General features: G+C 67.5%; 43 protein-coding genes and 1 rRNA gene. 15 read left to right on the top strand and 29 right to left on the bottom strand.

Features of this window, described 5'->3' with window-relative positions; all coding sequences use genetic code 11:
• The 3 genes from HNP02_RS00005 to HNP02_RS00015 form a co-directional block, all read right to left on the bottom strand.
• A 16S ribosomal RNA gene (locus tag HNP02_RS00005) occupies positions 1 to 268 on the bottom strand; the annotation flags it as partial.
• A 399-nt stretch (positions 269 to 667) separates the two neighbouring features.
• A complete protein-coding gene (tyrS, locus tag HNP02_RS00010; protein ID WP_184432714.1) occupies positions 668 to 1,951 on the bottom strand; it encodes a tyrosine--tRNA ligase in 1,284 nt (427 codons plus the stop codon).
• 44 nt (positions 1,952 to 1,995) lie between these two features.
• Positions 1,996 to 2,466: a MarR family winged helix-turn-helix transcriptional regulator gene (locus HNP02_RS00015; protein WP_221317023.1), complete on the bottom strand. Its 471-nt coding sequence runs from the start codon at positions 2,464 to 2,466 to the stop codon at positions 1,996 to 1,998.
• Positions 2,467 to 2,544: 78 nt separating this feature from the next.
• Between HNP02_RS00015 and HNP02_RS00020 the strand changes: the two genes are divergently transcribed.
• Positions 2,545 to 3,042 (top strand): isoprenylcysteine carboxylmethyltransferase family protein, encoded by a 498-nt coding sequence (locus HNP02_RS00020; protein ID WP_184432718.1) that lies wholly within the window; start codon positions 2,545 to 2,547, stop codon positions 3,040 to 3,042.
• A gap of 3 nt (positions 3,043 to 3,045) precedes the next feature.
• On the opposite strand, the gene HNP02_RS00025 is transcribed toward HNP02_RS00020, so the two are convergent.
• A complete protein-coding gene (locus tag HNP02_RS00025) occupies positions 3,046 to 3,657 on the bottom strand; it encodes a DNA-3-methyladenine glycosylase (protein WP_184432721.1) in 612 nt (203 codons plus the stop codon).
• A 69-nt stretch (positions 3,658 to 3,726) separates the two neighbouring features.
• Here HNP02_RS00025 and HNP02_RS00030 point away from each other — a divergent pair, with 69 nt between their 5' ends.
• Genes HNP02_RS00030 through HNP02_RS00040 form a run of 3 tightly spaced genes read left to right on the top strand, consistent with a single transcriptional unit; the run spans position 3,727 to position 5,848 of the window.
• Complete coding sequence (locus tag HNP02_RS00030) at positions 3,727 to 4,479, top strand: ABC transporter ATP-binding protein (protein ID WP_184432724.1); 753 nt, start codon at positions 3,727 to 3,729, stop codon at positions 4,477 to 4,479.
• Positions 4,422 to 5,249, top strand: a complete 828-nt coding sequence (locus HNP02_RS00035) for an ABC transporter permease (RefSeq protein WP_184432727.1) — start codon at positions 4,422 to 4,424, stop codon at positions 5,247 to 5,249. Before HNP02_RS00030 ends, HNP02_RS00035 begins: the two co-directional genes overlap by 58 nt.
• A complete protein-coding gene (locus tag HNP02_RS00040) occupies positions 5,246 to 5,848 on the top strand; it encodes a TetR family transcriptional regulator (protein WP_184432730.1) in 603 nt (200 codons plus the stop codon). The genes HNP02_RS00035 and HNP02_RS00040 overlap by 4 nt, the downstream gene beginning before the upstream one ends.
• Here HNP02_RS00040 and HNP02_RS00045 read toward each other — a convergent pair.
• The 3 genes from HNP02_RS00045 to HNP02_RS00055 form a co-directional block, all read right to left on the bottom strand.
• Positions 5,845 to 6,048 (bottom strand): Trm112 family protein, encoded by a 204-nt coding sequence (locus HNP02_RS00045; RefSeq protein WP_184432732.1) that lies wholly within the window; start codon positions 6,046 to 6,048, stop codon positions 5,845 to 5,847. The genes HNP02_RS00040 and HNP02_RS00045 overlap by 4 nt on opposite strands.
• A 5-nt stretch (positions 6,049 to 6,053) precedes the next feature.
• Positions 6,054 to 6,521 carry a hypothetical protein gene (locus HNP02_RS00050; RefSeq protein WP_184432736.1) on the bottom strand — a complete coding sequence of 156 codons (468 nt, stop codon included), beginning with the start codon at positions 6,519 to 6,521 and terminating at the stop codon, positions 6,054 to 6,056.
• Between the two features lie 88 nt (positions 6,522 to 6,609).
• On the bottom strand, positions 6,610 to 9,594 hold the full coding sequence (locus HNP02_RS00055) for an acyl-CoA synthetase (RefSeq protein WP_184432738.1): 2,985 nt from the start codon (positions 9,592 to 9,594) through the stop codon (positions 6,610 to 6,612).
• 122 nt (positions 9,595 to 9,716) lie between these two features.
• Between HNP02_RS00055 and HNP02_RS00060 the strand changes: the two genes are divergently transcribed.
• Positions 9,717 to 11,465 carry an ABC-F family ATP-binding cassette domain-containing protein gene (locus HNP02_RS00060; RefSeq protein ID WP_184432740.1) on the top strand — a complete coding sequence of 583 codons (1,749 nt, stop codon included), beginning with the start codon at positions 9,717 to 9,719 and terminating at the stop codon, positions 11,463 to 11,465.
• On the opposite strand, the gene argH is transcribed toward HNP02_RS00060, so the two are convergent.
• From argH to HNP02_RS00105, 9 genes are all read right to left on the bottom strand, one after another.
• On the bottom strand, positions 11,462 to 12,877 hold the full coding sequence (gene argH / locus HNP02_RS00065) for an argininosuccinate lyase (RefSeq protein WP_184432742.1): 1,416 nt from the start codon (positions 12,875 to 12,877) through the stop codon (positions 11,462 to 11,464). The genes HNP02_RS00060 and argH overlap by 4 nt on opposite strands.
• Before the next feature lie 82 nt (positions 12,878 to 12,959).
• Positions 12,960 to 14,162 carry an argininosuccinate synthase gene (locus HNP02_RS00070; protein ID WP_184432744.1) on the bottom strand — a complete coding sequence of 401 codons (1,203 nt, stop codon included), beginning with the start codon at positions 14,160 to 14,162 and terminating at the stop codon, positions 12,960 to 12,962.
• A gap of 3 nt (positions 14,163 to 14,165) precedes the next feature.
• A complete protein-coding gene (locus HNP02_RS00075) occupies positions 14,166 to 14,711 on the bottom strand; it encodes an arginine repressor (protein ID WP_375373623.1) in 546 nt (181 codons plus the stop codon).
• Positions 14,642 to 15,562, bottom strand: a complete 921-nt coding sequence (gene argF / locus HNP02_RS00080; protein ID WP_184434756.1) for an ornithine carbamoyltransferase — start codon at positions 15,560 to 15,562, stop codon at positions 14,642 to 14,644. The genes HNP02_RS00075 and argF overlap by 70 nt, the downstream gene beginning before the upstream one ends.
• Positions 15,563 to 15,564: 2 nt before the next feature.
• Positions 15,565 to 16,806: an acetylornithine transaminase gene (locus tag HNP02_RS00085; protein WP_184432750.1), complete on the bottom strand. Its 1,242-nt coding sequence runs from the start codon at positions 16,804 to 16,806 to the stop codon at positions 15,565 to 15,567.
• Positions 16,806 to 17,675: an acetylglutamate kinase gene (gene argB, locus HNP02_RS00090; protein ID WP_184434758.1), complete on the bottom strand. Its 870-nt coding sequence runs from the start codon at positions 17,673 to 17,675 to the stop codon at positions 16,806 to 16,808. Before argB ends, HNP02_RS00085 begins: the two co-directional genes overlap by 1 nt.
• Positions 17,676 to 17,686: 11 nt before the next feature.
• The gene (argJ, locus tag HNP02_RS00095; RefSeq protein ID WP_184432753.1) at positions 17,687 to 18,901 is read right to left on the bottom strand and encodes a bifunctional glutamate N-acetyltransferase/amino-acid acetyltransferase ArgJ; all 1,215 of its coding nucleotides are present in this window, start codon (positions 18,899 to 18,901) and stop codon (positions 17,687 to 17,689) included.
• A complete protein-coding gene (gene argC, locus HNP02_RS00100; RefSeq protein ID WP_184432756.1) occupies positions 18,898 to 19,947 on the bottom strand; it encodes an N-acetyl-gamma-glutamyl-phosphate reductase in 1,050 nt (349 codons plus the stop codon). The genes argJ and argC overlap by 4 nt, the downstream gene beginning before the upstream one ends.
• A gap of 22 nt (positions 19,948 to 19,969) precedes the next feature.
• On the bottom strand, positions 19,970 to 21,004 hold the full coding sequence (locus HNP02_RS00105; RefSeq protein ID WP_184432759.1) for an AraC family transcriptional regulator: 1,035 nt from the start codon (positions 21,002 to 21,004) through the stop codon (positions 19,970 to 19,972).
• A gap of 127 nt (positions 21,005 to 21,131) precedes the next feature.
• On the opposite strand from HNP02_RS00105, the gene HNP02_RS00110 reads away from it, so the two are divergent.
• Genes HNP02_RS00110 through HNP02_RS00120 form a run of 3 tightly spaced genes read left to right on the top strand, consistent with a single transcriptional unit; the run spans position 21,132 to position 24,357 of the window.
• Positions 21,132 to 22,610: an NAD(P)/FAD-dependent oxidoreductase gene (locus HNP02_RS00110; protein ID WP_184432762.1), complete on the top strand. Its 1,479-nt coding sequence runs from the start codon at positions 21,132 to 21,134 to the stop codon at positions 22,608 to 22,610.
• Positions 22,607 to 23,530, top strand: coding sequence for an alpha/beta hydrolase (locus HNP02_RS00115; protein ID WP_184432765.1), 924 nt, complete (start codon positions 22,607 to 22,609; stop codon positions 23,528 to 23,530). The genes HNP02_RS00110 and HNP02_RS00115 overlap by 4 nt, the downstream gene beginning before the upstream one ends.
• Positions 23,527 to 24,357: an SDR family oxidoreductase gene (locus HNP02_RS00120; RefSeq protein WP_184432767.1), complete on the top strand. Its 831-nt coding sequence runs from the start codon at positions 23,527 to 23,529 to the stop codon at positions 24,355 to 24,357. The genes HNP02_RS00115 and HNP02_RS00120 overlap by 4 nt, the downstream gene beginning before the upstream one ends.
• A 4-nt stretch (positions 24,358 to 24,361) precedes the next feature.
• Here HNP02_RS00120 and pheT read toward each other — a convergent pair whose 3' ends face one another.
• Both pheT and pheS read right to left on the bottom strand, forming a co-directional pair.
• Complete coding sequence (pheT, locus tag HNP02_RS00125) at positions 24,362 to 26,860, bottom strand: phenylalanine--tRNA ligase subunit beta (protein ID WP_184432770.1); 2,499 nt, start codon at positions 26,858 to 26,860, stop codon at positions 24,362 to 24,364.
• A complete protein-coding gene (gene pheS / locus HNP02_RS00130) occupies positions 26,860 to 27,903 on the bottom strand; it encodes a phenylalanine--tRNA ligase subunit alpha (RefSeq protein WP_184432773.1) in 1,044 nt (347 codons plus the stop codon). Before pheS ends, pheT begins: the two co-directional genes overlap by 1 nt.
• A 59-nt stretch (positions 27,904 to 27,962) precedes the next feature.
• Between pheS and HNP02_RS00135 the strand changes: the two genes are divergently transcribed.
• Positions 27,963 to 29,543, top strand: a complete 1,581-nt coding sequence (locus HNP02_RS00135) for an FMN-binding glutamate synthase family protein (RefSeq protein ID WP_184434762.1) — start codon at positions 27,963 to 27,965, stop codon at positions 29,541 to 29,543.
• 66 nt (positions 29,544 to 29,609) lie between these two features.
• Here the strand turns inward: HNP02_RS00135 and HNP02_RS00140 are convergent, their stop codons facing one another.
• On the bottom strand, positions 29,610 to 30,434 hold the full coding sequence (locus tag HNP02_RS00140; RefSeq protein ID WP_184432776.1) for a rhomboid-like protein: 825 nt from the start codon (positions 30,432 to 30,434) through the stop codon (positions 29,610 to 29,612).
• Between the two features lie 9 nt (positions 30,435 to 30,443).
• The gene (locus tag HNP02_RS00145; RefSeq protein WP_184432779.1) at positions 30,444 to 31,346 is read right to left on the bottom strand and encodes an adenylate/guanylate cyclase domain-containing protein; all 903 of its coding nucleotides are present in this window, start codon (positions 31,344 to 31,346) and stop codon (positions 30,444 to 30,446) included.
• A 201-nt stretch (positions 31,347 to 31,547) separates the two neighbouring features.
• Between HNP02_RS00145 and HNP02_RS00150 the strand changes: the two genes are divergently transcribed.
• Positions 31,548 to 32,594 (top strand): oxygenase MpaB family protein, encoded by a 1,047-nt coding sequence (locus HNP02_RS00150; RefSeq protein WP_184432783.1) that lies wholly within the window; start codon positions 31,548 to 31,550, stop codon positions 32,592 to 32,594.
• A gap of 4 nt (positions 32,595 to 32,598) precedes the next feature.
• Positions 32,599 to 33,837 (top strand): acyl-CoA dehydrogenase family protein, encoded by a 1,239-nt coding sequence (locus HNP02_RS00155; protein WP_184432786.1) that lies wholly within the window; start codon positions 32,599 to 32,601, stop codon positions 33,835 to 33,837.
• Here HNP02_RS00155 and HNP02_RS00160 read toward each other — a convergent pair.
• The 5 genes from HNP02_RS00160 to HNP02_RS00180 all read right to left on the bottom strand — a co-directional run bounded on the left by HNP02_RS00160 (position 33,834) and on the right by HNP02_RS00180 (position 36,175).
• Positions 33,834 to 34,586, bottom strand: coding sequence for an RNA methyltransferase (locus HNP02_RS00160; RefSeq protein WP_184432789.1), 753 nt, complete (start codon positions 34,584 to 34,586; stop codon positions 33,834 to 33,836). The genes HNP02_RS00155 and HNP02_RS00160 overlap by 4 nt on opposite strands.
• 32 nt (positions 34,587 to 34,618) lie before the next feature.
• Entirely contained in the window at positions 34,619 to 35,008 is a 390-nt protein-coding gene (gene rplT, locus HNP02_RS00165; RefSeq protein ID WP_005149096.1) for a 50S ribosomal protein L20, read from the bottom strand.
• A gap of 42 nt (positions 35,009 to 35,050) precedes the next feature.
• On the bottom strand, positions 35,051 to 35,245 hold the full coding sequence (gene rpmI / locus HNP02_RS00170) for a 50S ribosomal protein L35 (RefSeq protein WP_184432792.1): 195 nt from the start codon (positions 35,243 to 35,245) through the stop codon (positions 35,051 to 35,053).
• 34 nt (positions 35,246 to 35,279) lie between these two features.
• Positions 35,280 to 35,912, bottom strand: a complete 633-nt coding sequence (infC, locus tag HNP02_RS00175; RefSeq protein WP_184434767.1) for a translation initiation factor IF-3 — start codon at positions 35,910 to 35,912, stop codon at positions 35,280 to 35,282.
• A 107-nt stretch (positions 35,913 to 36,019) separates the two neighbouring features.
• The gene (locus tag HNP02_RS00180) at positions 36,020 to 36,175 is read right to left on the bottom strand and encodes a hypothetical protein (RefSeq protein ID WP_184432795.1); all 156 of its coding nucleotides are present in this window, start codon (positions 36,173 to 36,175) and stop codon (positions 36,020 to 36,022) included.
• Here HNP02_RS00180 and HNP02_RS00185 point away from each other — a divergent pair.
• The 3 genes from HNP02_RS00185 to HNP02_RS00195 are packed head-to-tail and all read left to right on the top strand — an operon-like array spanning position 36,174 to position 41,436.
• A complete protein-coding gene (locus HNP02_RS00185; protein ID WP_184432798.1) occupies positions 36,174 to 36,536 on the top strand; it encodes a DUF1844 domain-containing protein in 363 nt (120 codons plus the stop codon). The genes HNP02_RS00180 and HNP02_RS00185 overlap by 2 nt on opposite strands.
• A 45-nt stretch (positions 36,537 to 36,581) precedes the next feature.
• Positions 36,582 to 39,923, top strand: a complete 3,342-nt coding sequence (gene lysX, locus HNP02_RS00190) for a bifunctional lysylphosphatidylglycerol synthetase/lysine--tRNA ligase LysX (protein ID WP_184432801.1) — start codon at positions 36,582 to 36,584, stop codon at positions 39,921 to 39,923.
• 52 nt (positions 39,924 to 39,975) lie between these two features.
• Positions 39,976 to 41,436, top strand: coding sequence for an alpha/beta hydrolase family protein (locus HNP02_RS00195; RefSeq protein WP_184434771.1), 1,461 nt, complete (start codon positions 39,976 to 39,978; stop codon positions 41,434 to 41,436).
• Between the two features lie 3 nt (positions 41,437 to 41,439).
• On the opposite strand, the gene HNP02_RS00200 is transcribed toward HNP02_RS00195, so the two are convergent.
• Positions 41,440 to 42,549 carry a hypothetical protein gene (locus HNP02_RS00200; RefSeq protein WP_184432804.1) on the bottom strand — a complete coding sequence of 370 codons (1,110 nt, stop codon included), beginning with the start codon at positions 42,547 to 42,549 and terminating at the stop codon, positions 41,440 to 41,442.
• Positions 42,546 to 43,868, bottom strand: a complete 1,323-nt coding sequence (locus tag HNP02_RS00205) for a hypothetical protein (protein ID WP_184432806.1) — start codon at positions 43,866 to 43,868, stop codon at positions 42,546 to 42,548. Before HNP02_RS00205 ends, HNP02_RS00200 begins: the two co-directional genes overlap by 4 nt.
• Positions 43,869 to 43,934: 66 nt before the next feature.
• Between HNP02_RS00205 and HNP02_RS42395 the strand changes: the two genes are divergently transcribed.
• A complete protein-coding gene (locus tag HNP02_RS42395) occupies positions 43,935 to 44,567 on the top strand; it encodes a hypothetical protein (protein WP_255506073.1) in 633 nt (210 codons plus the stop codon).
• Positions 44,568 to 44,571: 4 nt separating this feature from the next.
• Here the strand turns inward: HNP02_RS42395 and HNP02_RS00215 are convergent, their stop codons facing one another.
• On the bottom strand, positions 44,572 to 45,912 hold the full coding sequence (locus HNP02_RS00215) for a CHAT domain-containing protein (protein WP_184432809.1): 1,341 nt from the start codon (positions 45,910 to 45,912) through the stop codon (positions 44,572 to 44,574).
• Complete coding sequence (locus HNP02_RS00220; protein ID WP_184432812.1) at positions 45,903 to 47,642, bottom strand: hypothetical protein; 1,740 nt, start codon at positions 47,640 to 47,642, stop codon at positions 45,903 to 45,905. The genes HNP02_RS00215 and HNP02_RS00220 overlap by 10 nt, the downstream gene beginning before the upstream one ends.
• Positions 47,643 to 47,793 lie beyond the last annotated feature (151 nt).

A 47,793-nucleotide genomic window follows, 5' to 3' on the forward strand; every position in this document is an offset into this window, starting at 1 on the left:
TTGGTAGGCCATCACCCCACCAACAAGCTGATAGGCCGCGGGCCCATCCCACACCGCAAAAGCTTTCCCCCACCAGGTCATGCGACCAGCAAGGTGTATTCGGTATTAGACCCAGTTTCCCAGGCTTATCCCAAAGTGCAGGGCAGATCACCCACGTGTTACTCACCCGTTCGCCACTCGAGTACCCCGAAGGGCCTTTCCGTTCGACTTGCATGTGTTAAGCACGCCGCCAGCGTTCGTCCTGAGCCAGAATCAAACTCTCCAAACAAAAACAACCCAACCCAAAAGCCAGGTGAATTCGAATCAGAACAATCTGAAACCAAACAAAAGACACCAAACAAACTGGCATCAAAAATTTCAAACAACCATGCCCCCTAAACGAGAAAAAAAGAGACACAGCAAAACAACAAACAAAAACCACCAAACACACTATTGAGTTCTCAAACAACACACCCGCCTGACCGCGCAACAACCCCGCGGCCAATAGCCGCGAAGCGTAGTGCGGGCAGATGAGGTAACCCACCGAAGTGGACTTCCCTCTGGGATGCCGTCGCGCTCAGCGGCTGGACCGCGTCGCGACGACTTGGATTAAGTTACAAGAGGGAAAACTCGGAGTCAAATCGCCTGCTAGACGACGTTTTCCGACACAGCGGTACGCTCGTACCAATCATCCAACGCGCTCCACACCTGCGATATTCCGCTTTCCCCGGCGCAGCACTAGCCACTTGCCGTAGAGAAAGTCCGCAGGCTGCGGAACCCATTCGTCGCTTTCGACCCTCACGTTGTTGACCGAGACGCCTCCTTCGGCGATGGTCCGCCGCGCGGCACCCTTGCTCGCCGACAGGCCGCTGGCCACCAGCAGGTCGGTGATCGCGTCCGGTCCACCAGGCCCGAGTTCGGCGACGGACGCCTCCCGTAGTGCAGCCGCGAGCGTCGCCTCGTCCAGTTCGGTCAGCTCCCCCCGCCCGAACAGCGCACGACTGGCGTGTTCCACCGCATCCGTCGCGGCCTGACCGTGCACCAAGGTGGTGAACTCCTGGGCCAGCCGGCGCTGGCCCCCCCGCTCGTGTGGCCGCTCCGCCGTGGCTTGCTCCAGTTCGGCCAGCTCGTCGGCAGTCAGGAAGGTGAACCAGCGCAGGTAGTTGACGACGTCGGCGTCCGCAGTGTTGACGAAGTATTGGTAGAACGCGTACGGGCTGGTCATCTCCGGGTCGAGCCAGAGATTTCCGCCACCAGTCGACTTGCCGAACTTGGTGCCGTCCGCCGCAGTCACCAGCGGAACGGTCATGGCGTGCACCGTCTCGCCTAGTTTCTGGCGGACCAGTCGCACGCCGGCGATGATGTTTCCCCACTGATCCGATCCGCCGATCTGCAACCGGGTGCCGTACCGGCGATGCAGCTCCACGTAGTCGTTGGCCTGCAAGAGCATGTAGCTGAACTCGGTGTAGGAGATGCCCTCGGCTTCGAGCCTGCGCCGGATGGTGTCTCGGTCCAACATCACGTTGACCGAGAAATGCTTGCCGACGTCGCGGAGGAACTCGATCGCCGACAGTTCGCCCGTCCACGACAGGTTGTTCTCGACGATCGCGCCGGTCGGCGAGTCGTCGAAGTCGACGAACCGTTCCAGCTGCCCGCGGATGCGTTCAGTCCAGTCCGCGACGGTATCGGTGGTGTTGAGGCTGCGTTCGGCGGAGTCACGAGGGTCGCCGATCATGCCGGTGGCGCCACCGGCCAGCACGATCGGCCGGTGACCGGCCCGCTGGAATCGTCGCAACGCCAACAGCGGGACCAGGTTTCCGGCGTGCAGGCTCGGCGCGGTCGGGTCGAATCCGCAGTAGACGCTGACGGGGCCGGTCGCGAGCTCGGCGGCCAGCGCGCCCCGGTCGGTGGACTGGGCGATCAAGCCACGCCATTCCAGCTCGTCGAGGATGGCGGTTTCGGTAGACGTCACGGCGTCGATCTTTCCGCACTCGGTCCGGCCGGACCGAGGTGGATCTACGATCTCGCACCTGTATCCACGTGCTCCGACTCGTAGGCGCGGAGTGCAGCGACGAGGGCGCCGCGGAGATCGACGTCGAATCCAGCGCCGCGGAAGCGCTCCAGCCACGCCCGCTCGATGTCGGCGATCTCACCTATCGCATGGCGGACGGTGTTTCGGCCGGTCGAGGTCAGCGCGACCAGCCGCGCCCTGCCGTCGGACGGGTCGACCCGACTCTCCAGGTACCCGAGACGCTCCATCGACCGCACCAGCTCGCCCATTGACTGGTGGGTCATCCCGGCTCGCGCCGCCAGCACGGTCACCCGCGTGCCGCCTGGATCGATGTTCTCGAAAACCGGGTGGTGCGTGGCTGATTGGTGATCGAACCCGGCGGCGGACATCCGCTCGATCAGTTCGTCCGTCATCAGACGGGCCATCTGCCGGAGCAGCACGCTCATCGTGACGGTGCGGGCACTGTCGACTGCCATGACGACCTCCTGGACTTTGCGAAGGTTACCTGCATATAATTGCGCAGGTAACCTTCGCAACTTATCATTGGAGGGGCGATGAAGGTACTGGCAGCGGCGGCAGGTAGCGCCATCTTCTTCGGGCTCGCACCCGGCGTCGTCGCAGGACTCATCCCGTGGTGGTTGACCCGATGGCAACCGCACGAGCTGGGCGAATTCGGCGTTCCGATACGAGTCGTCGGGGCGATGTTGATCGTCACCGGCACAGCGGTGTTGCTGCACGCGTTCGGTCGGTTCGTTCGCGAGGGCCTCGGCACGCCGGCCCCCGTCGCCCCGACGGAGCACCTGGTGGTCGGCGGCCTCTACCGGTACGTCAGGAACCCGATGTACCTGGCGGTGGTGGCGACGATCGTGGGGCAGGCGTTGGCGCTCGGCCGATTCGGCCTGCTCTGGTACGCGGCCGCCGTGTTCGTCGCCGTCGCAGTGTTCGTCCACGGCTACGAGGAGCCGACGTTGAGTCGGCAGTTCGGCGACGAGTACGTGCGGTATCGAGAAGAGGTCAGGCGATGGCTTCCGACGTGGCCGAGGCCGGTCTGAGGATCAGTCGCTGTCGCCGGGCGCCTGCGCGCGCGGACTTCGCCGGTACGCCGAGACCTCCAGCCTGCCCGCCAGCCAGAATCGCCAGGGCCGGTCGGCGGCCACACTGACCCCGACCCTCGGGCCGTCGGCGGCGGGATGCTCGTAGGCGAGCTCCAGCCGGACCGGGCTGGCGGGGTCGAACAGGTCGATTCCGTTGTCGCTCATCGCGATTCCCAACGCCGAACACAGGTTGCCAGGACCACGGGCCAGTGCCACCGCGGACACCGAGGCGCCTCGGCGGCTGGCCGCGACGTCGATGCCCTCGTCGACGGCCGCCGCGCGCAACAGCACCGCCGACGCCACGCCGTCGGGACCGGTCACGATGTTCGCGCACACGTGGATGCCGTGGCTGCGGTAGGTGTACAGCCGTCCTGCAGGCCCGAACATGATCGCGCTGCGGGTCGTCGGGCCGCGGAATGAGTGCGCCGCGGCATCCGGCCACGGTCCATCGGGCGGGCCGCCGTAGGCCTCCACCTCGACGATCACCGCGGACACACCGCGCCCCACGAGACGCCCTCCGAGTAACCGCAGGGCGGCCGTGACGGGATCGATGGCCAGCGATTCCGCACTCATGGCAGCGATCTTGCCCGCTACCGCTCGCACCCATTGACACCGGTGCGGGCCGAGAGCATTATTCATCACATGATGACTTCATCGCACGATGAATTAATCCACGACGACGGGTCTGCCGTCACGATCGAGCATCTGACCGTGGTTCGCGGTAAGCGCACGGCGCTGCACGACGTCTCGGTGCGGATCGCCCGCGGCACCATCACCGGGTTGCTCGGCCCGTCCGGGTGCGGCAAGAGCACGCTGATGCGCTCGATCGTCGGCACGCAGATCGTCACCTCCGGCGTCGTCACGGTGCTGGGCAGGCCCGCTGGCTCGGGCGACCTCCGCCGCCGCGTCGGCTACGTCACCCAGGACCCCACCATCTACGACGACCTGCGCGTCATCGACAACGTGCGCTACTTCGCCTCGCTCTACGGCTCGGATGCGAAGTCAGCCGACGAGGCCATCGCAACGGTCGGCCTGACGGACCATCGGACGGCCATGTGCGGCAACCTCTCCGGAGGCCAACGGACCCGGGCGTCGCTGGCCTGCGCACTGGTGTCGAACCCCGACCTGCTGGTGCTCGACGAACCGACCGTGGGCCTCGATCCCGTTCTGCGGGTCGACCTGTGGGAGCAATTTCATCAGTTGGCAGGTCGCGGTACGACGCTGCTGGTCTCCAGCCACGTCATGGACGAGGCCGACAACTGCGCCGACCTCTTGCTCCTACGAGAAGGCCGCCTTCTCGCTCACACCACACCATCGAAACTGCGGGAGGACACCGGATGTACGTCACTGGAGCAGGCGTTTCTGGCCATCATTCGGCACAGCACCGCGGCCTGAACGATCGCAGCCGGCTGAGCCCGCAGGCCTACCTGGCGACCACCGGACGGATACTCCGGCAACTCGCCGGGGACCACCGAAGTGTCGCGATGATCCTGGTGGTGCCGAGCCTCGTCATCACCTTGATGTACTTCATGTTCCAGAACGCACCGCACCGGCCGGGCACGCCGTCGCCGTTCAACAACGCGTGCCTGATCATGCTCGGCGTCTTTCCGCTGATCATCATGTTCCTGATCACGTCGATCACCATGCAGCGCGAACGCGTCTCGGGAACGCTGGAACGGATCCTCACCACTCCCCTGCGCCGGCTGGATCTGCTGGCCGCCTACGGCACCGCGTTCTCGATCGCGGCAGCCGCGCAGGCGTCCCTCGCGTGCGTCGTCGCCTTCTGGCTGCTCGGGTTCGAGACGGCGGGAAATCCGTTGCTGGTCTTCGCGATTGCGATCATCAACGCCGTTCTGGGCGTCGGCCTCGGCCTGTTGTGTAGTGCGTTCGCGCGCACCGAGTTTCAGGCAGTTCAGTTCATGCCGGTGGTGATCGTGCCCCAGTTGCTGCTCTGCGGCATCATCGTGCCCCGCGACTTGCTGCCCGAGTGGCTGCAATGGATCAGCAATGCGATGCCCGCCAGCTACGCGCTGGAAGCACTGCGACAGGTCGGCGCCAACACCGACCTGACCGCCACTGCAGCCCGCGACATCGCGATCGTCGTCGGCTTCGCGGTCGTGGCACTGTGCCTGGCCGCGGCGACGCTGCGGCGCAGGACTCCGTGAGCCAGAAGCGTCCCGGGCGACCACCGGGGCCATCCGACACCCGCGACCGGATACTGGCCAGTGCGCGAGAGCTCTTCGCCCGCAACGGCATCGACAAGACCTCGATCCGCGCGATCGCGTCCGCGGCGGAAGTGGATGCCGCGCTGGTGCATCACTACTTCGGTACCAAGCAGCAGCTCTTCGTTGCCGCCGTCCGCATTCCGATCGACCCGATGCTGGTGATCGGACCATTGCGTGAAACTCCCGTCGACGAGCTCGGGCTGAAGTTGCCGTCGCTGCTGCTACCGTTGTGGGACTCCGAGATGGGTTCCGGCTTGATTGCCACGCTGCGATCGCTGTTGGCCGGCAACGAGGTCAGTCTGATCCGCTCGTTCCTGCAGGAGGTCGTCGCCGTCGAAGTCGGGACGCGCGTCGATGACCCACCCGGCTCGGGCCGGATCCGGGTTCAGTTCGTCGCGTCCCAATTGGTGGGCGTCGTGATGGCGCGCTACATCCTGGAGCTGGAACCGTTCAAGTCACTTCCCGTGCAGCAGGTGTCCGAGACCATCGCGCCGAACCTGCAGCGGTATCTGACCGGCGACCTGCCCGTACTGGACTAGGGTTCAGCGTGCTCGATCAGCCGCTGATGCTCCGCGTCGTCATCGATCGTCACGGCCTCGTCGACGAGCAGCACGGGCACTCCCGCCTCGATCCGGTAGGCACGGCGCAGCCTCGGGTTGTAGAGCACGTCACCCGTCAGCAGCAGTGGGCCACGGTCCTGCGGGCACACCAAGATGTCGAGCAACCGTTGGTCGAGCACGACGCCTACGGGCCCAGCGGGATGTTGATGCCGCCGCCGGGACCGCCGATTCCAAATCCGCTCTGGGGGCCGACGGGGCCCGTCGGGTTGTACGTGTTGATGCCGATATTCACCGGAGCCTGCTGCTGCTGGCCACGGGCCTGGTTCCGCTTCTGGAAGGCAATCGTGTTCGTCAGCGCGTCGATCAACGGCACCTGGTTGGGGCGTTTGTCCATCGCGGCGACGAGATCGTCCATGTTGCCCTTGGACGGGACGAAGCCAAGGGCGCGCATCTTGAGGGCGACATGGATCAGTTCAGAAACCTGACCGCCGCCGGCACCGGTGTCGTACTGCGCGCCGATGTCGTCGAGCACGTCGGCGCTGGCGGTGCCGGACCCCAGCCCCGCCATCAGTCCCGCGGCCAGCGCACCACTGGCCACTGCTCCGGTGAACGCGCGCCGCCAGCCCGTGTACCTGCTGGTATGCGATGTCATCGATCCTCCATGCGGAGCCTGGCCCGACCCAGTGCGGCGATCTGCCGCCAGCGGGAGCCTAACAGTGTGCCGCGACGGCGGCACGGCCTCAGTCATCACCGGCCGCATCGACCAGCTCGGCCCGCACCGCCGCGGTGAGCCGTTTGTAGCGGTTCGTATCCTCGTCGAGGTACCAGGCGTTACGCGACGGCTTCGGGATGCCCTCGGCCTCGAGCGGACCGAGCAGCGGGCGGTAGGACGCGCTGAGCTTCATGTCGGGCACCACGTGGATGAAGTCCGGCGCAACACCAACGGCGAGCCCGGCCAGCGCCTCGTTCAGGTCGGCCGTCGGCACGCTGCCACCGGGAGCGAGCGTCAACGCCGTGACCGCGAATAGCGACCCGTCGACCTCGACCCGGTAGGTGACCGACAGATCCACGGCACCGACTCGTCCCGCGGCGTCGTTCACCGCCGCGGCGAAGACGGGTCCGTGGGCGGTGCGAATGACCGAACCGCGGTTGTCGACGAGCCAGAAGTCGCCGTCATCGTCCTTGCGGAACAGGTACTCCGTCGACACCCAGGTGTCCGCTGGCGCGAACACACCCCGCTTGACCGACGCGGTCGGATCGATCGGGCCGCGCGGATGGGCCAGCAGCACGCCGACCTCGCCTGCCTGCGCCAGTCGCACGAATCCGCGGTCGTCCTCCAGGATCAAGTCGTCGTCGACGTCATAGGCGGCGAGCTCGACGTGGCCGCCGCCGGGCAGTGGGCGCCCCTCGCTGCCGATCTTGGCCCCAGACACGTTGGCCAGAACGGCCTGCCCGTCGGTGGTGGCGAAGAACTCGACGATGTGCGCGGGCGCGAACTCCTCCTCGACGCGCTTCCACAGCCCGGTGGGCATGCCGGAACCGATGAACAACCGGACAGGGTGGTTGCCGTTGGGGCCAAAGGACGGATCGCGTTGGAATTCCCCCAAGACGTCACGCAGCATTGCCCACGTGTAGGACACGACGGTGACGCCGTACTGGCGCAGTTCGTGGACGAACCGCTCGGGACGCAGGCCCCGCGACAGCGCGATGCGGGTGCCGCCGACCACGGCGCCGCCAAGGCTGACCAGCAAGCCGGATTGGTGATGCAGCGGGGTGAGGCAGTAGACCGTGTCGCTGCGGCCGAGGTTGGCCGCCGAGGCCGTGCCGAACGCGGACAGCGCCCACCGGAAGTTGGTGATCTGACGGGCGACGAGCTCACCGTTGACGGTGGCGAAGGCGATGTACGCCAGATCCTTGGCGTATCCGGGATTGGGCCGGTACCAACCCGGCAGCTCGACCACGTCGGGGTCGATCTGCTCCATGTCGGTGACGTCGGCGTCCTCGGGCAGGTTCAGCGCGCGCGTCTCACCGCCGCCGAGCGCCAGTACGCGCAGAGGCAGTTGCCTTGCCGCCTCGAGATTGCCGGGGTCGGCGATGACGTCGGACACCGCGCCGATGCGCGCGGCCTCGGAGAGATCTCCGTCGGGCGGCATGAGGACGGCCACCGCGCCGAGACGCGAGAGCGCCGCAATGGCGACCAGGGCACTCGGCCGCGTCTCCATCAGGACGCCGACGTGAGCGCCTTGGCGCACGCCGACCCCGATCAGGCCACGGACGACGTTGTTGATGCGGCGATCGACCGCCTCATAGGTGTGCACCCGGCCGTCGAACAGCAGGAACTCGCCGTCCGGCGCCCCGCGGGCCTGCTCGGACAGGATCCGGCCCAACGAGATGCGGGTGTGATCGTTGATCTGGCCGAGACGCGCCAGCCTGGGCAGGGTGCGCGCGGTCTCGACGACCAGCGCGCGAGCCGACTTGTTGGCCGCCACCAACGCGTCGGCCGCCGCGCGGGCCAGGCTGAACGTCATCTCGGTCGCGGCGGCAGCACCGTGCGCCACCCGCGACGCAAGGGGTACGCCGCTCTCGTTGTGCTCGGCGGGCTGAAGCGCCATCGGGACCACGTGTTCGGGCATCTCGCCGTCGCCAGAAAGCCACTTCACCCAATTCGCGACCGTCGGCCACGTCTCGTTGGCCGCCCTCGAGCCCACCACGAGGCCGAAATGCCCAGCGCGGATGAGGTATTCGTAGACATCCGCCTGCGGAGCGGCGCGCTTGATGCCGCGCACCGATGCCGGCTGGCCGATGTCGTCGACCTCGCCGACCACCGCCAACACGGGGCAGTCGATGTCGCTGAGCGTGACCAGGTCACCGCGAATGCTGAATCCGCCGGACATCATCCGGTTGTGGGCGATGAACTGCTTGAGCAGTTCGGCGATCGCAGGGCCCGACCAGGCGATCCAGCCGTCGTTGGACAGGAACCGCCGCTGCTGCTCCCGTGGCAGCAACGCCTCGCGGTCGTGCAGCTGGCGCAGGAAGTCCAGGCGGGACTGTGCGGTCTTGATCGGGTCGAGCATCTGGAACCCGGTGCGGGCCATCCAGCCAGGGATGTCGATGCGGCTGAACACGTGGTCGGCCATGAAGTCGGCGGCCGCGGAGCTGAAACCGGCGGGCAAGTTCATCGGGAGGCCCGCAAGGGTGTCCACCGGAGAGCCGAAAGCGATGATGCTCGCCAAGTCCTTCGAATGCCGGTACGCCGCGGTCTGGTAGGCAAACATGCCGCCCTGCGAGTAACCGGCGAGGTGTACGTCGCGATCGGTGACCGTCTTGACCGTGTCGATGGCCTCGCTCAGCGCGACGACGTGATCGGCCAGGTTGCGCTGCATACCGCCCTCGACCTGGTCGGGCGAACCGAAGTCGATGACCCACGGATCGATCCCCGCCGCATGCAGGATCCCGACGGCACCGGCGTCGCGGGTGACGTCCCACATGTCGGCCGACATCATCATCGGGTGCACCATCAGCACGGGTGGACCAGCGGGTGGGGCGCCGGGCCTGGTGTCAGGAGGGAAGTACCGTCGCAGCCGGTACATCGGCACGGCCTCGATGATCTGGAACGGGGACGGCACCGCGCCGGTCTCCAGTCCGCCGTAGCGGAGTACTTCCAGACCGTTCTGAGCGGTTGCAACCAAACGCCCGACCGGCTTGGTGATCGCCGACAGGTCCATTGGCTCCCCTTTGTGACGTCCCGAATCCCCCGATCCGCCGTCATCCTTTCATAGCAACCCTGACCTCCCGCTGGGATTGCACCGACCGTCGTCTCCACGGACGGCCCTATGATCAGCGGCTGATGGCGAACCTGATCAACGTCGAACGCGCGAGCGTCGGCTACGGCACCCGAACCCTGCTCAACGGCGTAAGCCTCGGCGTCGACGAAGGCGATGCGATTGGCGTCGTCGGCCGCAACGGCGACGGAAAGACGACCCTGCTGCAGGTGCTGACCGCGACCCGACCGCCCGACACAGGCCGGGTCACCCACACCTCGGGTTTGTCAGTCGGCTACCTGCACCAGGCGGACGACTTCGCCGCCGACGCCACCGTCCGGGATGTGATCGTCGAAGGCCGCCCCGACCACATCTGGGCGGCAGAACCCGACACCCGGGCTGTGGTCGAGCACCTACTCGCCGACGTCGGGCTTGACAGTGAGGTCGCCGACCTCAGCGGCGGGGAACGGCGCCGGGTGGCGCTGGCCGCGGTGCTGCTGGCCGGCCACGACGTCCTGGTGCTTGACGAACCAACCAACCACCTCGACGTCGAGGTCATCGGGTGGCTGGCGGGCCACCTGTCGCAGCTGCGATCCAAGGCGCTCGTGGTCGTCAGCCACGACCGGTGGTTCCTGGACGCCGTCTGCACGCGCATGTGGGAGGTGCACGACGGCGAGGTCGACGCCTACGAGGGCGGCTACGCGGCCTACGTGCTGGCCCGCGCCGAACGGACGCGGCAGGCCGCAGGCACCGAGGCACGCCGACGCAACCTGATGCGCAAGGAACTGGCCTGGCTGCGACGCGGCCCGCCCGCGCGCACCTCGAAGCCGAAGTTCCGCATCCAGGCGGCCAACGACCTGATCGCCAACGAGCCGGAACCGCGGGACTCGCTGGCACTGCAGCGGTTCGCGACGGCCCGACTTGGCAAGGACGTCTTCGATCTGCATCGCGTCAGCCTGGAACTTGGCAACCGGATGATCCTGGACAAGCTGGACTGGTCCATCGGGCCGGGCGTGCGGATCGGGCTGGTCGGCGTCAACGGAACCGGCAAGACGTCAGTGTTGAAGCTGTTGACCGGCGAGCTGACGCCCACCTCGGGCACCGTCAAACGGGGTAAGACGCTCAGGATTGGTTATCTCAGCCAGGCGCTGGTGGAGTTGGACGGCAACGTGCGTGTGCTCGACGCGGTCGAGAGCGCCAAGCGGATCACCGAACTCGCCGGCGGCCAGGAGGTCAGCACGGCCACCTTGCTCGAGGACTTCGGGTTCACCGGCGACAAGCTGACCACGCGCGTCGGCGACCTTTCCGGCGGCGAGCGGCGGCGGTTCCAGTTCCTGCGGCTGCTGCTCGACGAGCCGAACGTGCTGTTGCTCGACGAACCGACCAACGATCTCGACATCGACACGCTCAACGTGCTCGAGGACTACCTGGACGGGTGGCCAGGCACGCTGATCCTGGTGACGCACGACCGCTACTTCCTGGAGCGGGTCGCCGACGTGACCTATGCGCTGCCCGGCGGCGGCCGCTGCGACATGCTGCCAGGCGGCATCGAGCAATACCTGGCGCAGCGGACGGCCGCCGAGGCGCCGTCAGCAGGTCGTCCCGCCGAACGCGCCGAGTCCGCCTCGGCACGTGAGCGCCGTGCGGGAAAGGAGTTGGCCCGCATCGAGAGTCAGCTCGGCAAGCTCGACCAACGGGTCGCGGCCCTGCACCACACCATGGCCGAGGCGGCCGCCGACCACGTGCGCGCGGCCGAGCTGAACGCCGAGCTGAGTGAGCTGCTGGCCCGCAAGGAAGCACTCGAGGAGGAGTGGCTGTCCCTGGCGGAGGACTAGGGCCGCAAGGCGATCCGCAGTCGGTCCGCGGTATCGCGGACGACGCCGAGCTGCTTGGCCACCTGAATGGGCGACGTGCCGCCACGGGCGTCGCGCGAATTCACCGATCCCGAAATGGTCAACACGTCGCGGACCTCCGCGGTGAGACCAGGGTGGATTCCTGCCAGCTCGTCGTCGGCCAGTTCCTCGAGGCCCACTCCCCTTGCCTCCGCTGCCTTGACGGCGGCACCTGCCGCCTCGTGGGCGACCCGGAACGGAATGCCTTGGCGCACCAGCCATTCGGCGACGTCGGTGGCCAGCGTGTAGCCCAACGGCGCGAGCTCGGCCATCCGGTCGGTGTCGAAGCGCAGCGTGGCGACCAGGCCTGCCATCGCGGGCAACAGCAGGTTCAGTTGGCCGACGGAGTCGAAAACCGGCTCCTTGTCCTCCTGCAGGTCCCGGTTGTACGCCAGCGGCTGCGCCTTGAGTGTGGCCAGCAATCCGGTGAGATTGCCGATCAGCCGACCCGACTTGCCGCGCGCCAGTTCGGCGATGTCGGGGTTCTTCTTCTGCGGCATGATCGAACTGCCGGTCGACCACGAGTCGTGCAGCGTGACGTAGCCGAACTCGGTGGTGCTCCAGAGGATGACATCCTCCGCGAGCCGCGACAGGTCGACGGCGATCATCGCCAGCACGAACGCGCCCTCCGCGGCGAAGTCGCGGGACGCGGTGGCGTCGATGGAGTTGTCGGCCGCTGCGGCGAAGCCGAGCTCCTCGGCGATGGCGTCGGGGTCCAGTCCCAGTGACGAACCCGCCAACGCGCCGGATCCATACGGCGACACGGAGGTTCGCGCGTCGAAGTCGACGATCCGCGACACGTCGCGCAGCAGCGGGTGGGCGTGGGCGAGCAGGTGATGGGCCAGCAGGACCGGCTGCGCCGACTGCAGATGGGTCTTGCCGGGCATGATCGCCGTGGGATGCGATGCGGCCTGGATGGCCAGCGAAGCGACCACGTCGAGCACGCCGTTGCCGACGGTCCGCATCGCGTCGCGCAGCCACATCCGGAACAGCGTCGCCACCTGGTCGTTTCGTGACCGCCCTGCCCGCAGCCTGCCGCCGAGATCGTCGCCGACCCGATCGATCAGCCCACGCTCCAGCGCGCCGTGCACGTCCTCGTCGGACGGCAGCGGACCGAAACTGCCGTCGGCGACGTCCTCACCGAGGCTGTCGAGGCCGGCAAGCAGCCCGTCGCGCTGCTCGTCGGTCAGCAGACCCGCCCGGTGTAGCACCCGGGCGTGCGCCTTGGACGCCGTGACGTCGTAGGGGGCGAGCACCCAGTCGAAGTGCGTGGACTTGCTCAGCGCGGCAAGCGCTTCCGAAGGTCCGGTGGCGAACCGCCCACCCCAGAGGGACCCCTCGTTGGTGGTGCTCACGTCGACTCACCTTCGCGAGCGCGCGCAAACTCGGGTTCAGACGCGGCGTGTTGCCCGCAAACACGCGCGCTCGCGGGAAGAGTCATGTGTCGGCCAGGTCCCGCCTCGCGGCGATCTTGCTCGACAGGCCGTGAATGTGCACGAAGCCCTTCGCGCTGGACTGATCGTAGGTATCGCCCTCGTCGTAGGTGGCGAGGTTGAAGTCGTACAGAGATTCCGGGCTCCGGCGCCCATTGACCGCAATGTGGCCGCCGTGCAGCACCATCCGGATCTCACCGGTGACGTGTTCCTGGGTGTGGTCCACGAACGTCTCGAGCGCCGTCTTGAGCGGCGAGTACCAGAGCCCGTCGTAGACGAGCTCACCCCACCGCTGGTCGGTGGTCCGCTTGAACCGGGCCAGTTCGCGTTCCAGCGTGACGTGCTCGAGCTCGGTGTGCGCGGTGATCAGCGCCATGGCGCCCGGCGCCTCGTAGATCTCACGGCTCTTGATGCCGACCAACCGGTCTTCGACCACGTCGAGCCTGCCGACGCCCTGCGCACCCGCGCGCCGGTTCAGTTCGACGATCGCCTCCAAAACGGACGTCGAGCGCCCATCTATTGATACCGGCACGCCCTTCTCGAAGCCGATGATGACCTCGTCGGGCGAGCTCCAATTGACCGTGGGATCCTCGGTGTAGTCGTAGACGTCCTTGGTGGGGGCGTTCCAAAGATGTTCGAGGAAACCGGTTTCCACCGCGCGGCCCCACACGTTCTGATCGATCGAGAACGGCGACCGCTTCGTCACGTTGATCGGGATGGCGTTCTCCTCGGCGAACGCAATCGCCTTCTCCCGGGTCCACGCGTAGTCGCGAACCGGTGCGAGCACGTCCAGGTCGGGGGCCAGCGAGGCGAACCCAACCTCGAAGCGAACCTGGTCGTTGCCCTTGCCCGTGCAGCCGTGGGCCACCGTGCCGCCACCGTGCTCGCGCGCCGCCTCGACGAGGTGCTTGACGATCAGCGGCCTGCTGATCGCGGACACCAGCGGGTAGCGGTCCATGTAGAGCGCGTTCGACTTGATCGTCGGCAGGCAGTAGCCCTCGGCGAACTCGTCGCGGGCGTCGACCACGACGGCCTCGACCGCGCCGCAGTCCAGCGCACGCTGCCGGACCACCTCCATGTCTTCACCGCCCTGTCCGAGGTCGATGGCCACGGCCACGACCTCGCGACCGGTCTCCTTGCCGATCCAGCTGATCGCGACCGAGGTGTCCAGACCGCCGGAATACGCCAGGATGACGCGTTCGGACATGAATCAATCTCCTTTGTTCTCAAACCTTGCGGCCAGTTCGGCGCCTGTCATGGGTTCGCGGGCGACCACCAGGATGGTGTCATCACCGGCTATCGTGCCGACCACGTAGGGCAGCGCGGAACGGTCGATGGCACTGGCGAGGTAGTGCGCCGCCCCTGGCGGGGTGCGCAGAACCGCCAGGTTGGCGCTGGCGTCGGTGGACACCAGGAGGTCGCCCAGCAGGCGCGACATCCGTTCCGTGCCACCGGAAACCCCGCGCACGGGGCTGCCGTCCTCGGGCACCACGTACACGCCGACGCCACCGTCGGCGCCGCGCAGCTTGACTGCGCCGAGCTCCTCCAGGTCGCGTGACAGCGTGGCCTGGGTGACGTCGATGCCCTCGTCGGCCAGCATCGTCGCCAGCTCGCTTTGGCTGCGCACCGAGTTCGACGACAGCAGCGCCACGATGCGCGACTGTCGTCCTGCCCTTGTCGGTGCCGTCACGACCGCTCCAACAGCCACACCAGCAGTGCCTTCTGGGCGTGCAACCGGTTCTCCGCCTCGTCCCACACGGCGCTCTGCGGTCCGTCGATGACGTCGTCGACGATCTCGAAGCCGCGGTGTGCAGGCAGGCAGTGCAGAACCACGGCGTCGGGATCGGCAAGACGCATCAGGTTGCCGTTGATCTGGAAGGGCCGGAACGGGCGCACCCTGTCGAGTCCGTCGTTCTCCTGGCCCATCGACGTCCAGGTGTCCGTCACCACGACGTCGGCACCGTCGGCCGCGGCGCGCGGATCTGCGGTGACGGACACCGTCGCTCCGGTCTCGCTCGCCCGCCGCCTTGCCGCGTCGACGAACCGCGGATCGGGTTCGAAACCGACCGGGGCCGCGATGGTGGTGTCGATGCCTGCGGTCACACCGCCGAGCATCAGCGAGTGCGCCATGTTGTTCGCGCCGTCGCCGAAGTAGGTCATCCGCAGGCCCGCCAGCTTGCCCTTGCGCTCGACCAGCGTCTGCAGGTCGGCCAATACCTGGCACGGGTGGAACTCGTCGGACAACGCGTTCACGATCGGCACCGTGGAGCCAGAGGCCATGGTGCTCAACCGTTCCTGCGCGAACGTCCGCCACACGATGGCGTCGACGTAGCGCGACAGCACCCGTCCGGTGTCCTCCAGCGTCTCCTCGCGACCGAGTTGAGTGCTGCGGCCGTCGACGACCACGGCATGACCGCCGAGCTGCGCGATGCCCATCTCGAACGAGAACCGGGTGCGGGTGGAGTTCTTCTCGAAGATGACGGCGACACCGCGCGGACCGTCCAGCGGACGCCTGCTCATCGGCGCCTGCTTCAGCTCCGCAGCCAGCGCCAGCACCTCGGCCTGCTCGTCGGGCGAGAGATCGTCGTCGCGCAGGAAGTGTCGCAGCGTCACGATGCCTCCGACGAAGCCGCAGTGGCGGTGTCGAGGACCGCGGGCAGAGCGGTGATGAACGCGTCGATCTGCGCCTCTGTGACGACCAGCGGCGGGGCCAGCCGGATCACGTCGGGTGCAGCGGCATTGACGAGGAACCCCGCATCCCGCGCGGCGGTCTCGACCGCCTTGCCGTGGGGCGCGGTCAGCACCACACCACGCAGCAGGCCCGCGCCGCGGACGTGGTCGACCAGCGGGTGCCCGATGGCCTCGATGCCGTGGCTCAGCGTCTTGCCGAGCACGTCGGCGCGGTTGATCAGGTCCTCGTCGGCCAGGGTCTTCAGCACCGCGAGTGCCGCCGCGGTGCACACCGGGTTGCCGCCGAACGTGCTGCCGTGCAGACCGGGGGTCAGCAGGCCCGCGGCGTCACCGATGGCCAGGCAGGCGCCGATCGGCAGCCCGCCACCCAAACCCTTTGCGAGCGTTACCAGGTCGGGTGTGATCCCGTCGCGCTGGTGGGCGTAGAAGGTGCCGGTCCGGCCGACCCCGGTCTGCACCTCGTCGAGGACCAGGAGGGCGCCGTGCGCTGCGGTGATCTCACGCGCGGCGACCAGGTAGCCCGGCGGCGGGGTGACGACCCCGCCCTCCCCCATGATCGGTTCGAGGAACACCGCTGCGGTGTCCGCGTCGACGACGCGCGCGAGTGCCTCGACGTCGCCGTAGGGCACGAACGTGACGTCGCCCGGCAGCGGCTCGAACGGCGCCCGCTTGGCAGGCTGACCCGTCAGCGCGAGCGATCCCATGGTGCGGCCGTGGAAGGCACCTTCTGCGGCAACGAGTTTGGTGCGCCCGCTGAGGCGGCCGATCTTGAAGGCCACCTCGTTGGCTTCGGTACCCGAATTGCAGAAGAACGCCCGCGCGGGCACGTCGACGCCGAGGTGGGCGACAAGGGCTTCGGCGAGCGCGATGCCCGGCTCGGTGGCGTACAGATTGGACGTGTGTCCCAGTGTGTTCAGCTGGCGCGTGACGGCCTCGATCACCGCGGGATGCCGGTGGCCGAGGACGTTGACCGCGATACCGCCGAGCAGGTCGACGTAGGACTTGCCGTCGGCGTCGGTCACCACTGCGCCATCACCGCTGACCAGTGCGACCGGAGGCGTGCCGTAGTTGTTCATCATCACGGCCTGCCAACGCTCTTGCAGCACCTGTGTATTGGCTGACCCATTCCCCGAGTCGCTGCGCTCCTGCCCGCCGGACATCACTTCACCACCTTCGTTCCGGAACCGTCATCGGTGAACAACTCGACGAGGACGCAGTGTTCGACGCGGCCGTCGATGACGTGTGCGCTCGGCACACCGCCCGCCACCGCGCGCAGGCAGGCCTCGATCTTGGGCACCATGCCCGACTCGAGCGTCGGCAGCAGTTCGGTGAGCGTCGCGGCGTCGATCTCACTGACCAGCGAACCGCGGTCCGGCCAGCTGGTGTAGAGACCCTCGACGTCGGTCAGCATCAACAGCTTCTCCGCGGCCAGCGCTTCGGCCAGCGCCGCGGCCGCCGTGTCGGCGTTGATGTTGTGCACCACCCCGTCGACGTCGGGCGCGATCGTCGACACCACCGGAATACGGCCCGCGGCAATGAGATCGAGGACCGCGGTGGTGTTCACCCGCTCGACGTCGCCGACCAGGCCGATGTCGGTCGCGACACCGTCGACGTTGACACTGCGCCGGACCGCGGTGAACAGGTGCGCGTCCTCGCCCGTGATGCCGACGGCGTACGGGCCGTGCGCGTTGATCAGTCCGACGAGTTCCCTGCCCACCTGGCCGAACAGCACCATCCTCGCGACGTCGAGGACCTCGGGTGTGGTCACCCGGAATCCGCCCTTGAAATCGCCCGCGATGCCCAGCCTCTTGAGCATGGCGCTGACCTGTGGTCCGCCGCCGTGCACGACGACGGGATGGATCCCGCAGTTGCGCAGGAACACCATGTCGGCGGCGAACGCGGCCTTGAGCACGTCGTCGGTCATCGCGTTACCGCCGTACTTGACGACGACGATCTTGCCGTGCAGAGCCTTCAGCCACGGCAGCGCCTCGGCGAGGACCTGGGCTGCGGTCACATGCTCTTCGCGCAAGCGCTCATCGGTCACGACGAGTACGCCGAGTTCTCTTCGACGTAGGCGTGTGAAAGATCCGTCGTCCGAATCGTGGCCTCGCCGGATCCGACGCCGAGGTCGACGACGACGGCGATCTCGTCGCCGGACAGATCGACACCGCGCGCACCGGGTGCGCCTGCGCCGTCGATGCAGACAGGAGATCCGTTGAACGCCACGCTGATCCGGTCCGGATCCAGATCGACGGGCGCCATGCCTACCGCGGCCAGCACCCGGCCCCAGTTGGCATCCGAGCCGAACAGAGCGGTCTTGACGAGGCTGTCACGGGCGATGACGCGTGCCGCGGTGACGGCGTCGTCCTCGCTGGCGGCGCCGGTGACGGTGATCGCGATCCGCTTCGTGACCCCTTCGGCGTCGGCCTGCAGTTGCGCGCACAGGTCGTTGCACACGGCGAGCAGGGCGGCGTCCAGCTCGTCCTGGCTCGGTGCGACCTCACTGGCACCCGACGCCAACAGAAGCACGGTGTCGTTGGTGGAGCAGCTGCCGTCGATGTCGAGCCGGTCGAACGTGCGAGCGGTGGCGTTGCGCAGAGCGTGATCGAGCGCGTCGGCGTCGGCGACCGCGTCGGTGGTGATGACGCACAGCATCGTGGCCAGCGACGGGGCGAGCATGCCAGCGCCCTTCGCCATGCCGCCGACGGTCCAGTTCCCTTCGTGGTGCAGCGAAACCTGCTTGGGCACCGTATCGGTGGTCATGATGGCCTGCGCGGCCTCCACTCCACCGGTCAGCCCGCCGGCCATCTCGTGGACGATGTCCTTGACGCCCGCCAGCACCTTGTCCATCGGCAGCCGGTCGCCGATCAGTCCCGTCGAGCAGACGGCGACCTCGATCGCACCGGTCTCGCTACCCCAGTCCGACAGTGCGGCCGCAAGGGCCTCGGCGGTCTGGTGGGTGTCCTGGAACCCGGCTGGCCCGGTGCAGGCGTTGGCTCCCCCGGAGTTGAGGATGACCGCGCGCAGCCGCCGGGTGGTCATCACCTGCTGGGTCCACAACACCGGCGCGGCCTTGACCTTGTTGCGGGTGAACACGGCGGCCGCGGCGTAATCCGGTCCTTCGTTGAACACCAGGGCGAGGTCCGGATTGCCGGATGCCTTGATGCCTGCGGCGATTCCGGTCGCGCGGAACCCCGCCGGGGCGGTGACGCCCTGTGTGCGCACCAATTTCGCGGTCTCGGTTCCTTGTGTCATGGCGCCACACCCACGATCGAAAGTCCTTCCGTTTCAGCCCAGCCCAGCGCAAGGTTCATCGACTGCACCGCCGCGCCCCCGGTGCCCTTTACCAGGTTGTCGATGGCGCATACCGCCACCAGTACGCCGGCGTCGGCATCGACGGCGACCGCGATCTGCGCGGCGTTGCTGCCGATCACCGCACCCGTCGTCGGCAGTTGCCCTTCCGGCAGCAAGTACACGAATGGTTCTCCGCCGTAGTACTTCTCGTAGGCGGCACGGATCTCGGACAGCGACGCCGCGGTCTTGGCGGTGCAGGTCGCAAGGATTCCGCGCGACGTGGGGATCAGCACCGGCGTGAACGACACGGTGACGTCCTCGTCGGTGACCGTGCGCAGGCCCTGGGCGATCTCGGGCGTGTGCCGGTGCGCTCCGCCGATGTTGTAGGCGCGGGCCGACCCGATCACCTCGGAGCCGAGCAGGTCGACCTTGGCGGCTCGTCCTGCGCCAGACGTGCCGCTCACGGCGACGACGGTGACGGCGGGCTCGACGAGATCCTCGGCCACCGCAGGCAGCAGCGCAAGCAAGGCGGCCGTTGGGTAGCAGCCAGGCACGGCGACGCGCTTGGTTCCGCGCAACGCCTCCCGGCCGCCGGGCAACTCCGGCAGTCCGTAGGGCCAGCTGCCTGCATGAGCGGAGCCGTAGAACCGCTCCCAGGCGGCGGGATCGGTGAGCCGGAAGTCCGCGCCGCAGTCGACGATCAGCGTGTCGGACCCGAGTTGTTCGGCCAGTGCCCCGGAGTGGCCGTGCGGCAGGGCAAGGAACACCACGTCGTGACCGGTCAACACCTCGACGTCCGTCGCCTCAAGCACACGATTGGCCAGCGGCAGGAGGTGCGGGTGGTGCTCGGTGAGCGCGCTACCGGCACTCGCCGCGGCGGTCAGCGCGCCGATGGTCAGGCGCCCGTCGGCATAGGCGGGGTGCCCGAGCAGCAGGCGCAAGATCTCGCCGCCCGCGTATCCACTGGCACCGGCCACCGCCACTGAGGTCATGCGGCGATTCTGCATGGTTATGCAAGCAGGTGCAAATTCATTTCCCGGGCGTACGCGAGGCAGCGCTGACCTTGAGGTCTGCTCGGTACTGCCGGGGGGTCATCCCGAACCAGCGGCGGCACGACCGGTTGAACGTGCTCTGTTCGGTATAGCCGAGCAGGACGGCGATCTGGCTGAGGTGAAACCGCGGATCGGCGAGGTATCTCGCCGCGTGATTCTGGCGTTCACGTTCGATGAGGTCCTGGCATCGCACGCCTTCGGCGGTCAAACTTCGTTGCAGCGTGCGCGGATGCATGGCGAGTTGGTCTGCGATCGCTTCCACGCTGCATTGCCCGGTGGGCAGCAGCCGCCGGGCCAGCTCTGCCACGCGTTCGGACAGCGTCGCGGTGCTCGGCAGATAGTTGGACTCCAGGTACTTGGTGGCGATGCGCCGGGTCTCCGGATCCGCGCTCGCGATACGTCTCCCCGCCACGTGCTGCGGTAGGTCGAACCCGCACCACGTCTGTCCGAAACGCACGGGGCAGCCCAGCGCTTGGCGGTACGCGGCATCCGAACCCAGTTGCTCGTGCATGAACGAGATTGCGCGCGGTCGTGCCTCCGGCCCGCCCATGAGACGGATCATCCGCACGCCGTTGGCCATGCTCAGTTCGTATGCCTGGAACACGGAGGGCAGGCCCGGTTCGACCACCTCGAAGGTGAACCGGACGTCGGTGTCTGCGATGGGCGACGCGACGGTGAGCTTCAACGCGGGGGAATGAACGTACAGATAGCGGGCGATCGACTCCAGCCCACCGAGCAAGGTTTGCGCGTTGCGCGCGATCACGGCGATGGGACCCAGGATGTCCAGGCCCTGCCAGTGCGAGAGGCGCAGCCCGAAATCCGGGCAATTCAGCTCGGCCGCAGTGGCCTCGAGCAGTCGAACTGTCGCCTCGAAGGGGACGAACGCGTCCTCCTCGTGCTCGATACCGGCAGGAATGCCGAACCGCGACAGGAACGGCTCTGGATCGGCGCCGAGTTCCCTGACCAGGTCGCCGTACCCCCAGAGGTTGGTGGCACGGATCAGGCTGGCCATCCGATCGACCCCCTGTCGGGAAAAGACAAAAGCATGTCGGAAACCGTCAAGACCTGCGACGGCGCCCTCGACCATTCTGTTTCTACAGCGTCCTGCACACCCAGCAGGCAAGAAGCGCGAGGAAGCCATGAACGCACAACACTTCGACGTCCTGATCATCGGCGCCGGCCTATCCGGCATCGGCACGGCTTGCCAAGTGACCGCCGAGCACCCCAACAAGACCATCGCGGTGCTGGAGCGACGCGAGCGCCTCGGCGGAACCTGGGACCTGTTCCGCTACCCCGGCATCCGTTCGGACTCCGACATGTACAGCTTCGGCTACAAGTTCCGGCCGTGGCAGGACCTGAAGGTGCTCGCCGACGGCGCGTCGATCCGCGAGTACATCGCCGACACCGCCGCGGAGTACGGCATCGACGAGAAGATCCACTACGGCCTGAAGATCGTCACCGCCGACTTCTCCACCACCGGGAGCCGCTGGACGGTGACGGCCCTGCACGAGGCGACCGGCGAGACCCGTACCTACACCTGCGGCTTCCTGATCAGCTGCACCGGCTACTACAACTACGACGCCGGCTACCTCCCCACCTTCCCCGGCGCAGACCAGTTCGAGGGTCGGTGCATCCACCCCCAGCACTGGCCAGAGGATCTGGACTACACCGACAAGAAGGTCGTCGTGATCGGCAGCGGCGCAACGGCAGTCACCCTGGTCCCCACGATGGCCGGCGACGCCGAGCACATCACGATGCTGCAGCGTTCCCCGTCCTACATCTTCTCGGTCCCCGCCCTGGACAAGATCTCCCGGTTCCTTGGTCGATTCCTCCCCGACAAGGTGGTGTACGAGTTCGCCCGCAAGCGCAACATCGCCATCCAGCGCTACCTCTATCTGGCCTGCCGTCGCTGGCCCAGCCAGATGCGCCGATTCCTGCTCTGGCAAGTGCGGCGCCACGTCGGCCCTTCGGTCGACATGAGCCACTTCACCCCGAAGTACATGCCGTGGGACGAGCGGTTATGCGCAGTACCCGACGCCAACCTGTTCAAGGTGGTGGCCTCCGGTGAGGCGTCGATCGTGACCGATCAGATCGACACCTTCACCGCCAACGGCATCCTGCTGAAGTCCGGTCGCGAACTCGAGGCCGACATCATCGTCACCGCGACCGGGCTGGACATCCAAATGCTTGGCGGGATGGAGCTTTCGGTCGACGGTGAGCCCCGCAAGCTACACGACCAGATGACCTACAAGGGCGTGCTCGTGGAGAACATTCCCAACCTTGCCTGGGTCTTCGGCTACACGAACGCGCCATGGACCCTGAAGTCCGACATCGCCGGCGAATACCTGTGCCGACTGTTCAAGCACATGGACGACAACGGCCACACGGTGGCAACTCCGCTCGACGTCGAGGACTCCGCTATGGACATCGGCATGCTGGACCAGCTGCAGTCCGGCTACGTCCAGCGCGCCAAGAACACCATGCCGCGCCAGGGCTCCAAGAATCCCTGGAAGGTGCTCATGGACTACGGCAAGGACTCCAAGATGCTGCGCCACGACCCCGTCGACGACAACCTGCTCCAGTTCGAGACGGCCGCGCTGGACACGGTGATGGCATGAGAATCAACAAGAGAGTCGTCCGGGCCGGGCTGCGAGCCTCGCGACCACTGTTCGCATCCCACCGCATTTCGGTCCACGGCAAGCGCGCACTCTTCGACGCATTGACGAGTGCCGCCCGCCCCCCGAAGGGGACCCGCTTCGCGCGCATCACCATCGCCGGCGTTCCGGTCGAGCGGGTACTGCCCCCGGAGGGCGGAACCAACGGAACCCTGATCTACCTGCACGGCGGCGCCTATGCGCTGGGCAGCGCCAAGGGCTACTGCGGCCTTGTCGCCCACCTGGCTACGGCGGCAGGCATGACGGCTCTGATCCCCGACTACTCGCGGGCACCGGAAGCTCGATATCCGGTCGCCCTCGAACAGATGGTCGCGATGTACTCGCGATTGCTCGAAGACGGGATCGACCCGAAAAGCACCGTCATTGCCGGTGATTCGGCGGGCGGCGGCCTGACGCTGGCGCTCGCCATGGCGCTGCGGGATCGCGGAATCGCCGCGCCCGCGGCGCTGGGCTTGATCTGCCCGTGGGCCAACCTGGCGATCGACATCGACGAATTACGACCGACATTGCGGGATCCGCTGATCCTCCCGTCGATGACCGCTGAGTGGGCTCCGCAGTATGCGGGGACCGCCGATCCGATGTCGCCGGGCATTTCTCCGGTGTATGGGGATATGACCGGCCTTCCACCGATCGTGATTCACACCGCCGGTGACGATCCGATCCGCTGTGATGCCAGCGACATCGCCAAGGCCGTTGCCGCCGCGGGAGCCCCCGCCGTTGATCATCGAATGTTCGAAAACCTGTGGCACGTCTTCCACCTCCAGGTCAGCGTCCTTCCCGAGGCACGCGAAGCCGTCGCCGATCTCGGAGCGAAGCTCCACAACCACGTCCGCACCAACGATATGAAAGTTGCAGTGAAATGAACCGATTCGAAGGCAAAGTCGCTGTCATCACGGGAGCCGGATCCGGCATCGGCAGAGCCCTGGCCGTCAGTCTCGCGGCCAAGGGCGCAAGGCTCGCGCTCTCGGACATCGACACCGAAGGACTCGCCGAAACCGTCCGCCAAACCGAAGCGCTGGGCGCGACGGTGAAATCCGACCGGCTCAACGTCGCCGAGCGGGAGGCAGTGCTGGCCTACGCCGACGCCGTCGCCACCCACTTCGGTGAGGTCCATCAGGTGTACAACAACGCAGGCATCGCCTACAACGGCGACGTGGAGAAGTCCGAGTTCAAGGACATCGAACGGGTCATCGACGTCGACTTCTGGGGCGTCGTCAATGGGACCAAAGCCTTTCTGCCGCACGTGATCGCGTCAGAGGACGGGCACATCGTCAATGTCTCCAGCTTGTTCGGGCTGATCGCCGTGCCCGGCCAAAGTGCCTACAACGCCGCAAAGTTCGCCGTGCGGGGCTTCACCGAGGCGCTACGCCAGGAGATGTTGGTCGCCGAGCACCCGGTCAAGGTGACTTGTGTGCACCCCGGCGGGATCAAGACCGCCGTCGCACGCAATGCCACTGTCGCCGAGGGCCAGAGTGCTCAGGGCTTTGCGGAGTTCTTCGACAAGCACATGGCGATCCATACGCCGGAAATGGCCGCCGACACGATCCTCAACGCAGTCGCCAAGGGACGCGCTCGGGTGGTGGTCGGCTGGGAGGCAAAGGCCCTCGACGTCTTGGCCCGCACCATCGGTTCGGGGTATCAGCGGATCATCGCGTCAGCGGTGTCCAAGTTCTTCCCATGGGCGAAGTGACGCACTATTTGCGCTGCGTCGCCCCGACCCGCTCAGCCGCCACTGCCACCGCGGCGTCACGGGCCGCGCTCGCCTCGTCCTCGGTGAGCGTCCGGTCGGGCGCCCTGAACCGCAGCGCCAGTGTCAGCGACTTGCGGCCATCGCCGATCTGCGGCCCCACGTAGACGTCGAAGAGCCGGACGTCCTCGAGCAGTTCGCCCGCACCGTCGCGGACCGCATCGACGACGGCCTGCGCAGCGACGTCGTCGGCGACGATCAGGCTGACGTCCTGGAATACCGCGGGGAACGGGGACACAGCGGGTAGCGGCAGTCGTTCCACGAGAGGCACCGCGTCGAGGTCGAGTTCCACCGCACACGTGCCCTTCGGCAGGCCGGTCCGCTCGATCACCGCAGGGTGCAACGGACCTGCATGCCCGATCACGGAATCACCGAGCAGCACCTCGGCGCAGCGACCCGGATGCCACGGCAACTCCTGGGCGGCGCGCAGGGTGAACTCGACGTTGCAGGCCCGGCCGACTATCCGGACGGCCTCGAACGCGTCGGATGCCTCGACCGGCCGTCCCGGCCCCCAGGGTCCTGCCGGTTCGCGCATGCCCGTCAGCACCGCGGCGACGTGCACCGGTTGCCGCGGCAGGGAGTCGTCGATCGTGGCGATCTCATCGTCGGTGGGACGCCGGTCGACGGGGATCGGCTGCAGTGACCGCGTCCGCGGGGTCGCCTGAGCGATCTGCTCGATGCCGAACAGCGCCACGTCGGTTGCACCGCGAGAGACGTTGCGCACCAACGCCTCCAGCATTCCCGGTAGCAGTGTCGTCGCCAGATGTGGCCGATCGGCCTCCAACGGATTGAGCACAGACATGGTGGATCGCCTGGAATCTTCAGGGCCGAGACCCCACAGATCGAACACCCCGGCTGGCAGGAACGGCGTTGGCAGGATCTCGACGAACCCGTTGAGCGCCAGCGACTTCCCGATCGCGCGGCGTCGCGCCTGCGCGGCGGTGAGGCCTCGCCCTGGCGGCGCAAGCGGCAGCACCGAGGGAATCTTGTCGAGGCCCTCGAGGCGCAGCACCTCCTCGACCAGGTCGGCAGGCTGCTTGAGGTCGGGCCGCCAACTCGGCGGGGTTGCGGCGACCTGGTCGTCGGACGTCGTGACCGTGGCGCCGATCTGGGTCAGTCGACGTTCGGTGGTGCCTGCGGGGTAGTCGATGCCCGCGGTGCGGTCCGGCAGGTCGACGGGCATGCTCACCGGCGAATGCGACCAGTCGTCCCGCGGCGGGTCGCCGCGCCAGTCGGTCAAGGTGTTCTCGACGGTTCCGCCGGTGATGTCGGCCAGTAGCGCGGCCGAACGGTCAAGTGCGGCAACCGAGATCGCCGGGTCGACGGTGCGCTCGTAGCGCCGCCCCGCTTCGCTGACCAAGCGCAGACGACGTTGCGTGCGTGACACGGCCGCGGGGTCCCACACGGCGGCCTCGAGCAACACGTCGGTGGTGCTATCGCGAACCTCGGTGGTGCCCGCGCCCATCACGCCGCCGATGGCGGCCGTCGCAACGTCGTCGACGATCAGCACGTCACCGGGATCGAGCCGACGCTCGACGTCGTCGAGGGTGATGACCTTCTCCCCCGGCTTCGCGAAGCGCACGTCGAAGGCACCGGTGATGAGGCTGCGGTCGTGGGCGTGCAACGGATGCCCGATCTCGAGCATGACGTAGTTGGTGACGTCGACCGCCGGCGAGATGGAACGGATTCCGCTCAGCAGCAGCCTGCGCTGCATCCACCACGGTGACACCGCAGTCGGGTCGATGCCGGTCACGGGTCGCAGACCGAACCGCAGAACACCCGTCCCCGGCTGGACGGTCACCGGCCAGGCGTCGCCGTCGGCGGGCAGCGGCGTGACATCGGCGGGATCGACGAAGTCGAGGTCGTAGGCGCATGCAATCTCGCGTGCCATTCCCCGGATCGACAGGCAGTAGCCGCGATCCGGGGTGATCGCCAGGTGGAACACCACGTCGTCGAGACCGAGCAACTCGATCGCGTCGGTACCCGGTTCGGCAGTGCCCGGCGGCAGCACCATGATCCCGGACTGGTCGGCCCCCAGATTGAGCTCGGCGGACGAGCAGATCATCCCGTCCGACAGATGGCCGTAGGTCTTGCGAGCGGCGATGGCGAAGTCACCGGGCAGCACCGTGCCGGGCAGCGCGACCACGACGAGATCGCCCACGTTGAAGTTGGTTGCTCCGCAGACGATGTCGCGCGGCGCACCGTCGACGTTGCGCGCGCCGACGTCGACCTTGCAGGCCCTGATCGGCTTCTTGAACTCGGTGAGCTCCTCGATCTGTACGACCCTGCCGACCGTCAGCGGACCGGTTACCGGGCCGACCGGAATGATCTCCTCGACCTCGTGCCCGATGGCGATCAACGCCCGTTCGAGTTCGTCGACCGAGACATCCCAATCCGGTGCACCGGCTCGGACGACGTCACGGAGCCAGCTGTAGGGAACGCGCATCAGGCTCCGACTCCGAACGGCAGGGAGAACCGCACGTCACCCTCGACCATGTCGCGCATGTCGGGAATGCCGTTGCGGAACTGCAGGGTTCGCTCAAGGCCCATGCCGAACGCGAAGCCCGAATACGTCGAGGGGTCGATGCCGCAGGCGATCAACACGTTCGGGTTGACCATGCCGCAGCCGCCCCACTCCACCCAGCCAGGCCCGCCCTTCTTGTTCTCGAACCACACGTCGACCTCTGCCGAGGGCTCGGTGAACGGGAAGAAGTGCGGCCGGAACCGGGTGCGGCCCTGCGGCCCGAACTCGGCCCGCGCCAACGCATCCAGCGTGCCCTTCAGATGAGCCATGGTCAGGCCGCGGTCCACGGCGAGCCCCTCGACCTGATGGAACACCGGGGTGTGCGTGGAGTCGAGTTCGTCGGTGCGGAACGTCCGGCCGATCGACACGATGTACACCGGCAGCTCGCGCTCGAGTAACGCGCGGATCTGCACGGGCGAGGTGTGCGTGCGCAGCACCTGACGCGACCCCTCTGGCGCGACGTGGAAGGTGTCCTGTTCGCTGCGCGCCGGGTGGTCGGGCGGGAAGTTCAGTGCGTCGAAGTTGAATTGCTCGGTCTCGACCTCGGGACCCTCGGCGAGCTCCCAGCCCATCGCGACGAACGTGTCGGCGACGTGCTCGGCCAGGATCGTGATCGGGTGCCGTGCACCGATCGGCTGACGCGTCGATGGCAGCGTGACGTCGATGCGCTCGGCCACCAGGACCGCCGCGTCACGTTCGGCGCGCAGCGCCGCGAGACGCTCGTCGTAGGCGTGCTGTGCATCGGTGCGGGCGACGTTGACGAGGCGCCCTGCGTCCGCGCGGTCGGCCTTGGGCAGCGAGCCGAGTGCCTGACGCGCCAAGGCGATCGGCGACCGCTCGCCGAGGTACTCGGTCTTGGCGCGGGCCAGCGCATCGAGGTCGGCGGCCAGATCGAAGGCGCCGCGAGCCGCACCGACGGCCTTCGCTAGTGCGTCCTCGGAGAGGTCGATGGGCTGATCAGACACCCGGCGATCATAGGTGATGGCCAGATGTGGGCCGCGACACGCGATACCGTTGCCCCGTGATGATCCGACCGCTCATCGTCGCGATCATCTTGCTGGCCGGGGCGGGGACCGCGGTGCTCGCAGTAGCGCGGAGCGGCTGGTGGGCCGCGCCCGCCGCCATCCTGCTCGGCCTCGCGGCACTGGGCACCTGGGATCTGCTGCAGACCCGGCACACCATCCTGCGGCTCTACCCGATCCTCGGGCACGTCAGGTTCCTGATGGAGTTCGTCCGGCCCGAGATCAGGCAGTACTTCATCGAGTCCAACACAGAGGCGGCCCCATTCGACAGGGAGACCCGCGACCTGGTCTACGAACGTGCGAAGGCCACCAAGGGTGACGAGCCGTTCGGCACCGAGCGCGACGTCAGCGCGATCGGCTACGAGTTCCTGCGGCATTCCATCCGGGCGCGCTTCGCTGAGGACCTCGACCCGAAGGTGCGCCTCGGCGGCCCGGACTGCACGCAGCCCTACGACATGGCGATGCTCAACGTGTCGGCGATGAGCTTCGGTGCGCTATCCGCCAACGCCATCGAGGCGCTCAACACGGGGGCGGCACGCGGCGGGTTCGCTCACGACACGGGCGAAGGCGGCATCAGCCCGTATCACCTGCGCGGGGGCGGGGACCTGATCTGGGAGATCGGGTCGGGCTACTTCGGCTGCCGCGATGCCGACGGCCGCTTCGATCCGGTCGCGTTCGCCGAGAAGTCTCGGTTGCCGTCGGTGAAGGCCATCTCGATCAAGCTGTCCCAGGGCGCCAAGCCCGGCTTGGGTGGCGTGCTGCCCGGCGCCAAGGTCAGCGCCGAGATCGCGGCCACCCGCGGGGTGCCGATCGGGAAGACGGTGGTGTCGCCACCGGCGCACAGCGCGTTCTCCACACCGACCGAGTTCGTCCAGTTCATCGCCACCCTGCGCAGGCTGTCGGGCGGCAAGCCGATCGGGTTCAAGCTGTGCATCGGCGCGCGCACGGAGTTCCTGTCGATCTGCAAGGCGATCCTGGCCGTCGGCGTCGCGCCAGACTTCGTCATCGTCGACGGCGGTGAAGGCGGCACGGGTGCGGCGCCTCAGGAATTCGAGGACCACGTCGGCATGCCGCTGACCGAGGGTCTGATGCTGGTGCACAACAGCCTGGTTGGCTCCGGTCTGCGCGACCGCATCCGCGTCGGCGCGTCCGGCAAGGTCGCCAGTGGCGTCGACATCGTCAGCCGCGTGTGCCAGGGCGCCGACTTCACGATGTCCGCGCGAGCCATGATGTTCTCCGTCGGCTGCATCCAGGCGCTCAAGTGCAACACCAACCACTGCCCCACCGGCGTCGCCACCCAGGACCCGGCTCGGACGCGCGCACTCAACGTGCCGGACAAGGCCATTCGGGTGTTCAACTACCAGCGCGCCACCGTCGCCAGCGCCGCGCAGATCGTCGCGTCGATGGGCCTCAACGGTTTCCACGAGCTATCGCCGGCCATGTTGAACCGGCGCATCGAGGGCCAACGCACCCTGACCTACGCCGAGATCTACGAATGGCTCATGCCCGGCGAACTGCTCGACGACCCACCGGAATCGTGGCTTTCGGACTGGATCGAGGCGTCGGCGGACGAGTTCACCTGAACCACGCGCATGGGGTGGGACCATGCAGATGCGACGAAGACGAGGTGGAGCGCCCCGGGATCGAATTCACGCGCCGCTGACGGGGCAGTCGCCCAACGCAGGTTGAGCCGCCATCACGGGAGGCGCCGCAGGTGATCGGTGCACCTGCTGGCGCCACCAACCCAGCAGCGCGCCGAGCACCGCGCCCGCCAGTCCACAGACCGCCGCAATCAGCATCGCCGAAATGGTGCTGGCCAGGACCATGAAGCCGAAACTCGCACCGATCACCAGCAGAACGGCCCGCGTGCCAGTCCACGGTGCTGGTCTGCCGAACCGCGTCGCCACGACCATGCCAAGTGCCAACGCCACGGCATGCCCCACGTCGGTGAAGTCGCTGCTCAGCCAGACCACGGCCGCGCCGACCGCCAGCCACCAACCGACCCAGGTGGAGCGCCAGCGGCGCGGCACTGCGCCGGTCAGCGTGCCAAGCACGGCAGTGGCCCCATAGCTCATGCCCACGTCCTCAGCGCGCGTGATGGCGACGGGCAGCCATGCCAGCTTCACTGCCGCGGCGAGACCTGCCGCGACGAGCAATGTCGCACCGACGTGGCCGACGGCGAACCCCACCACCAGACGTCCACTGCGCCAGAGGAGTTCGGCAACGCCCATCAGGCAGACCAACCCCGGCAACCACAGGTAGGGCGCTCCGGCTTCGACGACGAATGCGCTATCGAGCAGCGTTCCGACGTGACCGTGATTGAGGTTGTGCAAATTGGTACTGGCGTGCCGGATCACGCGATCCGCAGCGGTGGGTCCGAGCACCGAGAGCGTGGTGGTGACACCGATCAGGATCACCGCGTACGACACGGTCACCCGCATTCGGGCCAGTCCAGACCACAGTGCCGACACCATCACCATCCACTATGCGCCGGCAGAAACACCATCCCCGTTACCGTCAGCTGGCAAATCCCTGCGAATCCTCATGTGGTACATGGCCAGATCCTCGGGAACCCCGGCGATCTTCGGCGCGAACAGTTGCTTGCGTATGCGTTTCACCGTCACGCCGAGAGCGTCGAACTCCTCGTCGGGGATCCGCTCCAACGTGGTCCCCGAAACGACGAGGCCGCCCTTGGTTGCCTGGTCCATCACCCTGGCCGCGACGTTGACGTCCACACCGAGCCAGTCCGAACCCATCCGCTGCGGCCTGCCGGTGTGGATGCCAGCCCGCATCCGCGGCGTATAGCCGTCGATCTCAACGGTTTTCACCGCCTCGAGCGCGGCGAGCACGGCCTTTACCGCGGTGGTGGGACGGGAGAACACCGCCATCGCGCCGTCCCCCATCCGCTTGACGATGCGGCCGCCGGTGGCGAGCAGCGGCGGCTCCATCACCTGAGCAACACGACGCAGCAGCCGCAGGGCGGCGTCATCCCCTGCCCCGAGTGACCACTCGGAGAAGCCGACGAGGTCGGTGAACACCAGCGTGACCTCGGGGTTGGCCGGCCGTCCCGAGACCCGTTCGGTCAGCGCCTGCCACACCTGCAGGCCGGCGAGGCTGAACTCCCGCGATGCGGCATCACGGTCCAACAGCCGGTCTGCGGCACGTGCAGCGGCCTGCGGACCACCTTCGCCCGCAGCGGACAAGGGATCCCCGAAGTCCGGATCGCCTGGCAGCGTGCGACGGGCGCGCCTGATGAAGGCGATGACCTCGGGGCTGTGGTTGGTGGTCTTCAGCCACGCCAACGGCCCGCCGGGTTTGAACCCAAGGTCGCTTCGCTCCTGCCCACCGGAACCGCCGGATCGTCGCTCGAACGATTCGACATCCACAGCGCCACCCTAAGTGGTCGGCGAGATATCCACCGAAGTCGCTGGTCATGGCTGATCTTGACCGGTCGACGTCGACGTATTCTCGCGTGCGTCGCAGGTCGGTAACGGTGCAGCGCGACGCGCCCGCAAATGATGGACAACGCGTGTTGTCAACATTATCGTTGGCCGCACACCACCGGTTGGGAAGTCAGCGAGGACACCATGACCGCGAGATCGAAGACCACCGCGAGGGCAAGCGCCCCTGCCGATCCCCTTGGCCCCGACTCCCTCACCTGGAAGTACTTCGGCGACCTGCGCACCGGAATGCTGGGCGTGTGGATCGGCGCCATCCAGAACATGTATCCCGAGCTCGGCGCAGGCGTCGAGGATCACTCGATCCTGCTTCGCGAACCGCTGCAGCGGGTGGCGCGGTCGGTGTTCCCGATCATGGGCGTGGTGTACGACGGCAACCGCGCCGCCGACACCGGTGCGCAGATCCGGGGTTACCACGAGTCGATCAAGGGCGTCGACGGCGCCGGCCGGCGCTACCACGCCCTCAACCCGGACACCTTCTACTGGGCGCACGCCACGTTCTTCATGCTGATCATCAAGACCGCCGAGTACTTCTGCGGCGGCCTCACCGAGGCCGAGAAGCACCAGCTGTTCGACGAACACGTGCAGTGGTACCGGATGTACGGCATGAGCATGCGGCCGGTCCCCGAGACGTGGGAGGACTTCCAGGAGTACTGGGAGGCCAAGTGTCGCGACGAGCTCGAGATCAACAAGGCCACGCTGGACATCTTCTCGATCCGGATCCCCAAACCGTGGTTCGTCCTGATGCCGACGCCCATCTGGGACCAGATGTTTCGACCGCTCGTCGGCGCGCAGCGCTGGATCGCCGCCGGTCTGTTCGACCCGGCCGTCCGGGAGAAGGCGGGCATGCGGTGGACGCCGAGCGACGAGGTGCTACTACGCCTGTTCGGCAAGTTCGTCGAGCTGGCGTTCGTCGTGGTGCCCGACGAGATCCGGCTCCATCCCCGCGCGGTCGCCGCCTACAAGCGGGCCTCGGGCCGGATCCCCGCCGACGCACCGTTGGTGGAGGCGCCTGCGTTCATGGCCCCGCCGCGCGAGCGCTGGGACCTGCCCATGCACTACGTACCGCGCCACAAGTCCCTGATGGAACGGGCAGGCTCGCTCGTCCACACCACGTTCTCCCTGACCGGCCTGCGGCCTGCTCGCGGTCGACAAAAGCCCGGAAAGGCAGCCTGAATACATGCTCGAGTGGTCTGAGATCGACCTTGCCGTGCGCGATGCCGTTCGCCAGTTCGTAGACAAGGAGATCCGGCCACACCTCGATGACCTCGAGAGCGGCGACATGGCGCCCTACCCGATCATCCGCAAGCTGTTCACGACGTTCGGCATCGACGTGATGGCCAAGGACTCACTGGAGAAGCGCCTGGCCAAGATGCGCGCCGGCGAGTCGTCCGCGAAGCCGGCATCGGGTGGAATGTTCGGTGGCGGAGGCGACGCGGGCGGCATGGGCTTCGTCGTGGTCAGTGAACTGTGCCGGGTCAGCATGGGCATCGTGACCGGCATGGGCGTCAGCCTGGGTCTGACGGTGTCCACCATCGCCTCGAGGGGAACGCTCGCCCAGCAGGAGCGGTGGCTGCCCGGTCTGGTCACCTACGAGAAGATCGGCGCATGGGCGATCACCGAGCCGGACTCCGGCTCGGATGCCTTCGGCGGCATGAAGTCCTACGTCGTGCGCGATGGCAACGAATACATCCTCAACGGGCAGAAGACCTTCATCACCAACGGTAGCGACGCCGACGTGCTCGTCGTCTACGCCAAGCTGGACGAGGGCGATCCGACCGTCGAGAAGCGCAATCGCAAGGTGCTGACCTTCGTCCTCGATCGCGGCATGGACGGTTTCGTGCAATCGAAGCCGTTCCACAAGATGGGGATTCACAGCTCGCGCACCGGCGAACTGTTCTTCGACAACGTGCGGCTCGGTCGCGACCGGTTGCTCGGCGAGACCGAGGACAACAAGGCCGGTGACGGACGGGACAGCGCGCGGTCCAACTTCGCCTCAGAACGGATCGGCGTCGTGGCCATGTCGCTCGGCGTCATCGAGGAATGCCTGCGGTTGTGTGTGGACTACGCGAAGACCAGGACGTTGTGGGGTAAGGAGATCGGCCAGTTCCAGCTCATCCAGCTGAAGTTGGCGAGCATGGAGGTGGCGCGAATGAACGTGCGCAACATGCTGTTTCGCGTGATCGAGGCCACCCAGTCGGGCACGCCGATCTCGCTGCCCGAGGCGTCGGCGATGAAGTGGTACTGCTCGCAAGCGGCCACCGACGTAGCCATGGAGGCGGTGCAGCTCTTCGGCGGCAACGGTTACATGACCGAGTACCGGGTGGAGCAACTGGCACGCGACGCCAAGTCGCTGATGATCTACGCGGGTAGCAACGAGGTGCAGATCACCCACGTCGCGCGGGGGCTCCTCGCCTAGCTTTGGGCCCTGGCACTCTGGTACAGGCAGATCGCCGCGGCCGCAGCCACGTTCAGGCTCTCCGCACCACCGCGCATCGGGATCTGCACCCGCACGTCCGCCAACGCCGCGACCTCGGATGCCAGGCCGTGGGCTTCCGGCCCGAACAGCCACGCGGTCGGCTGGGCCAGGCCGGACTCCAGTTCGGGGCTGTCGAGTGACGTCTCGCCGTCGACGGTGGTGGCGAGCACCCGCACGCCGATCCCCTGCAACGCCGCGATCAGCTCTTCGGTGTCGGTGACTTCGAGCACGGGTAGCGAGAAGATGCTTCCTGCCGAGGCGCGCAGGCACTTCCCGTTGTAGGGGTCGACACCGTGCCCGGCCAGGACGACGGCGTCGGCACCCATCGCGTCGGCCAGCCGGATGAGTGTTCCCGCATTGCCGGGTTCCGAGACTGCGACGGCGACCAGCACCAGGCGTGGACGGGCGGCCAGCACGTCGGACAGGCTGGTCTCCGGCAGCGAGCACACCGCAACCAGCCCAACCGGTGTCACGGTGTCCGACAACGCCCTCGCGGCCCGCTCGGTCACCACGGAGACCGGCGCGCCGTCGAGCATTTCGCCGAACTTGTGCCGAGCCTCCTCGGTGGCGAATACCTCACCAACGAGACCGCGCCGCAACGCTGCCTCGACGAGATTCGGCCCCTCGGCGAGGAAACGTGCGGCGCGGGTACGGCTTACGTGGCGGTGCAGCTTGGCCGCAGCCACCACGCGAGTCGATCGCTCGGTGAGCGGGGGGAGGCTCAGGCGGCCTCTCCGGACGGTGCGTTGACGTCCTCCGGCAACGCGGCCTTGGCGGCCTCGACGAGCGCGGTGAACGCAGCCGGGTCGCTGACGGCGATCTCGGCCAGGTTCTTGCGGTCCACCTCGATGCCAGCAGCCTTGAGGCCCTGGATCAGGCGGTTGTAGGTGATGTCATTGGCCCGGGCCGCGGCGTTGATCCGCGAGATCCACAGCTTGCGGAACTCACCCTTGCGGGCGCGCCGGTCGCGGTAGGCGTAGGTCAATGAATGCAGTTGCTGCTCTTTGGCCTTGCGGTAGAGCCGGGACCGCTGTCCGCGGTAGCCCTTCGAGGCCTTGAGGACTGTACGCCGCTTCTTTTGGGCGTTGAGTGCGCGCTTCACGCGTGCCATGGGGGTGTTCCTATTCTCGTGCGGTCGTCAGGGGTGCTGCGCTCAGCCGTTGAGCATCTTCTTCACGCGGCTGGTGTCGTTGGCAGACACCGTGGTACGGCCGTCGAGGCGACGGGTGCGCTTGCTCGACTTGTGCTCCAGGAGGTGGCGCTTGTTGGCCTTCTGGCGCACGATCTTGCCGGTTCCGGTGACGCGGAAGCGCTTCGACGCTCCGCTGTGGGTCTTGGCCTTGGGCATGCTGTCCTCTAGTTCTGTGGTGGATCAGGTTCAGTTATGGAGCCGGTGGCGCTTCGCTCGGCGGCGCTGCCGCTGGCTCGGCGGGAGCCGGCGCCGGTGCCGCGCGTTGCGCCGGTGGCGCAGCTGCATCGTGTGCAGCTCTGGCCTTGGTCTTCGCGCCGCGGTGCGGTGCCAGCACCATCGTCATGTTGCGGCCGTCCTGCTTGGCGGACGTCTCGACGAATCCGTAGTCGGCGACGTCGGCGCCGAGGCGCTGCAACAGTCGGTAACCCAATTCGGGCCGCGACTGCTCGCGTCCGCGGAACATGATGGTGACCTTGACCTTCGACCCGGCCTCGAGGAAGCGGACGACGTGTCCCTTCTTCGTCTCGTAATCGTGCGGGTCGATCTTGGGTCGGAGCTTCTGTTCCTTGACGACGGTCTGCTGCTGGTTCTTGCGAGACTCGCGCGCCTTCTGAGCCGTCTCGTACTTGAACTTGCCGTAGTCCATGATCTTGCAAACCGGCGGTTTGGCGTCTGGGGCTACTTCGACGAGATCGAGATCGGCGTCCGCGGCGACGCGGAGTGCATCTTCGATGCGCACAATGCCTACCTGCTCACCACCTGGTCCGATGAGGCGGACTTCGGGTACGCGGATGCGCTCGTTGATGCGTGTCTCAGTGCTGATGGGGCCTCCTATGTAGTGTTGCCGGAGCCCACACCATCAGCCCCCTGTTCCATGGAACAGGAAAGGCCCTGCATATAGCAGGGCCCGATGCCGACCGATCACGGCTCTCACCGCCTGCGCATGACGCAGAACAGGCGTCGTGTGACACCTGTGACCGGACCGTTGAAACCGGCGTCGAAGACGTGGCCAACGGTGGGAGCGGGACTCCACTTGGGTGTCCTGGAATACACCAGGACGGTCGCACGTGCCAGTCTAGCAGGCATGACCGAGGTTCCTAACTCCGCCGAATCGCCAGCTCCGCCAGCAGCGCGCGAACTGGCCGAGATCCCCGCCGTCGAGGTGATCACGCGCTCGGCAGTCATGCTGATGAGCGCCGCCGCCGAGAAACTGGGTTTGTCGGCACCGGACCCCGACGACAGCCCCTACCGCGACCTCGACGAGGCACGTCGCCTGATCACCGCGCTCGCCGGGCTGGTGACTGCGTCAGCCGAGTTCCTTGGGCCGCACGCCGGGCCGGTACGCGACGGCTTGAAGAGTCTCCAGCTGGCCTTCCGCGAGGCGAGTGTGGCGCCAGAAGAGCCGGGACACGGTCCAGGCGAGAAATACACCGGCCCCGTCTGGTAGGCAGTCTCACCCATTTCCTGGGTTGACCGAATATCCTCGCGGCCTATGACCCTGACCGCGGTGAACAAGAAACGGCGCTCCGCATTCTGGTGGGTCCCCGTTGCGGCGGGCTGGGCCGTCGGTGTCATCGCCACGCTGTCCCTGATCGCCAGCGTGTCCCCGCTGATCCGGCTGATCATCAGGATCCCGCGCGAGTTCGTCAACGACTACCTCTTCAACTTCCCGGACACCAGCTTCGCGTGGGCGTTCGTGCTGGCGCTGCTCGCGGCCGCGCTCGCGGCCCGCAAACGGATCGCCTGGTGGATTCTGGTCCTCTACATGGTGGCCGCCATCGGCTGGAACGTCCTCGATGTGATGACCGGTGACGAGACCGTCATGGTGGACATCGGCGAGATCATCGGGGCGGGCTTCCACGTCGCGGCCATCGGCCTCCTGATCCTCGCCCGACCCGAGTTCTGGGCGAAGGTGCGGCGCGGTGCGCTGTTCAAGGCGGCCGCCACCCTCGTCGTGGCCATGGCGACCGGCACCCTGATCGGGTGGGGCCTCCTCGAGCTGTTCCCCGGCACGCTGGACAGGTCGGACCGGCCGCTCTACGCCCTCAACCGGGTGAGCGCATTCGCGGGCGCCGCCGCCGATTCGTTCACGGGACACCCGCACGTCTTCGTCAATGCGCTACTCGGCTTGTTCGGCGCGGTGGCCCTCATGGTCGCCGCCATCGTGCTGTTCCAGTCCCAGCGGGCCGAGAATGCGCTCACCGGCGAGGACGAGTCGGCGATCCGCGGACTGCTGGAGCTGTACGGCAAGAACGACTCGCTGGGTTACTTCGGCACCCGCCGCGACAAGTCGGTGGTGTTCGCGCCGAACGGACGTGCCGCGATCACCTATCGCGTCGAGGTCGGCGTGTGCCTGGCCAGCGGCGACCCGATCGGCGATCCACGGGCGTGGCCTGCTGCGATCCACGCCTGGCTCGAGCTGTGCCAGTCCTACGGCTGGGCACCCGGCGTGATGGGCGCGAGTTCGACTGCCGCGCAAGCATTCCGCGAGGCCGGCCTGAACGCCCTCGAACTGGGCGACGAGGCGATCCTGCACCCGGACACCTTCAAGCTGTCGGGCCCGGACATGAAGCCGGTCCGCCAGGCCGTCACGCGGGCGCGCCGGGCCGATCTGACGGTACGCATCCGGCGGCACCGCGAGTTGTCCGCCGACGAGATGAGCCATGTGGTCAAGAACGCCGACGCCTGGCGTGACACCGAGACCGAGCGCGGGTTCTCGATGGCACTCGGCCGGCTCGGGGATCCTGCCGACGGGGACTGCCTGCTCGTCGAGGCGGTGCAGGGGTCTGGCGCGCAGGAGCGCAGCGACCGGGGAATTGACTCTGGTGAGGTGGTGGCGATGCTGTCACTGGTGCCGTGGGGCGCCAATGGGGCGTCGCTCGACCTGATGCGGCGCTCGCCCCAATCCCCCAACGGCACCAACGAGCTGATGGTCAGCGAACTGTGCCTGCAGGCCGAAGACATTGGCGTGACCCGCATTTCGCTGAACTTCGCGATGTTCCGGTCGGCATTCGAGGAAGGTGCGCAGCTCGGAGCGGGCCCGATCGCCAGGCTGTGGCGCGGCCTGCTGATGTTCTTCTCCCGATGGTGGCAGTTGGAGACGCTGTACCGCTCGAACATGAAATACCTGCCAGAGTGGGTGCCCCGCTTCGCCTGCTACGACGACGCGCGCCTCGTACCACGGGTCGGCATCGCCTCGGTGATCGCCGAGGGCTTCCTGGTACTGCCGTTCAGCCGCCGCGCCAAGCAGCACACCGGACATCACATCGCAGCGCCCGACACACTGGTCCAATCCGGGTTGCTGCACGAGGACGGCAGTGCGCCCGACCTCAGCGGACTCGACATCGACCTGCTCGAAGAGGCTGGACCGCCGCGGCTACCCGAGCAGGTTCGGGTCAGGATGGCCAAGCTGAAGGCGTTGCAGGACAGCGGAGTCGACGCCTATCCCGTCGGCAAGGCACCCAGCCACACGATCACGCAGGCGCTCGATGCCGGCGACGACGTGACCGTGTCGGTGGCCGGCCGGGTGCTGCGCATCCGGGACTACGGAGCGGTGCTGTTCACCCAACTTCGCGACTGGTCCGGCGAGGTGCAACTGCTCCTCGACAATTCGCGGCTCGCCGACGGCACCATCGCCGATTTCACCCGAGCCATCGATCTCGGTGATCTCCTCGAGGTGACCGGCACCATGGGCTACAGCAAGAACGGGACCCGTTCGCTCCTTGTCGACAGCTGGCGAATGATCGGCAAGTGCCTGCGGCCCCTGCCAGACAAGTGGAAGGGCCTGACCGACCCCGAGGCCAGGGTTCGGACGCGTTACGTCGACCTCGCCATCAACACCGAGGCGCGCGACCTCATCACGGCACGCAGCCGGATCTTGCATTCGATCCGTGAAACCTTGGTCGGCAAGGGCTTTCTCGAGGTCGAGACGCCGATCCTGCAACAGATCCACGGCGGCGCCAACGCCCGGCCGTTCGTGACCCACATCAACGCCTACGACCTCGACCTCTATCTGCGCATCGCCCCCGAGCTCTATCTGAAACGACTGTGCGTCGGCGGCGTTGAACGCGTCTTCGAACTCGGAAGGGCGTTCCGCAACGAGGGCGTCGACTTCAGCCACAACCCCGAGTTCACCCTGCTGGAGGCCTACCAGGCGCACGCCGACTACAACGTGTGGGTGGACGGGTGCCGCGAGCTGATCCAGAACGCCGCGGAGGCGGCCAACGGCAGCCAGGTGGTCATGCGACCGCGTGACGCCGAGGGCTCGTTGCAGGCCGTCGACATCTCCGGTGAGTGGCCGGTGAAGACCGTGCACGGCGCGGTGTCCGAGGCGCTCGGCACGGAGATCGACGCCGAGACCGACCTCGCCCGGCTGCGCTCGCTGTGCGACGGAGCGGGCATTCCGTACCTGACCCACTGGGATGCGGGCGCGGTGGTGCTCGAGTTGTACGAACGCCTCGTCGAGGGCGAGACCCAGAATCCGACGTTCTACAAGGACTTCCCCACGTCGGTGTCGCCGCTGACCCGGCCGCATCGCAGCAAGCCAGGGGTCGCCGAGCGATGGGACCTGGTCGCCTGGGGCGTCGAGCTTGGCACCGCCTACAGCGAGCTGACCGACCCGGTGGAACAGCGACGGCGGCTGCAGGAGCAGTCGCTGCTCGCCGCGGGCGGTGACCCTGAGGCGATGGAACTCGACGAGGACTTCCTGCAGGCGATGGAGTACGCGATGCCGCCCACCGGCGGCCTCGGCGTCGGCGTGGACCGGGTGGTCATGTTGATCACCGGACGCAGCATCCGCGAGACGCTGCCGTTCCCTCTGGCGAAACCGCGCTAGTTCACAGCCCTTCACCAGGAACGGCATTCACCATGGGGCCGTGACGACTTCGATGACGAGGATCGCCGAGACGCTGCTGGCAGATCCGGCTGCCGGCTACCGCCAACAACACCTGTCGCTGATGCACGGCTGGCTGCCGTTGACGATCCAAATGGTCGCCGCGGTGGTGCTTCTGGCGGCCATCGGTTGGCGCAACCGACGCTGGCGGCTGATCTGGCTGCCGGTCGCCGTTGGCATCGGCGTCGTACTGTCGGCAACGGCGTACTGGTACATCTCCTCCGAGGGCCTCGCGGGCGACCCAGCTCCCAACTTGCTGTGGATCTGGATCGCGGTGACGGGCGTCGCGGCGGTCATCCTGGTGGTCGGTTGGCGCGGTACCAAGTGGTGGCGACGCGGCGTGTCTGCGGTTGCTCTGCCGCTCTGCCTCCTGTGTGCAGGCCTTGCCCTGAATCTGTGGGTGGGCTACTTCCCCACCGTCCAGACGGCGTGGAACCAGCTCACGGCGGGCCCACTGCCCGACCAGACGGACCAGGCCACGGTGGTGGCGATGCAGACGTCCCACCAGATCCCGGCCAAGGGCACCCTGGTACCGGTCACCATCAGCCCGGCCGCCTCTGGCTTCAAGCACCGCGGCGAACTGGTCTACCTGCCGCCGGCCTGGTACGCCACCAACCCGCCGCCGCCGTTGCCAACGCTGATGATGATCGGCGGCGAGTTCAACACCCCTGCCGACTGGCTGCGCGCAGGCAACGCGATCAAAACCGTTGACGACTTCGCGGCCGCGCACAACGGAAACGCACCGGTACTCGTCTTCGTCGACTCGGGCGGCGCGTTCAACAACGACACCGAATGCGTCGACGGCACCCGCGGCAACGCGGCCGACCACCTCACCAAGGACGTCGTGCCGTTCATGGAGACGACCTACGGCGTGAGCCGCAGCGCCGCCAAATGGGGCATCGTCGGCTGGTCGATGGGCGGAACCTGCGCAGTCGACCTGACCGTGATGCACCCCGACCTGTTCAGCACGTTCGAGGACATCGCAGGCGACATGGGTCCCAACTCGGGCACCAAACAGCAGACCATCGAGCGGCTGTTCGGTGGCAACGCGGCTCAATACGCCGACTACGACCCCGCCACGGTGATCAGCCGCCATGGGCCCTACTCGGGGATCTCGGGATGGTTCGACATCAGCGGAACCGCTTCAACCGCACCGCCTCCCACGGCGGTCAACGCCGCCAACGCCGGCGGCAACGGGCTTGGCGGCAGCGATGCCGCAGGCCGTACCAACGACCAGACCGAGGCGGCGAACTCGCTGTGCGGGCTTGGCGCGGCCAACGGGATCGAATGCGGCGTCATCCCCCAGACCGGGAAGCACGACTGGCCGTTCGCCGCTCGCGCATTCGCCGCTGCCCTGCCGTGGCTGGCCGGGCAGATCGGTACGCCGCAGGTGCCGCAGGAACCGCTGCCACTGCCTGCACCTCCGGCACCGACGCTGCAGGCGGCGGGCAAGTAGGCGTCAGTAGTCGGATTCGGCGGCCAGGATCTCGGCAAGGAACGCGTCGGGGCCGGGTAGCGCGAGCCTGCCCCTTGCAAAGGACCGGATCCGCTCCCTGATGCTGGCGGCGTCATCGGAGTCGTCGACGTCGGCGCCGACGATCACGGCGGTGGTCGGCCAATCATGGTCCCAGGCCTGGGTTTCGGTCACCGGCTGCTGTTCGGCGCCGATCAACGGCAGCGTCGCACGGCCGTTGGCGTCCAGGATGCCTGCGCCGCTGAGCGCACCCGACCGCAGTCGTATCGAGACACCCGTGGCGGGTGCCGTGGTGGCCACCCGGACCGCAGCCACTGCCGCCGATCCGGCCATCTCGATCGCCCAGTCGACCGTGCCGTCGGCCGCGTCGAACAGCCCGGGGGGGACGGCAGTCCAGTTGATCGAACCGATTCCGCTGGCGATCGTCGACGCTCCCGACCGAACCGGTTCAGGCCCGGCGGCCAAGGCATAGTCGTCGCGGCGCCGTTGCGATTGAGCCATTGGCACAACCAGTTCCGACCATTCGGCGACGCCGAGTTCGTCGGCGAGTTCGCCGCAGGCACTGACGAGTTCGGCAACGCGCGGATCGTCGCCGTTGGCACTCGCTACCAGACTCGCCCCGTGCCACCGCAACAACTCGGCCACGTCGGAATCGAAGACGTCCTCGGCGAAGAAATCCTGTGCGGCGGCATTCAGCAGGGCGATCTCGCCGTCCAGAACCGAGGGGTCGAGCGCGACGATGCCATCGCGTGAACTCGCAGGCCACCACCGCCGCAGCCAGTGCCCGACGGCGAGCCGCCGCAGTGGGGCCAGCGCGTCCCGCGACGGTTCGACGCCAGGGACGTCGACGACACGACCGCCGGCTGCCCCGCCGTCGCCGAGCGCTGCGAGCACGGCGACGTGACCGGCTTCGCCGACCACCCGCCAGAGCCATTCGGCGGCAGGCACATCGGTGAAGGTGATCCTGGCGGCACCGGACGGGTCGTCGACCGTCCACGCCAGCACTGCACCGCTGAGTTCGAGCACGGCCACGGCGGGTGTCGCGGCAACCGTCGGGCCCGTGCTCCATAAACCGGAGTCCGCGACGAATCTCATCGGGCCGCCGCCTCAACTTCGAGCATGGCCTTGATCCGCTGCCGGTGATCAAGGCTCACCGACCTGGCCACCCCCTCCAGCAGGGCTCTCACGTCGTCGACGTCGTCACAGGGTTCCTGCCAGACGTCGCGTCCGTGCAGCCTGGCCCACAACCTGCTGGTGTACGGGCGGGCGAAGGCGGCGAGATCCTCGATCACCTGCCGCTGGCGCGGATGCAGCGGCCCGCCCTCGGCCAGATACCTCCGTGCGTGCAGTACGTACGCCTCCTTGCGGAGTCTGGCCTGGATCAGCCTGCCCAAGTCGTAACGCGGCGTTGCGGATTCGCGCAGCGGAGCGAGGTCGACGGCGACCTCGATACCTGCCACCAATGTGGCCTGCTTGTCCTCGGCGAGCAGTCCCCACGGTGCGCAGGCGCGGTCGACCTCCTCTGCGCACAGCAGCGGGAGGTCGGGCAGTTCGTCGCGGTCCAACGCGCGGCGCAGCGTCGCCCGCACGCGGTCGAGCACACTGCGATCCAACGGACGGTCGCCGTTACCACCAGCGGTCATCGGCGGAGGTTGTTGCGGGGCAATCGAACTCAATCCCACCTCGACGATCGACCATGGCAGATCGGCGAATTCGCGGCGCGCCCGTGCGCCGAGGTTGTAGGGCGTCGCGTCGGCGATCAGCGCCGACCAGACGCGTTGCCGCGCCGCCTCCGCGGTGTGACCGTTCGCGGTGCCGAGGATGGTGAACAAACCCGCCAGGAACGGACCGGCGATGGTGTCACCAGGGCGCACGTCGCGCCAACTGCGGTCGAGTTGGCGCGACAGCTTGGCTATGACCTCGTCGCCGTCGACGTACCGGTTCAGTTGCTCGATCGCGGTGCGGTCCCGCTCCTGGTGAATGCTGCGCAAGACGGCCTCGGCCGCCCCAACGTGGTCGTGCTCCGGCGCGCCCTTGGTCACGGCCAGCTCGAAACACACAGGGAAGTACAGCTCTTGTGCGTTCCCGGTGGTGATGCGCAACCGGCGGCGCTCGGTCTTGAGGACGGCGAACCAGGCGGCCGCGGCCCGCAGGTGGGCGGCGTTGTCGACGATCAGGTCGCGCACCGCCGCGGCGGTATCGGGCGCGAGGACTGGCGCCGAGTACTGAGGATTGGATCGCAGGCGGAGAACCAGCGGGTCGAGGATGCGCTTGACGGTACGGCGCAACGGGCCACCGTCCGAGCCGCTGAGCACCTCGACGCCAGGCCCGATCGCCCGCCAGGCCGCATCGATCACCGCACGGCGCGGTTGTGCGACGGCGACCGTCGTCACCACCTGCGGCTGCGTGCTCATCTGCCCAGGATAGGGGCTGCAGAAAGTTGGGTTCGGTAGCCGGAGGGAAGGCCCACCCTGTGGTACATGCCCGACGCGCTCCTGATCGCCATCATCTTCCTCGCCTGCGCCGCCGTCGGAGCGGCGCTGGCCTGCCCGCTGGCTCGTCGCATGCACGAGTCTGCCGCCGTTCCGCCAGGCGCGAACCCGGCGGTCGGGATCGGCACCGTCCGCACCGTGGCAGGTCCGATCACCGTCGACGTGGAGAGCGTCTCGGGACAACGGTTCGTCGGCAGGCTCCGTCAGCGTGACGGCGAACCGGATCTGCGTCCAGGAGTCGTGTTGCTCGTGGCGTTCGATCCTGCTGCCCGCGAGCGCCTTTCGTTGGCCGACGACATCGTGGCGGTCCGGTCGGAGTTCGACCAGATGCTGGTCCGCAAGGGACTGGCCACGCGCAACGAGCTCGACTTGATCAGGCACGGCACCAGGTCACGCGGCGTGGTGACGGCGATGCGGACGACCGGCGATGCACGCGAGGACTACCGCGAGGTCGAACTCGACCTGATGGTCCTGCGGCCCGAGGGCGGGCAGTTCCCTGCGCACGAGACCACGCTGATTCCGGCGTCCGCCCTGGCCGAGGTGACGCCGGGCAGCGTCGTCGACGCCTATTACCGCAGCGGTGACGAGTCTGCCGTCGCGGTGTGCGTACCGCCGAATTGAAGGATCAGCGGACGCCGTCGACGGTGAACGTCACCAGAGCCGCCCAGTAGACGGGATTGGCGGTGATATCCCCTGCTCGCCACCGGCGCATCTGGTCGCGTTGCCAGCGGTTGACCTCGCATCCCGCGTCCACGGACTGATGCGCCTCGTCCACTGCGACCACCACGTCGGCCATCGGATCGCCGTCGGTGAGGTGCGTGAACTGCCGGTATCCCGCCGTCGTGGGAAGTGACCAGAGCGTTGCCGTGACGAGTTGCGCCCCGCCGAGGACGACGGCCGCCACCAGTCCGGTTGGCTCGTCGAAGCGGTAGTCGCCACCGGATGCGCACGCCAGCAGCGCAACCCGCGGAGGCATCGCCAACTGCAGCGACATCACCGCCGCAGCGGTCAGGGGACGCTCGTCGGCCACGTGCAGTGCGGCCTGATCGGCGCTGCCCGACTCGGCTGCGGTGGCGTGACCCACGAACAACAGCCGACTCGGACCAGAGGCCAGCTTGGCGGACAGCCAGTTCCAGTCGGTGTCGGTCCGCCGGAACAGCTCGACGGCCGCATCGACGGCGGGCAGCACGGCTCCGCGCGCGATGGTCTCCGCGAAGTGCCGGGCCAGTGGCGCGTCCGGCGACGGCCGCCCAAGCACCGACCCAAGCGCCGAGTCGGCCCTCTGCCCCGGCACCCGAGGATCGAGCACCAGCAGCGGAGGTCGATCGACGCGCTGGCTCCACTGAACGCGGGGGCGCGGCGAGTGCACGATGTTGGCGGGCACCGCCATCAACACCTCCACCAGTTCCATCAGCCGGTAACCCTCGGTCAACGAATCGGCATCGGCTGTCGGCCAAGGGATTCGGGCGGCTGACCTGCCTTCGGTCGTGATCGCAGCCGTCCTGGCCAGTACCATCTCCTCGGCCGCCGGCCGCACCGTCGGCAATGCGAGCAAGCCCCATGGGACGCGGGCCAGGCGCCCGCTTGGCGAGACGAACAACACGGGCCTCTGCCTTCCCCCGTCGCTTCGCTCGCCCCGAGGCGTCGACAAGTACTCGAGCAGGAGCTGCCATCCAGCGTCGGACACCAGAAGCACCCCCAGCCGGTAGGCCAGGGTCAGTTCGCTGGCCTGCATCGAGAACGGGCCGACGGTGAGTGCCCGGTTCAGTGCATCCGCAACCGTCTCCCCCGGGTTCGGCTCCGGTAGCGCGCCAGCGAGTTCCTCGAGCGCCGCGAGCAGGAGGGGCTCCTCGATCACCCAGGTGAGGGTTCGTTCCGGCTTTCCGACCACCCGGAGGCTGGCATAGGTAGCGACGCCGACGTCGGCGAACCGGAGGACCAAGGTCTCCCGATCGGTCAGGGCCACGTCGACCAGGCGACTTCGTCCGTCGTGACGTGCTGGCCGTACCGGTCCAGAGCGAGCTTGCGGTAGCGCTCCAGCACGGGACCACCGGTGGGATCCATCTGCATCGGCGGCAGCGGGCCGAGCCGGGTCAGTGAGGGGCCGGACTGCACCGGCGGTCCAGCGGCGACCTGCGCGAGCTCGTCCATGTCACTGATCGGCGCGGCAGCCGTCGCGACGCGCGACCACTCGATCACCTCCGCCTGCGCACTCTCGGCACTGAACGTGCCTCTGGCGCTGTGGTATTCGATCAGCTCACTGGTGAGTTCGCGGTTCTCCGACTCCCAGACGACGGAGAACGCCCCGGCCAGTAACGGCGCGGCAACGCACTCGGCCCACTGCGCCCTTGCCCCGGGTTCGGTGATCGCGTAGCGCACCGAGTCGACTGCCAGCGCGGCGGGCAGTTTCAGGTCGGCAGCGCGTGCCAGCTTGTCCATCGCGGTGAGGTACGCAGGACTTCCCGGCTCGGCGTGCATCACGCCCTGCGCGGAGCGGTAGCGCTCCTCGGCGGCAGGCCAGTCCTCGTCGGGGTCGCCCGCCCCGTCGAATCCGAGGTCGGCCAGCGCATCGGCGCGCCATACCGAGCCGAGGTGGTCGTCCAGTCTGGCGTACGCCAGCCAACTGCTGCGCGGCGATTCGTCGAGGCACGCACGGGCCTGTTCGATCATTGTGGTCGCGTCCTGGTAGCGACCGCGGAAGATCGCAATCCAGCTGCGCTGCAACAGGATGCGGTGAATGTGCAGGGGCTTCCCGAGCTCGCGCCAGTGCCGTTCAGCGTGCTCCCAACACTCGTCGGCGACCTGCAGACCGCCTGCCGCCATCCGGTACAGACCGAAGTACAACCAGCAGCGGGATACGTCGTTGGCGCGGAGATACTCCGCGATCACCGGGTAGGCCTCGCGGACCAATGCCTCGGTGGCCAGCTGTTCGCCCTTCGACCAGCAGATCGTGGCCCGCTCCAACTGGGTTCGGGCGATGGCCAGTGGCCACTTGCGGGCCTCGGCGCGGGCCCCCGCTCTGCGCAGCCAGGGCTCGGCTTCGTCCAGCGCCCCGGTCTCGATGCAGAATCTGGCGTATCCGATGCCGCCGAGGACGAGCAGGTTGTCGGTCGATTCACTGCCGTTGCTCGGCCCGTCGATGTCGGCGATCACCCTCTGCCACAGCGGTACCGAGCGGACGTGAAGATCGTCGTCGCAGAGCGCCGTGGCGCAATTGATCCGGGCGTACGTGCACAGGTACGCGTACTCGTCGCGCAGATCGGCGAACGCCGCGTCGTCCGACGTCATGCCGTCGAGCACCTCGAGCGCCGCCGCGGCGCGCTCGTGATCCCCGAGAGCCGCGGCCAGACCGATCTCGAGGAACTGCGCGCGGCGGGAGTATCGACGGATCAGATGGCGCGCGTCGGCGTCGGACATGGTCGACTTGGCGACGATCTCCCGTGCCGCGGTCCCGTCGAGGATCGACGAGTAGTTCGAAAGGCACTCGCGGATCCTCGTCGCGCCTTCGCGCACCCCGTCGTACGCCGTCCTGACCAGGTACAGCTCGCCTAGCTGAGCCAGGACTTCAAGCATCAAATCGTCGCGGTCGGCTTGCTCGATCTCCGGCATCAGCGACAGCAGCAAGTCCTTGGCCGCGGGCTCGTCGGCGGCCAAGGCAAGGTGGCGGGCACGCTCCAGCTCGCCAGGGATCGACACGGCTGCATCATAAGTCGCTGGACATAGCCGCAGGCGGGGGGGGGGGGGGGGGCCGGCCCCCCCCCCCGGGCGTGCGCGGCCGTTTTAAGAAAACAGATATAGGACAACGTTGTGTTTTTAACCCCCCCCCGGGGGGTGCTTGTGGGCCCCC

This window comes from Mycobacterium sp. AZCC_0083 (assembly GCF_014202335.1).
GTDB lineage: Bacteria > Actinomycetota > Actinomycetes > Mycobacteriales > Mycobacteriaceae > Mycobacterium.

What these genes read in the sequence shown, in the direction of transcription:
- HNP02_RS00015 (WP_221317023.1), bottom strand. Translation starts at nt 2,466, where the DNA reads ATGGCAGTCGACAGTGCCCGCACCGTCACGATGAGCGTGCTGCTCCGG.
- HNP02_RS00020 (WP_184432718.1), top strand. Translation starts at nt 2,545, where the DNA reads ATGAAGGTACTGGCAGCGGCGGCAGGTAGCGCCATCTTCTTCGGGCTC.
- HNP02_RS00025 (WP_184432721.1), bottom strand. Translation starts at nt 3,657, where the DNA reads ATGAGTGCGGAATCGCTGGCCATCGATCCCGTCACGGCCGCCCTGCGG.
- HNP02_RS00030 (WP_184432724.1), top strand. Translation starts at nt 3,727, where the DNA reads ATGATGACTTCATCGCACGATGAATTAATCCACGACGACGGGTCTGCC.
- HNP02_RS00035 (WP_184432727.1), top strand. Translation starts at nt 4,422, where the DNA reads ATGTACGTCACTGGAGCAGGCGTTTCTGGCCATCATTCGGCACAGCAC.
- HNP02_RS00050 (WP_184432736.1), bottom strand. Translation starts at nt 6,521, where the DNA reads ATGACATCGCATACCAGCAGGTACACGGGCTGGCGGCGCGCGTTCACC.
- HNP02_RS00055 (WP_184432738.1), bottom strand. Translation starts at nt 9,594, where the DNA reads ATGGACCTGTCGGCGATCACCAAGCCGGTCGGGCGTTTGGTTGCAACC.
- HNP02_RS00060 (WP_184432740.1), top strand. Translation starts at nt 9,717, where the DNA reads ATGGCGAACCTGATCAACGTCGAACGCGCGAGCGTCGGCTACGGCACC.
- HNP02_RS00070 (WP_184432744.1), bottom strand. Translation starts at nt 14,162, where the DNA reads ATGTCCGAACGCGTCATCCTGGCGTATTCCGGCGGTCTGGACACCTCG.
- HNP02_RS00085 (WP_184432750.1), bottom strand. Translation starts at nt 16,806, where the DNA reads ATGTCCGGCGGGCAGGAGCGCAGCGACTCGGGGAATGGGTCAGCCAAT.
- argJ (WP_184432753.1), bottom strand. Translation starts at nt 18,901, where the DNA reads ATGACACAAGGAACCGAGACCGCGAAATTGGTGCGCACACAGGGCGTC.
- argC (WP_184432756.1), bottom strand. Translation starts at nt 19,947, where the DNA reads ATGCAGAATCGCCGCATGACCTCAGTGGCGGTGGCCGGTGCCAGTGGA.
- HNP02_RS00105 (WP_184432759.1), bottom strand. Translation starts at nt 21,004, where the DNA reads ATGGCCAGCCTGATCCGTGCCACCAACCTCTGGGGGTACGGCGACCTG.
- HNP02_RS00110 (WP_184432762.1), top strand. Translation starts at nt 21,132, where the DNA reads ATGAACGCACAACACTTCGACGTCCTGATCATCGGCGCCGGCCTATCC.
- HNP02_RS00115 (WP_184432765.1), top strand. Translation starts at nt 22,607, where the DNA reads ATGAGAATCAACAAGAGAGTCGTCCGGGCCGGGCTGCGAGCCTCGCGA.
- HNP02_RS00120 (WP_184432767.1), top strand. Translation starts at nt 23,527, where the DNA reads ATGAACCGATTCGAAGGCAAAGTCGCTGTCATCACGGGAGCCGGATCC.
- pheT (WP_184432770.1), bottom strand. Translation starts at nt 26,860, where the DNA reads ATGCGCGTTCCCTACAGCTGGCTCCGTGACGTCGTCCGAGCCGGTGCA.
- HNP02_RS00135 (WP_184434762.1), top strand. Translation starts at nt 27,963, where the DNA reads ATGATCCGACCGCTCATCGTCGCGATCATCTTGCTGGCCGGGGCGGGG.
- HNP02_RS00140 (WP_184432776.1), bottom strand. Translation starts at nt 30,434, where the DNA reads ATGGTGTCGGCACTGTGGTCTGGACTGGCCCGAATGCGGGTGACCGTG.
- HNP02_RS00150 (WP_184432783.1), top strand. Translation starts at nt 31,548, where the DNA reads ATGACCGCGAGATCGAAGACCACCGCGAGGGCAAGCGCCCCTGCCGAT.
- HNP02_RS00155 (WP_184432786.1), top strand. Translation starts at nt 32,599, where the DNA reads ATGCTCGAGTGGTCTGAGATCGACCTTGCCGTGCGCGATGCCGTTCGC.
- rplT (WP_005149096.1), bottom strand. Translation starts at nt 35,008, where the DNA reads ATGGCACGCGTGAAGCGCGCACTCAACGCCCAAAAGAAGCGGCGTACA.
- rpmI (WP_184432792.1), bottom strand. Translation starts at nt 35,245, where the DNA reads ATGCCCAAGGCCAAGACCCACAGCGGAGCGTCGAAGCGCTTCCGCGTC.
- HNP02_RS00185 (WP_184432798.1), top strand. Translation starts at nt 36,174, where the DNA reads ATGACCGAGGTTCCTAACTCCGCCGAATCGCCAGCTCCGCCAGCAGCG.
- HNP02_RS00180 (WP_184432795.1), bottom strand. Translation starts at nt 36,175, where the DNA reads ATGCCTGCTAGACTGGCACGTGCGACCGTCCTGGTGTATTCCAGGACA.
- lysX (WP_184432801.1), top strand. Translation starts at nt 36,582, where the DNA reads ATGACCCTGACCGCGGTGAACAAGAAACGGCGCTCCGCATTCTGGTGG.
- HNP02_RS00195 (WP_184434771.1), top strand. Translation starts at nt 39,976, where the DNA reads ATGACGAGGATCGCCGAGACGCTGCTGGCAGATCCGGCTGCCGGCTAC.
- HNP02_RS00200 (WP_184432804.1), bottom strand. Translation starts at nt 42,549, where the DNA reads ATGAGATTCGTCGCGGACTCCGGTTTATGGAGCACGGGCCCGACGGTT.
- HNP02_RS00205 (WP_184432806.1), bottom strand. Translation starts at nt 43,868, where the DNA reads ATGAGCACGCAGCCGCAGGTGGTGACGACGGTCGCCGTCGCACAACCG.
- HNP02_RS42395 (WP_255506073.1), top strand. Translation starts at nt 43,935, where the DNA reads ATGCCCGACGCGCTCCTGATCGCCATCATCTTCCTCGCCTGCGCCGCC.